Below are 57,671 nucleotides of genomic sequence, written 5' to 3' on the forward strand. Positions count from 1 at the left end.
CATCGATAATTTTTCTATTAACAGGGTCAACGATACAACAGTGATATTTAGAACCTCCAGAATTACCTTTAAATTCGTCAATAGCTATAATTTCAGGTAAAGTAGTAGCAGAAGGATAGGAGACATTATTAAAAATGCGCTTTATAGTATCAACAGACAAATTAACTCTTTTAGCTAAACTTGACATACTATAAGTATTAGTAAGCTCTGTTATAACGTACATAGATAAAAGATTAGTGATTCTATAATAACGTGGCAAGAATTCAATATGCTCATAAAATCTTTTACCACAAATATTACAACGATATCTACGCTTTTTAATAACGAGAATAGTAGGTTTTAAGAATAGAGGAATGTGTTTAACACGTTGTGTTCTATAATCATGAACTCTACTGGTTTGAGAATTACAACAAGGGCAAGTATGAGGTTTCTTTTTCATTTCTAAATAAATCTCAAAACAATTATCAGTATTACGTACTTTTGTTATAATAACATCTTTAAAACCTAGTAAGTTTTTGATAAAATTATTAATATGCACTTGTTGGATGCCTCCTTTCAGGTGGAATTATGTTTTGGTTAATTTTATTTTACCAGGCATCTAAAACAGGTGCATATTTTTTTGAAAAAATATGCTGGGGCTACGCCCCAACATTTATTATAGAACCATTAAAAAATCCCCATGTAAGTAGTTTAATGAATTACTTACATGGGGATTATATTTTATACTCTATTTGTTTAAGTTACTATTTATATTTCATGCTTTAATATAAATCCAGATGATATTTTTTTAAAACCATGTTTTTCAAAAAATGAAGTAGAAGAGTCAATACAATCAATACAAATTGGCAGAACACCCTTTGATTTAAAAGAGTTAATTACTTCTCTTAAAAGCATCGAACCAAATCCTTTATGATGATAATCTTTATCTACAGCCATTTTAATTATATATCCAAATCCAAGTGTATGGTTTAATCTATATATGCTATATCCAATACAATTTCCATTATGCATTAATAGAGTTATTTTGATATAAGGATCCTTTGACATCTCGATTATATGATGTGGCTTTAACTTAAAAATGTCATAGAAGAAACTATTATCTATATTTAAAATATCCTGTGAGTATATATTTGAATAAGGAATAAAATAGCAGTTTGGAACTATTCCTTCTATTTCAAAATCTTTTTTTATCAAGGTATTTGTTTTAAATATGGGATAGAATTTTATAGATTTAAATATTTCTAATTTTTCTTCAGGAATATTTGACACGTATATATCTTCATTAAATAAATCTAAGAAAATTTTAAGCATTTCATTAAGTTCGTCATAATCTTTAATATGATATCTAATCATTATGTTATCATAATATCTTACAGGGTAAGAAAAGTGTAATGGATTTACATCAGATACAACCATATAGCCATCATTATATATATTATATAGTTCTTCTTCTGTAATGTAGCTTGGTCTATGTTTTATTATCCTTTTTAAATCTAATATGGTTGCAAAATGAGCCATATTATCACTCTCTTTTCGTTATAATAAAACTAATAGTTTGAAGTAAAATTAAGGCTAAAATATATCCAATAATGATATTTGTAAAAGATATTTGTTCTATTTTAGGGTTATATACTAGTTTAGTTCTGCTTTCAAGATATATATTTAAAGCATTAAATACATCGTCAAATCTATTTATATCTATGTTTTGTATTGTATCCATAGGAGTATGGATTTTACTTGTATCATCATGAATAAATGTAACAGCATTTATATTTTGGTAGCAGAAGGGAGCGTGGTCACTATTGTCTTGATAGATGTTTTTGCATTTTATCTTATTCTTAAGTAGTTCCAACATACTTCTTGAAAAAACACTTCTGCTACTTGATGATAATATACTTAAAGGCACATCTTGTTTTGAGCCAACCATATCAAAATTTATGACTTCAGCATCCTTTAAATCAAGTCCGCTGTTTTTAACAAAGTATGATGAGCCAATAAGTCCCTCTTCCTCAGCATTGAAGGCAACAAATATTATATCTCTATCGTAGGAGGTGTTTTTTAATGCTCTTGATGTTTCAATAAGTAGTGCAACACCAGAGGCATTATCAAGTGCACCAGAGTATATTACGCCATCTGCATCAAATCCAACGTGGTCAAAGTGTGCAGATAAAATTATAGGGGGCAGGTTTTTATCCTTTCCTTCCTTTATTCCAACGATATTACTTACCTTAACCTTTTTATAGTTTACAGGGCTTTGTATTTCAACATAATATCCTTGCTTTTTAAACTCCTCAAGTTCCTTTAAAACGTTTGTTTGAACTGAAATCTTAATAAGCCCATCTTTATAATCTATCTGTTCCTTATAGGGACTTCTAAACCTCATCATTCTGTCAAAGGAATAAATTACAGCCTTAATTCCATCATTAAATAATTTTTTATCATATTCATAGCTGCTTAAACTCTCGGTTGAAAGCTTTGATTCAAATTTAATAGTTTTATCGTCTAGTTTAGCAAATATTCTTCCTCCTTGTGATAATCCTGAGATAATCTCCTTAAAATCCTCTCCATACTTATATTCCTTTATTAGCTTTTTTTCATTGCTAAATATCTTAAGTGTACATTTTCCCTCAATTAAAGGTACATAAACCTCAAAGCTCTGCCTAAAGTCCTTATAGAGAGGCTTTATTCCATTTTTTTTAAATTGTGATATAATATAATCTTCTGCAAGTTTATTTCCCTTATCACCTGCAAGCCTTCCTCTGTATCTATCAGATGATAGTTCCTTTGTAATTTCATATACGTTTTGCTTATTGAATTTTATTGGAGTAAATGAAGTAAACAAAAGGCAAATTAGAATTAAAACTACTGCATAGAGTCTTTTCATAAAATCACCTCATATAATTATATGAAAATAATAAAAAAATTAGCATAGAAGAGTAACTGAAACTTATGTATATGCGTATTATAAAATAGAAAATTTATAAAGGTGATTTTATGTTTCCCATAAATGACAGTCTTTGGATTGTCTACACAAAAGATGAACTACCCATAACTGCTGTAGCAAATAACGTAACTCCTTGTTCAACCGACATTGTAGGTGATCTTTAAAATCCAGCAGCCTACTACTATATTGATCCAATAACAACTATAAATAGGGATGTTTGCTTTAGGATGAGGCTCAATCAAACACCTCTAAAGAATGTTCAGGGCGATTTTAAAGAATTTGGATGGGGAGTATATATTAATTTTGGAATAAATCTAAAATATACAGTAACTGTAGATACAAGTGGTGGGAACTACAGGCTTATTGTTACAAACCCATTTGGAGTAATTATTTATAATCAGCCTGTAGTTCTTGGGAATAATGTAAGGGTAATTAAGGCAAACACTACGTTCCCTTGTGGAAAAACCCCAGATGATGACTTCTTTTTAGACTTTAAAGTCCCAATATTTGCCTTTGAAGGTTTCAATTTTGATACAACAGTATTTAGCTTATGCTATTTTACTTCTACACAAAACCAAGTTTTAATTAAAGACATTATCTGCGGTGATGAGATAAATGCTCTAAAGCCTACAGTTGTAACAATTGAAAAGCAAATAATACAAGGACCATTGACTGTTGATGTAAACCAAACTGCAACTTGGACAGTAAGGATAACTGTAACTAATACAACAGCAGTTGACTCAATAAATACCATTGTAGTAGATACAATAAATAATGAGATAGCAGGTCAAATTACAGGAAACATTAGTTTTAATTTAACTCAAGGAACAGCAACCTATAGTGCACCAAAGGTAACTTGGAATGTTGGAACACTTCTTGGAAATAGCTCTGCAATACTTCAAATTACCTTCACAGCAAGCTTTTCAACAAGTGGACAAAAGATATTAGATTCTGCAACAGTTGTTTCAGATAATAGTATAATTAGTCTTCCTGTTCAGGATGAGGGAGTATTGGTAAAACAGACAGGTGTACCCTTCTTTACTCTAAAGAAGGATGTAGAGGGACCTCTTGAGGTAAATGTAGAAGAACAAGGAACCTGGACAGTGACACTTAAGGTAGAAAACCCATCACAAGTTACAGTAAATGATATTGTAGTTGAGGATAATCTTCATCCAGAGTTAAATGTAACTTCTGTATCTCCAGACCCACTTAATCCTTCAAAGGGAAGTGCATCAATTACTGGAAATAAGATTACTTGGAATGTAGGAAATTTATCACCAAGTGAAGAGGCAACACTAACCTTTGATGTAACAGGACATTTTAATGCAGCAGGTTCCAAAGTTTTTAATATAGCTTATGGAAGGTCAAGCAATGCACAAGAGGTAGGACCTGTAGATGATACTACTATTGTTGTTAAATTGGTAACTCCAACTGTAACAATAACAAAGGTGGTAGATGAGGGGCCTATAAGCCCAGAGGTTATAAAGCCAGAGGAGGAAAACTCTTGGAAATATACATTAAGGGTTAAAAATTTAGGTGAAGGAACTGCAAAAAATCTTGTTGTTACTGATGTTATTAATTATGAACTTTACGGCTCTGCAACAATAACTTGGGATGCTCCAACCCATGGAAGTGTAGATTTTAACGAAGACACCTTTATTTTAAAATGGACTATTGGAAATTTAGATGAAGAAGATGAGGCTACACTTACAGTTTATATTACAAATGGAGTATTTATGGTGCCTGGCTATAAAGTTTTAAACTATGCTAAGGTAGATGGAGATAATGTACTTCCAGTTGGACCAGTTTATGATATAGGTGTTCTGGTTGCAACAGAATATGGAATTTTAAAAATAGATAAAGAGGTATTAAGCGGTCCAACCCAAATCAATGCATGTACAAAGGGTAACTGGAGGGTAAAAATAACAGTTGAGAATATATCAAGTGTAAAGCTGTATTGTGTTAAATTGGTTGATGTTGTAAATGAGTATTTTGTATTTATAAATGGAATTCAAAATTACACTACAAATGCTGGTAATATATTCTTTGACAGCATATCAAATAAATTTGTTTGGGACATTGGCAATATGGAGCCAGGTCAAAGGGTTGAATTTGAGATTAATTTTAAAGGGTACTTTATACAAATAGGACAGCAAAGTTTTGATACAGCAGTTGCAAGCGCTAAAAATGCTGTGACTGTTGAGGCAAGGGATGAAGGTGTACTTGTTAAGGCAGCCTTTGAGGATTTTGACATAAATATAGAAGGAAATATAATAGACTGTAAAACAGGTGAGCTAATAGATAATGTCACTGTTAAGGTTTATAAGGACTGCTCTTTGATAACAACTGTAGTTGCAGACTATAAATACAGCTTTAATTTAAAAGTTGGAACCTACACTATAGTTTTTGAAAAGGAAGGATATTATAAAAAGTTTGTTGCACCAATTATATTTACAGATGAGTATATAAGATATGATGTAAAACTTTTAAAGAAGGAAGCTATAGATGCTAATTTTGAAGAAAACATGGATATATACGCAGAAAAAATTACAGAGAGAATAGATGGAAATATAGTTTTAAACCAAATTGTATGCCTACACGAAAAGTATAATCTTGAATGTGGAAGCGATGTTATAGATAAATTTGAATATAGGATCATAAAGGGAAGGCTTATTTTGAAGTTTTTGATAGAGAAGAATGTAATTTACAAGCTTGAGGGAAAGGACTTAATGATAAATTTAATTGAACACACAATCTGCTATCCTCTTCAGACAGATGTATGTGACAAAGAGTTTAAATACAAATACAAGGTTAATAGGTTTAAAATGTGTAGAGATTTAAGTAAGCTTTACAACTTCTGTGATATAGAATTTAAGGGATTCTTTGTAGAGCCTATGGATATTTTAATTGAAGGAAAAGAGGAATAGATTATAAATAAGCTTTACAACACCTTCTTTTATATATTCATAATATGATATAGAGTTTAAAATAGAGAGGTGGTTTTTGTGCCTTTTCCAAGCGACAGTAATTGGATAGTATATACAGAAAATGGACTTCCTATAACTGCAGTTCCAAACAATGTTAACCCCTGTTCAACAGATATTGTAGGAGACCTTTTAAATCCAGCAGCCTACTACTATATTGACCCTGAGACTGAAACAGATAGAGAAGTCTGCTTTAGAATGAGAATAAATGAAACACCACTTAAAAGCCAGTCAGGTGAATTTAAAGAATTTGCTTGGGGAGTATTTATAAATTTTGGAGTAAATTTAAAATATACTTTTACAATTGACGTGAGTGGTGGAAATTATAGATTGTTAATTAAAAACCCATTTGGAGTAATAATTTATAGTGTTCCAGTTTCCACTATATTTGGAACAGATATTAGGGTGATTAAGGCAAATACAAAGTTCCCCTGTGCAAAAACACCAGATGATGACTACTTTTTAGATTTTAAAGCACCTATATCGGCCTTTGAAGGATTTAATTTCGACACAACAGTTTTTAGCCTCTGTTATTTCACATCAACACAAAACCAAGTGCTAATTAAGGATATAATCTGTGGAGATGAAATAAATAAGTCAGTTGAGCCTGAGGTAATGCTTACAAAAGAAGTTACAGAAGGCCCGTTATATCCTGAGTGTATAGAGCCAGAACAAGAAAAAACTTGGAAATATACACTTACAGTTACTAATAACTCTGCATCAACTGCAGAAGGATTGGTTGTAAAGGATATTATAAATGCAGAATTAGGGCTTGAAGATAGTGATGTAACATTGACACCAAGTGGTACAACTACTGCAGATTTTGATGATGAGACATCTACAGTAACTTGGGATATAGGAGATCTTGGTCCAGGTAATTCAGTAACATTAGATGTTGAAATAACAGGTTCATTTAAATATCCAGGATTTAAGATTATAAACTTTGCAACACTAACTGGGGATAATATAAAACCTGTAGGTCCTGTAAGCGACATAGGAGTTTGTGTTAATGAAGAGATGGGAGAAATAGAGATAACAAAGACATTAACAGATGGTCCAACAGAAATTAATGCGTGTACAAAGGACAACTGGACAGTAGAAATAAAAGTAAAAAACACTTCAACAGTTAAGGTATATGGTGTAAAGGTAGTAGATAAACTAAATGAATATTTTATATTTACAGGTGGAGTGCCAATATATACACCTTCAATAGGAACAGTATTTTATGATTCACCAACCAGTACTCTTGTTTGGGAGGTTGGAGATTTAGAACCAGACCAAGAGGAAACTTTGATAGTTCAATTTAATGGATACTTTATAATGACTGGACTTCAGTATTTAGATGAGGCACAAGCATCAGCCCTAAATGCTGAAACAACTGATATTGTGCGTGATGAAGGAGTTTTAGTTAAGGCAGCCTATGATAATAAACTGATAAACATCTCTGGTAAAATAATGGACTGTAAAACAAAGGAACTACTTCAGGATGTAACAGTTAAAGTATATAAAGATTGTAGCCTAATAAAAACAGAGATATTTGATGAAGAATACAGCTTAAATCTTTTAGCAGGAGTTTATACAATTATATTTGAAAAGGACGGATACTATAGAAAATTTATAGCTCCAATAATTTATACAGACGAATATATTAAATACGATATAAAACTGTTAAAGAGAAAATCAGTAACTGATAGTATAGAGGAAAATTTAGACTTATATGTTGACAGGATTGTAGAAAGAATAGATGGAAATATTCTATTAAATCAGATTGTTTGTCTACACGAGAAATTTGATTTAGAATGTGGCAGTGATGTAATAGATAGTTTTGAATATAAGGTTTTTGACAACAAGATAATATTAAAATTTGCAATAGAGAAAAATATAATTTATAAATATGAAGGAAAGGATATGATGATTAACCTACTTGAACATCAAATATGTTACCCATTAGAAGAGGATGTTTGTGATAGGCAGTTTAAATATAAATATATTATTAAAGAATTTAAGTTCTGTAGAGATTTAAGTAAGCTATATAACTTCTGTGATATAGAATTTAAGGGGTTCTTTGTAGAGCCAATGGATATAATAATACAGGGAGAAGCTGAAAAGGATTGTTAAGAGTTATCCACTAATTTTCAGGCTTATCCACAAAAGTTGTGGATAAGCCTGTGGAATATTATGTGAAAAAAATGTGGAACAATGTTGAATAAAAAAATATTGTGTATAATGTGTGGACAAGTGTGTGGATATTGTTGAAAACCTTTTGGAATATTTGAAAAATCATTATTTTTGCAAATAATTAATATACTATAATATGATTAAGATATAAGGTGGGGTTTTATGGGAGATAACATAGATAGGCAGATAGATGAATTTATAAAAAAACTATCTGAAAGATTTGAGGCATCGGAAGATGAATGTGAATTTGAAGATTGTTTTAATGAATTTGTCAAGGAAAGTATAGAAGGTGGCATGAAGGATAAAAAAATATCATATAACCCATGTAATGCCTGTAGAAAAAAGCAGGTTATAATAGATGCCTATAATAGAATATGCAATAGAGAATACATTCCACCTTATGTTGATGAGGATTGTAGGAACTATAAGCTGGCACTTGTTGCAGAAAAGGTTGAAGAAGAAATTTTGGTAAATGTTTTTGAATATTTAATATTTAGAGTTAGCATAAGAGAAATAATAGATAAAATAGATGACATTGAATGGAGATGTAAGGCAGAAGATATACTAATATCTACAGGATATGATAAGTTTATAGAGATGAATTTTGGAAGATTTAATAAAAGGCAGATAATAAGGATGCTGTATAATGTAAATTACGTTCCCTTTGATGCTGAAAGAAAAAGGACATTATCAGAGAAAGAATGTATTACAATGATTAAATATTATATAGTTTTGGCATTAAGGGACAAAGTAAATGAAAGCTTATTTAAAATATTAAGGCTAATTGAATTAGAACTTGAATATAAAATAGCAGTTATTGAGGATGAGATAAGATATATAATAAAATGCATACTTCAAGAGATTTTAATTACGCCTATTCAATCAAACAACTACAATATAAATTCATTTAATGTAGTTGGGGCATTAACAGAGCTTTTTAAAATATTTGATGGTGTTGTAATTAATGGTACAGTAGCTGCTAATGGTAAGCATGATCAAAGATCTGATTTTAGGCATTTTAGAAATACAATTGAAAAATATGAAAGGGCTATAAGGGTGTCCTTTGATCTATTAACAAAGAAAATAAAACAATATGGAGAACTAATAGAACAGAGAAGATATATAGTTGGAATTACAGGAATTTGCGAAAGGCCAAATATATATCCTAAAAACGGTAATGAAAAGGATGTTATTGTTCCACCAAAACCTATAATTATTTTAAATCCAGATCAAAAATAGGTTGTCTTTTTTTGATATTTAATGTAAATTAATAATGTAATATATATTTTAAAGAGGTGTAAATTTATGGGAGATGGGCCTTATAGTAGTATATTAAAATAGACCACAAGGGTGCACGATTTTCTGCACCCTTGTGGGTGCGGAAAGGAGTGCATAGGATGATAAAGATTTATAGGACATTAGAAAATGAAAAAACTGTAGAAGTAGAAACAATAGAAAAAGGATGTTGGATTAATATAACAGATCCAACAGATACAGAACTTGAATATGTATCACAAAAAACTGGTATAATGGTTGAATTTTTAAAATCAGCACTAGACGAAGAAGAAAGCTCACGTCTAGAAATTGAAGAGGACCAATATCTATTTATATTTGATATTCCATTTATTGATGTTGAGAATAAAAAATTAAACTACTATACTATACCACTAGGTATTGTTTTAAACAACGACTTTATAGTTACAATATGCCTAGAAGAAAATAAGATACTTGAAGACTTTGTAAAGGGGAAGATTAAAAGCTTCTATACATATAAAAAATCAAGGTTTATTCTTCAGATACTATATAGAATATCAACCTATTATCTAAATTATCTAAAGCAGATAGATAAAACAAGCTCAGTTATAGAGGCAAGACTTCATAGATCAATGAAGAATAAGGAACTTATACAGCTTCTAGAACTAGAGAAGAGTCTTGTTTACTTTTCTACTTCACTTAAGGCAAATGAAATAACTCTTGAAAAAATGTTAAAGCTTGAGATGATAAATAAATATCCTGAAGATCAGGATGTTCTTGAAGATGTTATTATTGAAAATAAGCAGGCAATAGAGATGGCAAATATATATAGTAACATTTTAAGTGGTACGATGGATGCCTTTGCATCAATTATCTCTAACAATCTAAATATAGTTATGAAATTTTTGGCCTCAATAACTATTGTAATATCTATCCCATCAGTCTTTGCAGGACTTTGGGGAATGAACGTACCTGTTCCTTTTGCAGAAAATCCATTTGGATTTTATATAGTTCTTTTGATAACTGCTGTGGCAACAGGTGCTGCAACATATTATCTAGCCAAAAAAGATATGTTTTAAAAGCTGCTTATTGCAGCTTTTTGTTTTATTTTTGTTTAAATTGTAGAAAAGTTTATAATAATTTAGTATAATAATGAAAAATATTCTGCAGAAGAGGGTTGTTATGGCAAAAAAGAGAGCGGTAATTGGACACTTAGTACTTGTTATGTTTGTTTTTGCAGCATTTTTAATTAGTTCAATGTATTATAAACACAGATATTTTATAAATGTAGTTAACTCTATACAAAGTATAATATATATCATTGCATCATTAATGTGCTATAAAAAATACAGAGATACTAAGGCTAGATATTTTTTAAATCTAATGATGTTTTTAATGTTCTCTCTAATGGGAGATTTGTTATATGTGTTTTATGGAAAAAGGGTTTATGATTTATTTTATGTAGTTGCATATATCAATGTTTTTCTTGCTCTAGATAAGCTATATAAAAGTCTTTATCTTTTTAAATTTAACAAATCAATTGTGCTAGATACCTTAGTTGTTTGTTATATAACTATATATACTTTATTATTATATTCTTCAAACAATATAATTAAGGAATTTACATTTGACATAGTTTATGTTATATTTGACATTCTGCTGTTATTTTATATTGTTATGAACTTATTAAAGATGACATCTTCTGTGAAAATTAGAAGGCATGTAATGTATATATTATCAGCATTAATGTTTTATTTTGTTGCAGATTTAATATATTTTATAGTTGATAATGAAATAAAAAATCTATATACATCATTTGCAGATATTTTGTATATACATACAGGGCTTTATGTTATATTTAGCATTATTTTGCTTAAGAAAACTGATTTATATGATACTATAGTATCCCTGATAAAATCTTCCTTAAAGACAAAGAGTCTAGAGATTTATTTTGCATGGATTTATAGTATATTGCTTTTAGTATTTGTTATTTCTTTTACTGTAATTAATAGCAATGAATTAAATTTAACTTTTAATGACATAGGAGTGTATATTATCATTTTCTCTATTATGCTCTTTAGAATGTTTTCAAACATAATGTATATTACTGCCAATGTAAAAAGGTATGACGATGAAAATACATTTGATGTTTTAACCAAATTTTACAAGAGAGAAAAACTAACTGATATAATTAATAAAATCAATAGATTTAAAAGTAGAGCATATCCAATTACACTGCTTATGATAGATATTGACGAAATGCAGGTATACAATTCAATATTTGGCATAGAGGCTGGTAACTTAAGAATTAAATTGGTTGCAGACTATATAAATAAATATTTTGGCGATGATGGAATATGTATAAGGTATGGAGGAGATGAATTTTTAATTATTCTACTTAATAAAAATGAAGATGTGGTAAATGAAAGGTTAAAGCAGTTTGAAATATATGTAGAAGAGCAAAATAAATATGTTCAAAACAAAATTAATTTAACATACTATAGCTTAACATTTGAAGAAGTATCAGATTTAGAAAAGGCATTATATTCTTTAGAAATGAGTCTAACTAGAAGAAGACTTTCTAAAAAGAAGATTGTAAATGAAATGATTGAAGAGAAGAATAGACAGCAAATAGAGGAACAGCAGATAGAGGTTTTAAAGAGTTTTCTAAAGATAGTTCAATTGAAGGATAGCTATACAGAGGGACACAGTACTAGAGTTGCAGAATATGCAGCGCTTATTGCTAAATACATGAAGTTAAGTGACTATGAAATTAAAAAAATATATACAGCAGGAGTTTTACATGACATAGGAAAAGTGTTAATACCAACTGAAATATTAAATAAAAATGGACCTTTAAATGAAGAGGAAAAGAATATTATGTCCAAACACCCTGTTTACGGATACGAAATAGTATCCTCACTAAACATACTTAAGGAAGTTGCACCACTTATTAAATATCATCATGAAAGGTACAGTATTGGTGAAAATGGGCATTCAGGATATCCAAATGAAAAACATGGTGAGGATATACCTATAGGAGCAAGAATACTTGCTGTTGCAGATAGTTTTGATGCAATGATAACTGATAGGCCATATCGAAAGGGTATGCCAATTGAAAAAGCAGTAAATATTTTAAGAGAAGAAGCAGGAAAACAGTTTGATCCACAAATTGTAAACATTTTTACAAGCATGGTAGAGCATGAGATGAAAATGTATAAAAAAAATATATAAAAAGAGCCTTTTTAGGCTGTTAAAAAAGTACCCCCATAAAAGAGTTAAAGAATTCTTTTATGGGGGTTTTTTATTTGAACATTAATCGTATTAATATAACAACACATAGAAAAATTTAAATTTTTTATTATTTTATATTTGAAAATTAAGTTTTTTCGTTTAAATCAATTTAAAACTGATATATAACAGTTTAAGGTATTTTAAAATTATTGTAACAAAGATTGAAAATAAGGCTTATATGTGATATATTACTGTAGTCAAAGTGTTATGTACATATACATCAATTGTTAAAAATATAACAAACTACAAACCTTTTACAAATTATTACATTGATTTACATAATGTTTTAGTTTACAATTAAATTGTTTGAAAATTCTTTATAAACTAAGTTGCAAATTGGTTAATGAAAAATTTCATTAACCAATTAAATATAATTAAGTATGCCATAAAAATAACAAGCAAGGGGTGTGAATTTAATGAGTCAACAACATTGCTGCTGTGGCGGAAATCAAGTTGATGAAAGATTAGAAAAGATCATGAAGGTAATTGAAGAGCACAAAACAGTAAAGGGAGGATTAATTCCTGTACTACACGAAATACAAGACACATATGGTTATCTTCCAGAGGATATATTAAAGATTGTTTCAAGAGAACTAGATATCCCAATGGCTGAAATATTTGGTGTAGCTTCCTTCTATTCATATTTCTCACTTGAACCAAAGGGAGAACATATAATAAGAGTTTGTCTTGGAACAGCATGCTATGTTAAGGGAGCACAAGGTTTAATAGATAGACTATGTAAAGAACTAAATGTAGAAGTAGGTAAAACTACTGCAGATGGTAAGTTTACATTAGAGGCTACAAGATGTTTAGGTGCGTGTGGACTTGCACCAGTTATGGTTATAGGTGAGAAGGTATATGGAAGAGTTACTCCAGAAGATATTCCAAACATTTTAAAAGAATATAAGTAAGGAGATATTATGAGGGAACTTTCTCTTCATATAATGGATATAATTGAAAACTCTATTAATGCAGATGCAACACTCATTGAACTTTATATTGAAGAGGATACGTCTAAAAATATCTTTATCATTAAGATAAAGGATAATGGTAGAGGTATTGATGAAGAGATGTTAAAAAACATAACAGATCCCTTTGTAACATCAAGAACAACAAGAAGGGTTGGGTTAGGTCTTTCGTTGTTTGAAAGTACATGTTTAAGATGTAACGGAAACCTAAAGGTTTATTCTAAGGTAAATGTAGGAACTGAAGTTGTGGCGACTATGGAACATGATAATATAGATAGGCCACCGCTTGGTAAAATAGAAGAGACAGTTGTTTCTGTTCTTCTTAATCCTAAAATTGATTTGGTTTATGAACACATATATAATGGCAAAAAATTTATTCTAGACTCAAGAGAAATAAAAAAAATACTTGGCAGTGATGAAATTAATAGCCCAGAGGTTTTATTGTGGATAAAGGATTTTATTAAGGAAAATTTAAATGAAATAAGTGGAGGTGCCTTCTAATGAAAACACTACAAGAATTAGAAGAAATTAGAAAAAGGACCCTAGATAGAGTAAATCAAAGAAAGGATAGAACAACAACAAGAATAGTTGTTGGTATGGCAACATGCGGTATAGCAGCAGGAGCAAGACCAGTTCTTCTTGCAATTATGGAAGAGGTTGAAAAGCTAGGTCTTACTGATGTTGTAGTTGCTCAAACTGGATGTATCGGTCTTTGTAAGATGGAACCAATTGTTGAGGTTATAAAGCCAGGTGAAGAAAAGGTTACTTATGTTAAGATGGATGCAGAAAAGGCAAGAAGAATAGTAAGAGAACATGTTAAGGACGGAAAAGTTGTTGAGGAATACACAATGCACGTAATTCAAGGAAAGATACTAAATGACTATAAAGTAGAAAAAGAGTGATTGGAGGGAAAAGCATGGCTTTCTATCGTTCACAGGTTTTAGTTTGCGGTGGTACAGGATGTACATCATCAGATTCAATGAAGATTTTAGAAAAGTTTAAGGAAGAAGTTAAAAAGCACAACATAGAAAATGAAATAGAAATAGTAAGAACTGGATGTTTTGGTCTTTGTGAGTTAGGTCCTGTAGTTATTGTTTACCCAGAAGGAGCTTTTTATTCAAGAGTAAAGGTTGAAGATGTAGAAGAGATAGTTGCAGAACACTTAGTTAAGGGTAGACCTGTTACAAGACTTCTATACACTGAAACAGTAGAAGAAGGAAGAATTAAATCTCTAAATGAAACAGGATTCTATAAAAAGCAAGAGAGAATTGCACTTAGAAACTGTGGGGTTATTGACCCAGAGAACATAGATGAATACATCGCTTTTGATGGATACAAGGCTCTTGCAAAGGTTTTAACTACAATGACTCCAGAACAAGTAATAGAGGAAGTTAAAAAGTCAGGCCTAAGAGGTAGAGGAGGCGGTGGTTTCCCAACAGGATTAAAGTGGGAGCTTACTGCTAAGTCAAAGGCAGATCAAAAATATGTTGTATGTAATGCAGACGAAGGAGACCCAGGTGCCTTCATGGATAGATCAATACTTGAAGGAGACCCACATTCAGTATTAGAGGCAATGGCAATTGCAGGATATGCAATTGGTGCTAACCAAGGATACATCTACGTTAGAGCAGAGTATCCAATAGCTGTTCAAAGATTAAAGGTTGCTATAAAGCAAGCAAGAGAATATGGACTACTTGGAAAGAATATATTTGGAACAGACTTTAGCTTTGATATAGAAATAAGACTTGGTGCAGGTGCATTCGTATGTGGTGAAGAAACTGCACTTATGAACTCAATTGAAGGTAGACGTGGTATGCCAAATCCAAAGCCACCATTCCCAGCACAATCAGGACTTTGGGGTAAACCAACATTAATTAATAACGTTGAAACTTACGCAAATATCCCTCCAATCATTGTAAGAGGTGGAGAATGGTTTGCTTCAAAGGGAACAGAAAAGAGCAAAGGAACAAAGGTATTTGCACTTGGTGGAAAGATTACAAACACAGGACTTGTTGAAGTTCCAATGGGTATAACTCTAAGAGAAGTTATATATGAAATAGGTGGAGGAATTCCAAACGGAAAGAAGTTCAAGGCTGTTCAAACAGGAGGACCATCAGGTGGATGTTTAACAGCAGAACACCTAGATACTCCAATTGAATACGATACTTTAACTGCACTTGGCTCAATGATGGGTTCAGGTGGTATGATTGTAATGGACGAAGATACTTGTATGGTTGACGTTGCAAGATTCTACCTTGACTTTACAAGAGATGAGTCATGCGGTAAGTGTACTCCATGTAGAATAGGTACAAAGAGAATGCTTGAAATACTAGACAGAATAGTTGAAGGAAAGGGTACTTTAGAAGACCTAGACAAGCTTGAAGAATTAGGAAAGCAAATAAAGGCTGCTTCACTATGTGGACTTGGACAAACAGCACCAAACCCTGTTTTATCAACACTTAAGCACTTTAGAGATGAATATGTTGCTCACGTTGTGGACAAGAAGTGTCCAGCTGGAGTATGCCAAGCACTTCTACAATACACAATTATTGAAGAAAAGTGTAAGGGATGTGGACTATGTGCAAGACAATGTCCAGTAAATGCAATTTCAGGACAAGTTAAGAGTCCATTTAAGATAGATCAAGATAAGTGTATTAAGTGTGGTGCATGTATAGACAAGTGTCCATTCAAGGCAATAGTTAAGAAATAGGAGGTACATGGAACTATGGAAATGGTAAAGTTAACTATAGATGGAATAGAAGTAGAAGTACCAAGAGGAACGACAGTTATTGAAGCGGCAAGACAAATAGGCATAAACATTCCAAGTTTATGCTATCTAAAGGGTGTTAGCCATACATCAAGCTGTAGAGTTTGTGTGGTTGAAGTTGGACCAAGACTTATAGCATCATGTACATTACCTTGTGAAAATGGAATGGAAGTTAAGACAAACACTCCTAAGGTAAGAGAAGCAAGAAGAACAGTTGTTGAGCTTCTACTTTCAAACCACAAGAGAGAATGTACTTCATGTAATAGAAGTGAAAACTGTGAACTACAAACACTTGCAAAGGAATTAAATATAAGAGATTTAAGATTTGAAGGAGAAAGAATAAGCTACGAAATAGACAACTCATCACCTTCACTTGTAAGAGACCAAGAAAAGTGTGTTCTTTGTGGTAGATGTATAAATACTTGTAAAAATGTACAAACTGTAGGTGCAATTGATTTTTCAAGAAGAGGATTTAACACAAGAGTATCAACTGCACTTGATAAGAATATAGCAGATACAGTATGTGTAAACTGTGGACAATGTATCATGGCTTGTCCAGTTGGTGCACTAACTGAAAAGGAAAACATTAAGGAAGTATGGAAGGCACTTGCTGATCCAGAAAAGTTTGTTGTAGTACAAACAGCACCAGCTGTAAGAGTTGCACTTGGTGAAGAGTTTGGAATGCCAATAGGAACAAGAGTTACTGGAAAGATGGCAGCAGCATTAAGAAGACTTGGATTTGACAAGGTATTTGACACAGACTTTGCAGCAGACCTTACAATAATGGAAGAAGGAACAGAACTTCTTACTAGACTTGAAAAGGGAGAAAGACTTCCACTTATGACAAGCTGCTGTCCAGGATGGGTTAAGTTTGTAGAACACTTCTATCCAGAACTTATAGATAATCTATCAACTTGTAAGTCACCACATGAAATGGAAGGGGCATTAATAAAGCACTACCTTGCTGAAAAGCTTGGTGTTGATAAGAAGAATGTAGTTGTAGTTTCAATAATGCCATGTGTTGCTAAGAAGTTTGAAGGACAAAGAGAAGAGCTTTCAAATGAAAATCTACAAGATGTAGATTATGTACTAACTACAAGAGAACTTGCTCAAATGATTAAGGAAGCAGGAATTGATTTTACAAAGCTTCCAGATGAAGAGTTTGATAACCCACTTGGAGAATCAACAGGTGCAGCAGTTATATTTGGTGCTACAGGTGGAGTTATGGAAGCTGCACTAAGAACAGTTTATGACCTACTTTCAGGACAAGATCTAGAATCAATAGATTATGTTCAAGTAAGAGGAACTACAGGAATTAAAGAAGCTGAACTTACTCTACCAAATGGAAAGACAATAAGAGCAGCTGTTGCACACGGACTTGGTAATGCAAGACAACTTATGGAGCTTGTAAAGAGTGGGGAAAAGCACTATGACTTCATAGAAGTTATGGCTTGTCCTGGAGGATGTGTAACAGGTGGAGGACAACCAATAGTAGATGCAAGAACTCAAGCATGCATAGATGTTAAGGCAGAAAGAGCAAAGGCTATCTATGATGAAGATAAGGATATGCCAATAAGAAAGTCACATAAGAACCCATATGTTATAAGATTATATGAAGAATTCCTTGGAAAGCCAAACAGCCACAAGGCACACGAACTACTTCATACTCACTATGTAAAGAGAGATAGATTCTAATTGTTATATTGTGTAAATTACATTAGTGTGATAAAATAATACTAAAGATATCCGCCAAAGTGGTTCTACTGCTTTGGGGGATTAAGATATTGAGCCTGATTGCAAGGATTATTCTGAGCAAGAGGGGAAGGATATAGACAGACTCATAGCTATGGCCATATTATGCCTTCCAGCTTTTGCTGGAGGGCATTTTTACTTTAGAAGGAGGAAGTAGAATGGAAAAGAGGCTTGGAGTTGTTGCAATTGTAGTTGAGGATTTAGAGAGGGCAGAGGATGTAAATGCAATTCTACACGAGTTTAGTAGTTTAGTTGTTGGTAGAATGGGAATTCCCTATAGAGATAGAGGCGTATCTGTCATTTCACTAATTGTAGATGGAACAACAGATGAAATTAGTGCAATGACAGGTAAGCTTGGAAAAGTAAAAGGAGTAAGTGTAAAATCAGCATTAACAAAGAAATAGGTGATAGGATGAAGGATTTAATATACAAGATAGTTGAAGGATACGTGCCAAGTTTAGATGAAATGGAAAAGATACTTTCATTAGATGAAGAGGATGCAGAAGTTTTATTTAAAGCTGCAGATGAGGTAAAGAAGAAATACTTTGGAAATGAAATACACATAAGAGGAATAATTGAATTTTCAAGCTACTGCAGAGCAGACTGCTACTATTGTGGATTAAGATGTAGCAATAGAAATCTTCCAAGATACAGAATGGATAAGGATGAGATAGTAGAATGTGCAAAGGAAGCTGTTGATGCAGGGTACAGAAGCCTAGTTCTTCAGTCAGGTGAGGATTTATATTATACAAAGGAAATTTTAGGTGAAATAGTAGAGAGAATAAAGGATTATTCAGACGTTGCTATTACTTTAAGTATTGGTGAGAGAAGCTATAAAGAGTATGAGTACCTAAAGGAAAAGGGAGCAGATAGGTTTCTAATGAAGCATGAAACAGCAGATGAGTCTCTATACAACAGTCTTCATCCACATTCAAACTTTAAAAATAGAATAGACTGTCTTAAAAATCTAAAGATGTTAGGCTATCAATTAGGAAGTGGGTTTATGATAGGGCTTCCTGGACAGACTATAAGGACAATTGCAGAGGATATAATGCTTCTTAAGGAACTTGATGTTGATATGGCAGGAATAGGACCATTTATACCACACAAGGATACACCACTTGGAACATATGATGCAGGAAGTGCATTTTTAACAGTAAAGGCTGTTGCACTAACAAGAATTCTTTTAAAAAGGCCCCATCTTCCTGCAACAACTGCACTTGGTGTATTAAATACTAAATATAAAGATAAAGTTTTCTTTGCTGGTGCAAATGTAATAATGCAAAAGGTGGAACCTTATAAGTACAGAAGGTTATACGAAATATATCCAAAAGAATTTAAATTTGAAAAAAGTATAAGGGAAGAAAGATTAGATTTAGAAAACTACCTGTTGAGTTTAGGACTTGAGATTTCAGATAGTAGAGGCGATGCCCTAATAATTTAGGAGGTATATGTATGGAAACTGTAAAGCAAACATTTATAAATGATAATGAGATTTTTAAAATATTAGATGAGGCAAAGAAGAAGGCAGAGGATAGAGAATACGTTTTAAGTATTCTAGAAAAGGCAAGAGAAGCAAAGGGACTTACACCAGTTGAGGCTGCAGTACTTTTAAATATTGAGGATAGAGAGCTTTTAGATAAGATGTTTAAAATGGCAAAGGAGATAAAGGAAAAGATATATGGTAGAAGAATAGTTTTATTTGCACCACTTTATGTAAGTAACTACTGTGTAAATGAATGTGAATATTGCGGATATAAGCACTCAAACTGTTCATTTAAGAGGAAAAAACTAACTATGTCTGAACTTATTGAGGAGGTTAAGGTATTAGAGTCACTTGGGCACAAAAGACTTGCCCTTGAGGCTGGAGAGGACCCTCAAAACTGTCCAATTGAATATATATTAGACTGTATAAGAGCGATATATTCAATTAAATTTGATAATGGAAGTATAAGAAGGATAAATGTAAATATTGCAGCAACAAGTGTTGAGAACTATAGGAAGTTGAAAGAGGCAGAAATTGGGACATATATACTTTTCCAAGAAACATACCATAGAGAAACCTATGAAAAGATGCATAAAAAAGGTCCAAAGCATAATTATGATTACCATACAACAGCAATGGATAGGGCAATGGAGGGTGGCATTGATGATGTAGGACTTGGTGTATTATATGGACTTTATGATTATAAGTATGAAACTGTTGCAATGCTTCTCCATGCACAGCATCTTGAGGAAAAGTTTGGAGTAGGGCCTCATACAGTTTCTGTTCCAAGGCTAAAAAAGGCAGAGGGCGTTGATTTAGAGAAGTTCCCATATTTAGTATCTGATGAAGATTTTAAGAAGATTGTAGCTGTATTAAGACTGTCTCTACCATATACAGGAATGATTTTATCTACAAGGGAAGAGCCAAAGTTTAGAGATGAAGTAATAGCTCTTGGTATATCTCAAATAAGTGCAGGTTCCTGTACAGGTGTTGGAGGATATGTTGAATATTATAGGGGAGAGCACCACGATGATGAAAAGCCACAGTTTGAGGTAGGAGATCACCGTTCACCACTTGAGATAATAAAGAGTCTACTTAGGGGTGGATATATACCAAGCTACTGCACAGCTTGTTATAGAGAAGGAAGAACTGGAGATAGATTTATGAGACTTGCAAAAACAGGTCAGATAAATAACGTATGTCAACCAAATGCACTAATCACATTAAAGGAGTTCCTGCTTGATTATGGCGATGAAGAAGCAAGAAAGTTAGGTGAAGAGGTAATAAAAAGAGAATTAGAGACAATTCCAAATGAGAGGGCAAAGGAAGCAACAATAAGGATGCTTGAGAGAATTGAAAAGGGAGAGAGAGATTTAAGATTCTAAGGAGGAATACTATGTTAGATACACCAAAGGCAAATAGGCTACACATTGCTATATTTGGAAGAAGAAATGCTGGAAAATCAAGTCTTATAAATGCAATAACAGGTCAAGAAATAGCCCTTGTTTCAGATTATGCAGGAACAACAACAGACCCTGTATATAAGGCTATGGAGCTTTTGCCAATTGGTCCTGTTGTTATAATAGATACAGCTGGAATTGATGATGAAGGAGAGGTAGGAGAATTAAGAGTTAAAAAGACAAGGGAAGTTTTAGATAAGACAGATCTTGCACTGCTTGTATTTAGTGCAGAAAATACTGACTTATCAATGGAGAAGGAATGGTATTCATTACTAAAAGAGAGAAAAATACCTACAATTGGAGTTGTAAATAAGATAGATGTAGAGGATTTAGACTTAGAAGTATTAAAAAATGAATTTGATTTACCCTTTGTTAAGGTTAGTGCAAAAGAAAAAATAAACATAGGAAAATTAAAAGAAGCAATACAGCAGTATGCACCAGAGGACTATGAGAGAAAAACAATTTTAGGTGATGTTGTAAAAAGAAAGGATCTTGTTGTTTTAGTTGCACCACAGGATATACAGGCACCAAAGGGAAGATTAATACTACCTCAGGTTCAAGTTATAAGAGACATATTAGATAACGATGCACTTGCTTTAACTGTGAAGGATAGTGAGTTAACAGACATTTTAAGTGCACTAAATAGAAAACCAGACTTAGTTATAACGGATTCACAGGTATTTGAAAAGGTAAATGGCATTTTAGATAAGGATATACCTTTAACCTCCTTCTCAATTTTAATGGCTAGGTATAAGGGTGATTTAAAAATACTCATAGAGGGTGCAAAGGCTATAGATACACTTAAAGATGGGGATAAGGTGCTAATAGCTGAGGCATGTACGCACCACCCGCTTCAGGGTGACATAGGACGTGAAAAGCTTCCAAACTGGTTAAGGCAAAGGACTGGTGCAAACCTTGATATTACAGTAAATGCAGGAGTTGATTTTCCAGAGGATTTAACTAAATATAAGCTAATAATCCACTGTGGTGCGTGTATGTTCAACAGAAAGCAGATGATGACAAGAATAATAAGGGCAAGGGAGCAGAATGTACCGATAACCAACTATGGAGTTGCAATTGCATATATGAATGGTATACTTGATAGGGTAACAGGGATGCTGATTTAGCATCCCTTATTTGTTAAAATTTATTATAATTTAAAGATGTTATATTGTACAAAGAATATTTTTATGTTACAATATCAAACGTTGCGAAAAATGTAATATCTTGAAGTATTATATCAAAATATATCATAATCTAGTATATTAAACAGAAAAATAAAGGATTTAAGCTCTTGATTTTAAAAGTTAGTATAATCAGGATTGTTAAAACATTAACTAAATATTGTTAGTTTTATTTATAAAAAAGTTTAAGTGAGGGGAGGATTTTTATGCAAATAAATACGAAAAAAAGTATAAGTTCAAAGATAATTTCTACATATTTCTTATTATCTTTTGTTCTTATTTTTTCAATTATGTGTATTGTTTATATTCAATTTAAAAATGTTATTCAAAATAATATATTAGATTCAAATGTAGGTTTTGTGATTGAACTTTTAGATAAACAATATACAGGTGAATGGAAGGCTGAAGGGGATAAGCTTTATAAAGGAGATAATATTATTAATGAGGATTATAAAATACTTGATGATATAAAGAAAATAACAAAGGCTGATGTTACAATATTTTTAAACGATACAAGAATAAGTACGACAGTTTCAAATAATGGTCAAAGACAAGTTGGTACAAAGGCTGCACAAAATGTGGTAGAAAAGGTTTTAAAACAAGGAAGTGACTATAAAGGAACTGCGGATGTATTAGGTATAAAGTACGTTACAGTATATAAGCCTATAAAGGATAGTTCTGATAAAATAATTGGGATGATTTTTATAGGTTATCCAGAAAGTTTTGTTTTTGGAATTATTAGAACACCTATGCTTTTAATAATCATAATATCTTTAGTTGTTCTTCTACTTGGATGTACTGGATTTTATTTACTTGTAAATAGAAATATTATAAAACCAATAGAGGTTTTAAATAAAAATCTTAATTCTGTATCAAATTTAAATTTCAAAGTTACAGTAGATAAAAAAATGTTAGAGAGACGTGACGAAGTTGGAGAAATGTTTAATAGTTTAAATGAAATGATGAGTACTCTAAAGGGAATGGTTAAGAAGCTTTCGGATAGTTCTTCTAATCTTTTTGATGAGGCAAACAATTTAACAGCAGTTTCTCAGGAGATGGCAGCATCTTCAGAACAGGTTGCGTCAAGTGTTGAGCAGGTGGCAAGTGGTGCTCAGGAGCAGTCAACAAGTATAGAGGAAATAATGTTTGCCTTTGATAAGCTATCTAATGCTATGGATGAGGTACATAATAAATTAAATAGTGTAAAGGATGAGGTACAAAACACAGAACAAAAAGCATCTATTGGTAAAAATGAAATGGATAAATTAATTCTTTCAATAGAAGAGATAAGATCTGCTTTTAATGTGGTTTCAGAAAAGCTAAATACCCTAAATGAATCTGTATATAATATAAGTAGTATTGCAGATGTTATAAAGGGAATTTCAGAACAAACAAACCTATTAGCGTTAAATGCAGCAATTGAGGCATCACGTGCAGGGGAAGCAGGACGTGGTTTTTCAGTTGTTGCAGATGAGGTTAGAAAGCTTGCGGAGGAATCTAAAAAATCAACAGATCAAATAGTGAATATAATTAATATGATACAGTCAGAAGCAAAGGAAGTTATAGAAACATCAAATAATGTTGGAAGATTTATAAACAACCAAAAAGAATCAGTAAAAGCAACAGTAACATCATTTACAGATATATTGACATCGGTTGAAAGTATAATTCCTCTAATAAAAGGAACATCAGAGTATGTAAATGAAATGGTTGAATATAAGGATGAAACAGTAAGTAAGATAGAATCGGTAAATCAAATAGCAAGTGAAAATTTAGCAGTTGTAGAGGAGGTAAGCGCATCTTCAGAGGAGCTTTCAGCATCAGCAGAAGAGGTGGCATCAGCGTCAGAAAAACTTATGAATTTAGCAGATAACCTTAAAGATATTGTAGAAACTTTTAAAATATAGTTTGTAAAGATTTAATTCGATTACTGTTTTATATTATTAATATATAAAGTTAACTTTATATGAATTTGGAAAAAATATATATACCATGGAGATGATTTTGTTATAATTTTTGAAGTAGAAGAAGATTTTGTATTTAATTTTCTTCATAAAAATAATGGAGAAATAAAGCACAGTTTATATGTGAAAGGAATTAAGATATTAATTGGTTAATATAATTATTGAGTTATGCTATCATTTTATTATGATGTTGTAGCAGAATGGGTTGAAACTAAAGAGCAGTTTGAGTTATTGAGAGAGTTAGGATGTGATAAAATACAGGGTTATTATATATCTAAAGTACTTCCAATTGATAAGTTAGAAAAATTTATTAAATATAATTAAAGGAGTTTTGTATATGCATAAATTTGATCCTAAAAACGCTGAAAAACTGGATAATCCAACTAGAAGAAAGTATATGCCTCCATATAAAACTTTAGAGAAGTTTGGATTAAAGTCAAAGGGTGGAGGAGTATTCTTAGATGTTGGTTGTGGTATAGGATATTTTACCATACCAGCTGCTAAAATATTGACAAATGGAAAGGCTATAGGAATAGATATTTTAGATGAAATGCTTGAGCTTGCAATGGAAAGGTCAATAGGAATAGAAAATATAGAGTATATAAAATGTGGTGAGTATGATTTCCCTATAGATAACAGCTTTGCAGATTATGTTATGTTGTCAAATGTTTTGCATGAGATAGAGGATAAAAGTAGATATATAAATGAGATAAAAAGAGTATTAAAAGAGGATGGTAGAGTTTTTATAATAGAGTGGAAAAAGATAGATACAAACTATGGTCCACCAACTAAACATAGAATATCTCAAGAGGAAGTTATAAAATGGTTTGAAAATGCAGGATTAAAGTTTGTATCAGAAATTGAAGTATCTGAACATCACTATGGATTAATATTTGAAAAATAATTTAAGAAAGTTGCTAAACAACATGATAATATATTTTGAAGAGGCCCCATGAAAGATCTTTGAAATTAGCATTAGATCTTTCTGGGGCTAGTTTATATATTTTAAATATAAGTAATTTACAAACTTACATTATCAAAAAAATAACATTGAAAAATATTCGGAAAAATTATAATATTAAAATAGATCAAATATGGGGGAATGTATATATGAAGTTAAGTGAGATTAAGGAATTAATTAAAGCTGAAGTATTATGCAATGAAGAGATGCTTTCAATGGAAACAACATGTGCCTTTGGGTCAGATTTGATGAGTGATGTTTTAGCATTTTCATGTAGGGATACGATTTTAATTACAGGACTAACTAATATTCAAACTATAAGAACAGCAGAGATGCTAGATATTAAATGTATTATTTTTGTAAGAAATAAAAGGCCAGATGAATCAATAGTAGAGCTCGCCAAGGAAAAGGGGATGTGTCTGCTTGCCACTAGACATACAATGTTTACAACCTGTGGAATACTTTATAGTAATGGGTTAAAAGGAGTTGACATGGAGTAATGGAGGAGTTACTTTCTGTAAAATATGATATAGAAAGTGGGGATTTTATAAGAGGTGGAGAAGCATCAAGTAATTTGAAAAAGCTTCTAAACCAGCTTGGAATAAGAAGTGACATTATAAAGAGGATTTGTGTTGCCTGTTATGAGGCAGAGATGAATATAGTTATTCATAGCGTAGGTGGATATATTGAGGCTAAAATATATAGCGATCACATTGAGATAATAGCATATGATTATGGTCCAGGTATCCCTAATATTGAACTTGCAATGCAGGAGGGATATTCAACAGCTTCTGATATTGCAAGAGAAATGGGATTTGGTGGGGGAATGGGGCTACCAAACATCAAAAGGAGCAGCGACGAATTTTATATAAAGTCGGAGGTAGGCAAGTATACGGAAATTAAAATAATAATTTACTTTAATTAAGGTGATATTATGAAAAAACTATTTCATGCAGTTGGATTAATTCCCGAAAAGTGCATAGGATGTACAAAATGTTTAATGAACTGTCCTGTAGAAGCAATAAGAGTTAAAAACGGAAAGGCAGTAATATACAATGAAAAGTGTATAGACTGTGGTGAATGCATTAAGGTATGTCCATATGGTGCACATGTTGCAATTAGAAATTCGCTAGAAGATATAACAAGATATAAGAAAAAGATTGTTATACCTTCAGTTACATTATATTCTCAATTTGGAAAACAAGTTGAACCAGCAGCTATTAATGAAGCTCTTCTTAAACTGGGATTTGATGAGGTGTTTGATATAACCTTTGCATGTGATATTGCGTCTGAAATATTAAAAAAGGATATAGAGAAGGCAGAAAAACCAGCTATTTCAACTCTATGTCCTACAGTTATAAGGTTAGTTGAAACTGAATATCCAAGTTTAGTTAACCACTTAGTTAAGATGCTTACTCCAATTGAAATTTCAGCCCTTTTAACTAGAGAAAAATATCAGAGTCAAGGATACAAAAATGAAGAAATAGGTATCTTTTTCTTAACGCCTTGCCCAAGTTGGGTAACAAAAATTAGTGAGATTTCAAGGAATGAGAATATTAGAATAAATGGTGCTATTTCAATAAGTGATATATATCCAAAACTATTAAAGCATATAAAATCAAAAAATAATGAGTCGAATTCACACATATCAAAAACAGGTCTTTTATGGGCATATTCAGGAGGACAGTGTGAAGCGATTGGAGTTGAAAATTCTATTTCAGTTGACGGTATAAAAAATGTAATAAAGGTTTTAAGTGACGTTGAAAATGGTAGACTTGATGACATTGATTATATAGAAGTTTTAGCATGTCCAAATGGATGTGCTGGTGGTTTACTTCTTGTTGAAAATCCTTATAATGCTGAAAGGATAACAAAATCAATAATTGATAAACTTGATTTTACGTATCAAATACATGATTTTTCACATATAGAAAGTAAATTAGTTAGCGATGAAGGTAAAAAAGAGGTAAAGTATAAGGTGCCTGTTGATTTTGAGAGTGCAGTTAAAATGATAAAGAGCATGAACAATATAATAAATATTCTTCCTGGTACAGATTGTGGATTATGTGGTTCACCTTCATGTAAGGCCTTTGCTGAAGATGTAGTCAAAGGACTTGCAAGTATTGAAGATTGTAAATTTATAAGTAGTGGAGGGTTTAAAAATGAAGGTTAGAGATATAGTAAATGCACTAAACTTTGAGGTTTTAGCTGGAGAAGAGGGATTAGATAGAGAAGTAAAGGGTGTGTATACATGTGACCTATTGAGCTGGGTAATGTCCCATGGGAAGCAGAATAATGCATGGATTACAGTTCAAGTACATCCTAATATAATAGCAGTTGCAACCCTTTTAGAGTTTTCTTGTGTAATAATACCTGAAGAAATAGAGGTGGAAGAATCAACACTTAAAAAGGCTAATGATGAAAAGATTCCGGTTTTAAAGTCAAAATTAAATGCCTACGAAATATGTATTGAACTTAATAAATTAGGGGTATAAGTATGAAAATATATTATGATTTTCACATACACACTGCACTATCTCCTTGTTCAGATGATGATATGACTCCTAATAATATAGTTAATATGGCAAAAATTAAGGAGTTAGATGTTATTGCAATCACTGATCATAATAGTTGTAAAAATGTTGAAGCATGTATGAAGGTTGGAACTCAAGTTGGAATTTTAGTTATACCGGGAGTGGAAGTTCAAACAAAAGAAGAAGTACATTTAGTTTGTTTATTTAGAGATTTAAATACAGCATATATTTTTCAAGAATATGCCGACAAAAAACTTCCTAATATCAGTAATAAACCGAATATATTTGGAAACCAAATAATATATAATGAATTTGATGAAGCAATAGGAGTAGAGGAAAGACTACTTTTAAATTCATTAGATGCCACAATAGATGAAGTTTTTGAAAAGGTAAAAGAGCTAGATGGAATAGTAATTCCAGCCCATATTGATAAAGATACCTATAGTATTATATCAAACTTAGGTTTTATGCCAGATTATTTAGATATAAATACAGTAGAGTATTCAAGTTTTGATAAATTACAAAGGTTAATTAAAAATAAAATAGTTAAAAATAACCTAATGTTTTTAAAAAATTCTGATGCTCATAATCTAGGACATATTTCAGAGAGGGAAAACTTTTTAGAGGTTGAAGAGTTGAGTATAGATGCAATAATAGATAGACTAAAATAAAAGATGCTAAGGAACTAACCTTAGCATCTTTTTTAGATTTAAATTAAAGCTGAAGATTTTTTGTGGTATGAAAGTCTTTTTACAACCAAAGCATTTATATCGCTTATCATTTTTAAAATTGTCAACTCATAATACATTTTATTTATATCACTATACTTTAGATTTTTAGTATCTAATTTTTTGTTATGGATAGAATTATTAGAGTTATTCTTAAAATAATTTATAGCTTTGCTAATTTGTATGTTTTTATTATCTTTATCTTCTAAGTACTCTTTAACCCATTCATCAACTATTAAATTCACTTCCTTTTCTATTTCCTTTATTTCTGATCTAAAGAAGAAATATTTATCGTTATAGAAGTTTTCAATTATCATAGGTAGTTTTTTTACAGAGTTTAAGTTATTTAAGTACCTATGGGAAAAGATATTTAAACCATTGCCAATATATTTTCTTAAATTAATTTTTGAATAAACTATGTTTGCTAATGTGTTTTGTTCTTCTGATATATTAATTTTAGGAACAAATGTTAAATTGTTAACATGTAAATTTAAATTCACGCATACCCCTCCCATTTACATTAGTTAAACAATACATTAATATATATATTCACTAAAATAAAAAAATGTGAGAGATTTTAAAAATATATGTCAGAAAACTCAATTGATATTCTCTCAACATTATTAAAGTTATTTAATGGACTTAGATCTTTATATATGTCCTTCTCCAAATTATTGGGCAACAATATTATAAATTCACTACCTTTTCCCTCTTCACTTATTAATTTAATTTCCCCACCATGCATTTCAACAAATGATTTTACAATATTTAATCCCAGTCCACTTCCTTCGCGTTCACGTGAAAGTGACTTATTAACTTGGCTAAATCTTTCAAATATTATATCTTGCTTATCCTTTGGAATACCAATGCCTGTGTCCTTTACAGATATACAAGTATATTCATCTAAATCTGTTATATTTACAAATATCTTGCCACCTTCTGGAGTAAACTTTATTGCATTAGACAGAAGATTTAATATTATTCTTTCTATTTTATCTTTATCGCATCGTATTATTTTTTCCTCTATTTCTGTATCAAAGGTTATTTCAATATTTTTTGAATTGATATAGTCAGCAACCGATTGTACTATATCCTCAACTAAAGATACAATATTGCATTCAGATAAATTAAGTTGCATATATCCAGCGCTAACTTTAGTTATATCTATTAGGTTATTAACTAGTCTTAATAGCCTATAGCAGTTTTGTTTTATAGATTTATTATATTTTTGTAGTGTATGATTTTCATCTATAATTTTATTGTTCTTTAAATACAATTCAAGAAGTTGTATAGAACCCAAAATTATATTTAAAGGAGTTCTAAATTCGTGGGAAATATTAGCAAAGAATTCAGAACGTATATTTTCATATTCTTCAAGTTCTTTAATTTTTCTTCTGCTCTCCTCAAGTTTTTTAGAGTCTGTTATATCCTTTGCATATATGAATATTCTTTCAAGCAAGTTGTTCTCTATTATAGGCATTATATTTAATTCTAAATAGTATTCTTCATTAACCTTATTGACTAGTTTAGTTTCGAATTTAATAGGTTTACCATCCAGCAGTGAATCTATAGAACTTTTTTGAGTTACCTTATCTTCTATATCAAATAAATTATATATTGTATAATTTTCCAATTCATCCTTATTTAGTTTAGTCAATTTATAAAATGTAGGATTTGCAACAAATATATATCCAGAGTAGAGGTCAGCCTCAAGAAGTACATCAGGGCTATAGTCAAAGAAGGATTTATATTTCATTTGTTGATTTAAATTTTTTATTTCAATCAACTTCTTTTCAGTTATATTTCTAACAACAGCCATAACTTCTTTTTCATTAAGATAGACTAATCTTGCTTCAAAATATTGCTTTTGTTTTTTGAAGGGGAGAGAGTATTCTATAGATTTTATCTTTTTTGTTTTAAGTACATATTCTATTGCAGATTCATAAAGTAATGCAACATCTTGGGGAAATATATCAGTAATTTTATTTCCAATTATATTTTCGGGTTCAACAAATAGGTCAGTTTTATTATAGGTTTTAAAGTCAATTATAGTTGTGTCAGAACTTATTCTAAAATATAAATCAGGAAAAGCCTTGATTATTGAAAATAGTTCTGATGTAATGTTTTTTAAGCTTTCTTCTGCAACCTTTCGTTTTGTAATGTCAACACCAACTGTCCACCTACTTAATCCTTCTATTGGATAAAGGGATGAAACATTTGACCATGATATTATTTTTTTAGTTCCATCTTTACAGGTTATAGTTGTTTCTAGATTTCTAAAGTTATTTTCAAGCTTGGGAATGAGATTTAAAACATAATTTCTATATTCATCATCTGGATATAACAATTTAAATGCATTGGGGTTATTTAATATTTCTTCCTTGGTATATCCAGTTACTCTTTCTGCTTCTTTATTCCATAATATAAAATTTCCATTCTTGTCTAAAGCATCTATAATAACAGGCATATTTTCAAGTATGTATATGGAATTTTGATAGATTATATTCTGCATGCCCTTTCCCCTTCCTATTCATTTGTCACATAAATTATTATTCGACGCAATTAAAAGAATTCCTGCAAAAAAATAAAATTAAAGAAGGATTTTAAATAAATTAAAAGTGAGCCTAAAGAGCTCACTTTAATGCCTTTTTAACTGTATATGTTGCAATAAATGAAACTAGAAGCATTGCAATTGAAGCACTAATGAATACATAGTTATAGTTATTGTATAGATTTATTATTTTTCCATTTAAACTTGTTCCAATTGCACCACCTACAAACATATTAAAGGATGCAAGGGACATTGCAGTACCCCTTAGGCTTGGCATAGTTTCTTGTGCTGTTGAAACTAATGTTGACTGCAGAGAAACAAAGGCAAGACCAAATCCAAATAGAGCAACTACTATTAAAGCTGTTGATTTAGTAGCAGCTAATAGATAAAGTGATATAGAACCAGTTAATCCTAAAACTAAAAGGAATTTATTTTGTAGTTTTGATCTAAGTTTTGGGGCTATTCTTCCACCTATAACAGTTGCGATACCGAAGGAAGTTAATACAATACCGACTATAAAAATATTGTATCCTGTTTTAGACTGAACAAGCTTTCCCGTGTATGTGAAGCTACCAAATACACTAAAACCAACAAGCATAATAGTTGAAACTACAGATACAAGTTTACCATTTGAAAGTGCTTGTTTATATACACAGGTTAAATTAAGTTTATTGATTCTTCCGGGGAGTTTTGGTAGTTTCTTAAGCATTACTATAGCAAGAATAAGTTCACCAAGACCATAAATAAAATAAACAGTTCTCCAAGAGCCGAAGTACGCAAGCATTCCTCCTATAAGTGTAGCTGATGCACCACCTAGGAACATCATTCCCATTACTTTACCAATGGATTTTTGTCTTTCTTGTGGTTCAAAAACTTCACCAACTAGTGCCATAGTAACAGGGAAAATACCAGCACCAAATGCACCGTTTACTGCTCTAAAAAATACAAGTGAAGTTAGGTTGAATGCAAAGGCACCAAGCATACTAAAAATAGCTGTACCAAAAGCAGCTATGTTTATGATTCTAGTTTTTCCAAATCTGTCTCCAAGTGGTCCAAATAATATTGTAAATAGTCCAAAGGAAAGCATATATGCAGTAACAGATACTGCAGCTGTTGTTAAACTAAGATTTAAGTCCTTTGCAATGTTTATAATAAGTGGAGCAGCAGCATAATTATCTCCGTTAGCTAAAAAGGCCATTAAGCCAAGGACCATAACTATGGCTTGTTTATCTTTATTTGTCATCGTAACACCTCCATTATATAAGTAAATAATTAAATAATTATATTACGATATAATGATATTACATTAAGGAGTACTTGTCAACATTACATTTGACATATTTAGAAAATAGTTATATTCTATTAATAGCAAATGCTATAAAGGGGTGGTATTATGTCAAATTGCAGTACTTGTCCTTCAAATTCATCATGTTCAAAGGATAAGAATACATGTATGGTACAAATAAATCCAAATAATAAAATAAAAAAGGTAATAGCAGTAATGAGTGGTAAGGGTGGAGTTGGTAAATCAACTGTATCAGTTCTACTTGCAAAAAAACTAAATGAGTTAGGATATAGTGTTGGTATTATGGATGCAGATGTTACAGGTCCTAGTATACCAAGACTTCTCAATATAAAGGAAAAGGCAAGGGGAACAGAGGAGTATATATTTCCTGTTGAAAAAGATGGAATTAAAGTTATGTCAGTAAATCTATTAATGGAGGATGAAAATCAGCCAGTTTTATGGAGAGGTCCTGTAATTTCAGGTGTTATAACTCAATTTTGGACAGATGTTTTATGGGAGGAGTTGGATTATTTAATAATAGATATGCCTCCAGGGACATCTGATGTTGCATTGACTGTAATGCAGTCAATTCCAATTAATGGTGTTGTAATGGTTTCAATTCCACAGGATTTAGTTACAATGATAGTAATGAAGGCCATAAATATGGCAAGAAAGCTAAATATTGATGTTTTAGGAGTTATACAAAATATGAGCTATATTAATTGCCCAGATTGTGGAAAGAAGATAAGACTATTTAATTCAGAAAAGGCGGAGGAAGAATATAGAGAAATGGGAATAGATATTTTAGGTGAACTTCCAATGACTCAAAACTTAAATAGTTACAATAATTTAACAAAAGACGCAATAGAATTTGATAAAATATTTACATCAATTGTTTTAGATATTATGAAAAAACTAAACTAATGGAGGGATTTATGCCAAGACCAACTAAATATAGATTGGTAGAAAATCTACCTAAAGAGGAATATTTTATTCCTTCAAATGTGCCAAAATGCTCCTTAGATGAGGTTGTTTTGAAGGTTGAGGAACTTGAGGCTATGAGATTAAAGGATGTTTTAGATCTGCATCAGGAAGACTGTGCAGAGAGAATGAATGTCTCAAGGCAGACATTTCAAAACATAATAGATAGTGCAAGAAAAAAGGTAGCAATAGCCTTAACAGAGGGTAAGGCCATTAGGATTGGAGGAGGACACTTTGTAACAAAACACTGCAAGTTTAAGTGTTTTGATTGTGGAAATGAATACGAAATAAATGTTGATTATGATAAAACAAAGTGTCCAAAATGTGGTTCCAATAAGGTTATGTGCAGTAAAAAGGCTGAAAAGTGTAAAAAGTGGTGTAGATGTGAAGAAAATGATTGATTTAATATTTTAAAGTAGTAGAATAGAATTAAGAATAAAAAAACCTGAAAAGGGCAAACTTAGGGAAACCTAAGGACGCAAAGTCATGGGCCTAAGGAGCAGAGCTCTATGGTTGCCAGACTGCCAGGTTCTCCTTATATGGAGAACCTCAAATCTCTATATAAGGAGGGAATATTATGTTTAAAAGAGTCATATCATTCTTTTTGATCCTTTTTGTATTTGTATGCACGTCAACTATTTCAGCTACTGCTAAGTCTAAATTAAATCCCAAAGTTAAGAGAGGAGTAATTAAAAAAGTTATAATTAATAATAAAGTTTTAAGTGAAACTACATATAAGGTACCTTACGGTACTTGGCTTTGGGATACAAGTAAAATCCTTCAGATTCCAGATGACGTTATAAAATTCCTAAATAAAAATGGATTTAATGAAGTTTATGTTCAGATAGACCAGAGTTTAAACTATTCACATTACAGCTATTTTATAAAAAATGCTAATAAGTTTGGAATAAAGGTTTATGCATTAGATGGTAATCCTAATTGGACATTGAAAAGCAAAAGAGTTCAGCTTGATAAATTTTTAAATTGGGTTGTAAAATATAACAACTCTAAGGCAAATGATGAGAAATTTTATGGAATACACCTTGACTCTGAGCCCTATCTTTTAGATTTATGGAACATAAATAGAAATCAGGCAGTTTTAGAGTACATGGATTATATATCATACATTAAGAATTTTGCAGTAAAAAATAAATTAAATATATCAGTTGATATGCCTTTTTGGTTCGATGAAATACCCCTTTTAAATAAGGGTATGAGTTTAGCTGAATATGTGATTTCTAAGGTGGATTCTGTAAATATAATGGCCTATAGAGATAGAGCAGAATTAATAATAGAGATAGTAAAGAATGAGATAGATTATGCTAAGAAATATAATAAGAAAATTATGATTTCGGTTGAAACAGGCAACACAAGTGAAGGAGATTATGTAACCTTCTATCAAGAGGGGTTAAATTATATGTGGAGTGAAATAAATAAGGTAAATGATTATTATAGAAATAAATACAATAATTTTGGTTTTGCAGTACATTATCTGGAAAATATTATGATGATGAAAAGAGAGTAATTTAAAAATTGGGTTAAAGTATATTTAAAGGATAATTTGTATTGACTAAAATGATATATTTTGTTAACATAAAAAATGGAACACGAAGTTCCAAATAAACAATAGCTAATGAAATATAACTAAACCCACGAAGGGTTAACCTTCGTGGGTTATTTTTTGTTCTTATTTAAATTATAAAATTATGTGGTTAGGAGGTTGAACTATGAATAAAGAACTATGGAAAAAATGCGTTGAATTTCATGGACATGAGTGCCCAGGGCTTGCAATAGGTTTTAGAGCCTGTGAAATTGCAGTAGAGAAACTTAATTTGACCTTTTCTAAGGATGAGGAGGTTGTATGCATAACAGAAAATGATGCTTGTGGTGTAGATGCTGTACAGGTTATAACAGGATGTACGATGGGAAAGGGCAATTTAATATTTAAAGACAGAGGTAAAATGGCCTTTTCATTTATTAAAAGAAATACAGGAGAAGGAATAAGGGTAGTATTAAAACCTTCAAATAAAGAAATGTCAAGAGAGGAAAGAAAACAATATATTTTAGAGGCAAAAGAAGCTGATGTATTTGAAGTAAAGCCTTTAAGAGTGAAATTGCCTGAAAAGGCAAGAATTTTTAACAGCATAGTATGTGAGGAATGTGGAGAGGCTGCAGCAGAGCACAGGATAAGAATTCAAAATGGTAAGATGGTTTGTTTAGACTGTTTTAAAGAATATACAAGAGGATGGTAACAATGCAGGCAGATATTATGTACAAAAGGTATGTAGGTAGGAAAAAATATGTATTTATAGTTCTTCTTTTAATTTTATTTATACTATCCTTTTTGGCATTAAATTTAGGTGCAAGTAGAACTACACTCATAAACTTAATTGGATTTTTTAGAGGAATAAATGATCAAGATGCAAATTTGATTCTTTGGAGGATAAGACTTCCAAGGATACTTGCTGCAATTGTTGCAGGTGCAGCACTTTCAATATCAGGTTGTATAATGCAGAACAACTTAAAAAATCCCCTTGCTTCTCCTTTTACTCTTGGTATTTCAAATGCGGCAGCCTTTGGTGCAAATGTTGCAATAATTCTTTTAGATGCAGGTTCAACTCAAAGTAGTACAAAGGATGCGGTAATAATAAATAATCCTTATATAGTAAGTATTTGTGCATTTGTATTTTCAATATTTGCCACCTTTATTGTTATAAAGCTTGCAAAACTTAAATTTTTTAGTAAAGAGGCAATAGTTTTATCAGGTGTAGCATTAGGTTCACTTTTTACGGCAGCTACAACTCTTATACAGTATTTTGCACAGGACTATCAAGTTGCTGCAGCTGTGTTTTGGACCTTTGGAGATTTAGGAAGGGTGTCATATAAAGAGGTATTAATTATGGCAACTGCCACATTAATATCATATATATATTTTTACGTTCACAGATGGGACTATAATACATTAGAGGCCTCCGATGATGTTGCAAAATCTTTAGGTGTTGATGTAGAAAAGTTACGTTTAAGAAGTCTGTTATTAGTTTCATTTGCAACAGCAACAGCAGTATCTTTTATAGGTGTTATAGGATTTATTGGCCTTATTGCACCACACATAATGAGAAGAATTGTAGGAAGTGACTTAAGGTTTTTAATACCTACTTCTACAGTTTTAGGTTCAGTTCTACTTTTATTATCAGATACCCTTGCAAGAACTATAATTAGTCCTATTGTGCTTCCAGTTGGAGTTATAACATCATTTTTGGGTGCTCCTCTTTTTCTATATCTTTTGATAAAGGGGGAGGGCAGAGGATGATATTAAGGGTAGATAACTTAACTTTTTCCTATCATAGTAAATTGGTTTTAGATAAAGTAAGCTTTAGTATAGAAAGAGGAGAATGTGTTGCAGTTCTTGGTGTAAATGGAGCTGGTAAATCAACGCTATTAAAGTGTATAAATAAAATATTAGTACCAGATAGTGGGGTTGTTTATATAGAAAACAAAGATTTAAGTAAAATGCCTCAAATTGAAGTTGCAAAGAATATAGGATATGTACCACAGCGTACAAATGTGTCAAGGATGACGGTTTTTGATGCTGTTTTGTTAGGTAGAAAACCATATATAAAATTAGATGTAACTGATAAGGATATTGAGATTGTAAAGGACATATTAAGACACCTCTCACTTGAAAAATATAGTTTAAAGTATATTGATGAATTAAGCGGAGGAGAATTTCAAAAGGTTTTAATTGCAAGGGCACTTGCTCAGGAGCCTAAGGTTTTGCTACTTGATGAACCAACCAGCAGTTTAGATTTAAAAAATCAAATTGAGGTTTTGGATTTTATAAAGAAGATTGCAAGGGAAAGGGGAATTTCGGTTGTTATAATAATACACGATTTAAACTTAGCCTTAAGGTTTGCAGATAAATTTATAATGATTAAGGATAACAAAATATATTCTGCTGGAGGACAAGAAGTTATTACAGAAGAGGCAATTAGAGATGTTTATTCTGTAGATGTAAAGATAGAAAAAATAAGGAATAAAAAAATAGTAATACCAGTTTAATGGAGGGATTAAAATGAAAAAAAGATTAGCACTTTTTTTATCTATTTTAATGTTGTTAATGTCTATATTTATGGTTGGTTGTAACAGTAAAGAATCAAAAACTAATCAAAGGGAAATAGTAGTTACAGATTTACTTGGAAGAGAAGTAAAGATTAAGGAGAATGTTAAAAGGGTTGTAGCAATAGGACCAGGAGCATTAAGGCTTTATACATATGTAGCAGGTAAAGATAAAATTGTTGGAATTGAAGAGTTTGAAAAGAAGAACGCAAAAGGAAGACCATATATTATAGCTAATAAGGAACTTTTAGAGTTACCTACTGTTGGGCTTGGAGGACCCAATAATCCACCAGATGCAGAAAAGATTCTATCAGTTAAACCGGATGTAATTTTTACAACCTATGCAAAGGATAAGATGGAGGCAGATAATCTTCAGAGTAAAATAGGTATTCCAGTTGTTGCAATAAGCTATGGGAAAATATCTCTATTTGATAATGCAGTTAATGAATCTTTAAAATTAATAGGTAAAGTGGTTAATAAAGAAGAAAGAGCAAAGGAAGTGGTAGATTTTATAGAAGGAGTAAAGAAGGATTTAGAAAAAAGAACAAGAGACTTGAAGGATGAAAATAAACCTTCTGTATATATAGGGGCCCTTGGAATGAAGGGAATGCACGGTATAGAAAGTACACAGGGAAAATACTCTCTCTTTACTGTATTAAATATTAAAAATGTTGCAGATGAAACAGGAAAAACAGGTAGTGTAATGATAGATAAAGAAAAATTAGTTGAATGGAATCCAAATATAATATTTATCGACTTAGGTGGACTTGAAATAGTTAAGCAGGATTACAGTAAAAACTCAAAATTCTATGATTCACTTAAGGCATTTAAAGAAGGAAATGTATATTCACAGCTGCCATATAATTTTTACAGCACCAATATAGACACAGCTTTAGTTGATGCCTACTTTATAGGAAAGACAGTTTATCCTGAAAGGTTTAATGATATTAATATAAAGGAAAAGGCGGATGAAATATATAAGTTTTTTGTAGGAAAAGAACTATTTGATAAGATGAAGGAGGATTTTGGGGAGCTTGGAAAACTACAAATAAAGTAAAAAGGTGCTGTGCACCTTTTTAAAATACAAGTGAGTAATATTTATCTATTGTAGCTTGAAAATCATCAATGCTTACTATTCTTGATTTTCGGGCTATTTCTTTTCCGTCTATAAATACAAGTATTGTAGGAAATGAAAATATTGAATATTCTCCAGCAGATTCTGGTACGTCAGTTATCTCTACCTCTGCAAGCTTTATATTTGGATATTTAAGGACAACCTCCTCAATTTTAGGATAGAGTGCATGGCATACATTACAAGTATTGCTTGAAAAATATAAAATAGACATTGTATTTTCTTTTATAAAATTTTTAATTGAATCTAAAGTTGTAAGTTTCATAATAACACCTCTTTAACATAATATCACTATAATACGATATATTATACAAAACTTTTAGCCTATTATCTACAACTAGATTCTAATAATTTATTTAAAAATTAATATATTTACAATTTATTTTTACAAAGTTTTGAAATAGTATGTATTTATGTTATTATTAGATTGTAATTTAACTTGTTTTTAGGAGGGAGAATATGTTTAAGGCAGTTTTATTTGATTTAGATGGAACACTTATAGATACAAATCAGCTTATAATTTCATCCTATAAACATACCATAAAAAAGCATTTGAATAGAGACTTAGATGAAAAAGAAATTGTAAGATATTTCGGTGAACCATTAAGACTAACTCTTGAAAGATATGATAAGGAAAAGGTTGAAGAAATGTATAAAACCTATGTTAAATATAATGAAGAAAAACACGACAGCATGATTAAATTAATGGACAATGCAAAGGAAACATTGGAGGAGCTTAAAAATAGAGGGCTTAAGATAGGTGTTGTAACCTCAAAAAGAAAGAGGATGGCAGAGAGGGGACTTAAGTATTTTAATTTACTTGAATTAATGGATGTAATAATTGCAATGGAGGATACAGAAGTACATAAACCAAATCCACAACCTCTACTTGAGGCCTGCAAAAGACTTAATATATCACCAAGTGAAGTTCTATATGTTGGTGATAGCCATTACGACATTCAATGTGGAAAAAATGCAGGCTCTAAAACCTGTCTTGTGAAATACACAATGCTTAATTTAGATGAGGTATTAAGCTATAGCCCAGATTTTGTTATAGATGGGTTGAGGGAGCTTTTGGATATAATATAAATATATTAAAATTTAGTTGAAGTACTAATAAAAATGTGATAAATTTAAAATATGAAAAGCTTTTCAAGGAGAGTTGTTATGTTAAACATAAAGGATATTGCAAAATTAGCAGGTGTTTCACCAGCAACCGTATCAAGGGTTATAAATAACAGTGCGAATGTGAATGAAGAAAAAAGACAGAGAGTTTTAGAGGTTTTAGAGCAAACAGGATATAAACCAAATTCGTTAGCAAGGGGATTACTCTATAACAAGACCTTTACATTAGGTGTTGTTGTACCTGATATATCAAATATAAATTTTTCAGAGTTTGTAAAGGGAATAGAAATAGAAGCAAGGCAAAACAATTATAATATAATATTAATGACTTCAGGAAATGAACCTGAAAGGGAAGTTGAATGCTTTGAAATATTAAAGGAAAAAAGGGTAGATGGAATAATATTTGCAGGAACTATTTTAACAGACAGACATAAACTGCATATAGATAATTCAACTATACCATTTGTGGTTTTTGGCCAAGATTTCGAATATAAGTCACTAATTTCAATTAACATAGATAATATTAAAGCTTCCTATGATGCAGTTAAATATTTATACTCAAAAGGTATTAAAAAAATTGCTATGATTACAGGACCACTTTGGGACAAAGCAGCTGGGTATGATAGATATACAGGATTTTTAAAGGCCTCCATCGAAAATGGTATAAATCAAAGAGATTTAATATATAAAGAGGGAGATTTTACAATTTCATCTGGTTACGAAGCTATGAAAAAGATATTAAAAGAAGAAAGAGTTGAAGCAGTTTTTGCAGCAAATGATTTTATGGCACTTGGTGCAATAAAATATTTATTAGATAATGATGTTAAAGTACCACAGGATATAAAGGTTGTTGGATTTGATGATAATCCAATAGCAAAGATTTATACTCCTTCTTTATCAACTGTTAAAATTGACTTTTATAGAGCAGGTGTATTATCTGTAAATGCTATTATAAGCTGTATTAATGGAATAGAAGTAGAAAATAAAATGTTGTTAGAATATGAGATTATAGAGAGGCAGAGTAGTATATAATTTTTTTTTAACTTAACTATCCTTGAAAAGCTTTTCAAGAAGGGAGTGACAATTTTGAACATAGAAGAAAAAGTAAGTTTTGAAGAAAAACAATATGACCTTTTGACAATAGGAGAGATTTTAGTTGATATGATTTCCAAAGACTTTTCAGAGGACTTTTCAAATGATGAATATGTTAAAAAATTTGGAGGCTCTCCTGCGAATATTGTAATCAACACTAAAAGGTTAGGACTTAACTCAATTGTTGCTTCAAGTGTAGGATATGATGGTTTTGGAGACTTTCTTGTTTCATATCTTCAAAATCAAGGAGTTGATATATCCCTTATAACAAGAACAACTTATCCAACAAGCATGGTTGTAGTAACAAGATCAAAGGGGACACCCATACCTATATTTTACAGAGGGGCAGATTATGAAATTGAATATACACAAAAATTAGAGGAAGCAATAAAAAATTCAAAGATTATGCATTTTTCAACGTGGCCATTGTCAAGGGAAAAATCAAGAAAAGTAGTAGAAAAGGGGATTGAAGCAGCAAAGAAAAGTGGTACACTAATAGGTTTTGACCCAAATTACCATAAGGATTTGTGGGATATGGATGTTGATGGAGTAAGTTATATTAAATCAATAATAAAGTATGTGGACTTTATAAAGCCATCAGAGGATGATGCAGAAAGAATATTTGGCAAGGATACCCCAGAGAACCAAATTAAAAAATTCATTGAACTTGGTGCAAAACTTGTTGTTATGACTCTTGGAAAAGATGGAGTGATAGTTGCAGATAAAAATAAAATGCAAAGATTTAGTACATTAGCAACAGAAGTTCAAGATACAACAGGAGCAGGAGATGCCTTTTGGTCAGGCTTTTATACAGGAATAGTAAAGGGAAGAAGTATTCAAGAGGCAGTAAAGGTGGGGCTTGCTGCAAGTGCCTTTAAATTAAGATATGTAGGTGCTATTTCACCAATGCCAAAGTATGAAGATTTAATAAAAGAATTTAATGTATAGGAGGTAAGTATGAGAATAGCATTTATTAATCCACAAGGAAATTTTGATAATAATGATAGCTACTGGACACAACATCCAGACTTTGGAGGACAGCTTGTTTATGTAAAGGAAGTTGCACTTGCTCTTGGAGAAATGGGAATAAAAGTAGATATTATTACAAGAAAAATAGTAGATGATAAGTGGCCAGAGTTTTCAAAGGATGTTGAGATTTATCATGGAAATGAAAATGTTAGAGTAGTGAGAATACCCTTTGGAGGAGATAAATTTTTACCAAAGGAGGAGCTTTGGCCATACCTTGCAAATGAGTTTGTGGATGGAATAGTGGAGTTTTATAAAAAAGAAAATACAAAACCAGATGCAATAACAACCCATTATGCAGATGGTGGACTTGTTGGTGCAATACTTTCTAATATTTTTGATGTACCATTTACTTTTACTGCACATTCCCTTGGTGCACAAAAGATGGACAAGTTAGGTGTAAATAAAGACAACTTTGAAGAGTTTGAAAAGAGATTTAACTTTTCAAAAAGAATATTTGCAGAGCGAATTGCAATGAATAGGTCCTGTGTTAATATTGTTTCAACAGAGCAGGAAAGATTTAATCAGTATAGCCATAAATACTATACAGGTGCTGTTGATGTAAATGATGATAGAAAGTTCAAGGTGGTTCCTCCAGGAGTAAATACAAAGGTATTTACCTATGAATATTCGGAAGAAGATGATAAAACTAAGGAATACATAGATAAATATTTAAGAAGAGACATTGACGAGGATAGATTAAATCTTCAATATGTAGTACTATCCTCAAGGTTTGATAAAAAGAAAAATCATAAGGGGGCAGTTCTTGCCTTTGCAAAGAACAAGAAATTGCAGGAAATGGCAAACCTAGTCATTGTTTTAAGAAATGTTGAGAATGCCTTTGAAGATTATTCAAATCTAAATGCTGAAGAGAAGGAAATAATGGACGAAATAATGGCTATCATAAAAGAATATAACCTTTACGGAAAGGTATCAATGTTTCCTATAAATGGGCAAAAACAACTTGCTTCTGCATATAGAGTTTTCAGTAGATTAAGATCAGTCTTCTGCCTAACAGCACTATATGAGCCATTTGGTCTTGCTCCAATTGAGGCTATGTATGCTGGCCTTCCTGCCGTTGTTACTAAAAATGGAGGAACTCTTGAGACTGTAGATAGAGGACGCTATGGAGTTGTGGTTGATCCAGAAGATCCTGAGGATATAGCAGAGGGACTTATAAAGGCACTTAATAACTTTGAGATGTATAAAAAGCTTGGTATAGAAAGAGTAGAATCAAAATATACTTGGAGGGCTACTGCAAAGGGATATCTTGATGCAATAAATGAGGCTTTAAAAGGTAGAGAGAAGATAGAGAATTATTACTATACAAGAGAAGGAGAAGAAATTTTAATTAAAAAAATGAAGGATGTAATGGGAGAGTAGAATGATAAAAAAGCTCCACTTTTGTGGAGCTTTTTTTATCTTGTAATTACAGTTCCTGTTAATCCCTTTAATGCTTCTCTTGCCTTTTCAAGTGAAGTTATTATAGCCTTTCTTCCAGGCTTTGAATTTGCAAACATTACAGCAGCTTTAACCTTTGGAAGCATTGAACCTGGAGCAAAGTGTCCTTCTTCGATATACTTTTCAGCTTCTTCTACAGTTAATGTATCTAAATCCTTTTGATTTGGCTTATTGAAGTTTATAGCAACCTTTTCAACAGCAGTTAGTATAACAAGCTCATCTGCATCAAGAAGTTCTGCAACCTTTTCAGAAGCAAGGTCCTTGTCTATAACTGCCGCAACACCTTCAAGTGAGCCGTCTTCCTTCATAATAACAGGAACACCGCCTCCACCAACAGTTATAACAACATGTCCAGCTTCAACAAGAGTCTTTATAATTGGCTCTTCAACAACTGCAACTGGCATTGGAGATGGAACAACACGTCTCCAACCACGGCCTGCATCTTCCTTCATTACATATCCTTTTTCTGCCATTAAAACCTTTGCTTGTTCTTCTGTAAAGAATGAACCAACTGGCTTAGTTGGATTTTTAAATCCTGGATCGTTTTTATCAACTACAACTTGAGTTACAATTGCAGCTACAGATTTTTTAATGTCTCTTCTTAACATTTCTTCTCTTATTGCTTGTTGTAGGTGATATCCTATATATCCTTGGCTCATTGCACCGCATTCTGGGAATGGCATAACAGGTTTTGAACTGTCTTGTGCATTTGCAGCTTCATATGTTGCAACTATTTGTCCAACTTGTGGGCCATTTCCATGGGCAATGATAACTTCATGACCATCTTCTATTAAATCAACTATTGCCTTAGCAGTGTGGTGGCATGTTTCAAGTTGTGCTTCTGCTGAGATATCCTTTGGATTTGCTTGAAGAGCATTTCCTCCTAAAGCTACTACTATTCTTGCCATTTTTAAATCCCCCTATCGTTTAGTATTTAATATAACTCACGTTTAGATTAACTATAACCTAAACGTGAGCTTTTCATTTTGGGTAAACAAAAGGTGCCAAGCACCTTTTGTTTACTAATTATAGAGTAGCAACCATAACAGCCTTTATTGTATGCATTCTGTTTTCAGCCTCATCAAATACAACTGAGTGCTTGCTTCTGAACACTTCGTCAGTAACTTCTCTTATGTCTAGTCCCATCTTTTCCATAGCATCCTTTGCCATCTTAGTTTCGAAGTCGTGGAATGATGGTAGGCAGTGCATGAAGATTACATCTGGATTTTCAGTTGCCTTTAACATATCCATTGTTACTCTGTATGGAGTTAGAAGTCTTACTCTTTCAGCAAGTTGAGCTTCTTCTCCCATTGATGCCCAAACATCTGTATAGATAACGTCTGCACCCTTTAGAGCTTCAATGTTGTCAGTTATTTCAATTACAGCACCAGTTTCCTTTGCAACTTCACGAACCTTTTCAACTATATCTTCTTGTGGCCATAATTCCTTTGGACCATATCCTACATAGTGCATTCCCATCTTTGCACATCCATACATCCAANTAGTTTCGAAGTCGTGGAATGATGGTAGCAGTGCATGAAGATTACATCTGGATTTTCAGTTGCCTTTAACATATCCATTGTTACTCTGTATGGAGTTAGAAGTCTTACTCTTTCAGCAAGTTGAGCTTCTTCTCCCATTGATGCCCAAACATCTGTATAGATAACGTCTGCACCCTTTAGAGCTTCAATGTTGTCAGTTATTTCAATTACAGCACCAGTTTCCTTTGCAACTTCACGAACCTTTTCAACTATATCTTCTTGTGGCCATAATTCCTTTGGACCATATCCTACATAGTGCATTCCCATCTTTGCACATCCATACATCCAAGCATATGCCATGTTGTTTCTTGTATCTCCAACGAATACAACTTTAACCTTGTTAAGTGGCTTTGCAACGTGTTCTTCAATTGTCATAAGGTCAGCAAGTATTTGAGTTGGGTGGTCAACGTCAGTTAAACCATTCCATACAGGAACTCCTGAGAATCTAGCTAAGTCTTCAACTACCTTTTGATCAAATCCTCTGTACTCAATACCATCATAATATCTTCCAAGAACTTTAGCAGTATCTTCTAATGATTCCTTCTTACCCATTTGTGAGCTGTTTTGATCAAGGAATGTAACGTGAGCACCTTCGTCAAGAGCTGCAACTTCAAAAGCACATCTTGTTCTTGTTGAAGTCTTTTCAAATAGAAGAACTATATTCTTTCCAGCAAGAAGGTTGTTTCTTATTCCAGCTCTCTTTTTAGCTTTTAAGTCATGTGATAGGTCAAGTAGGTATCTTATTTCCTCTGGAGTAAAGTCCATAAGTGTTAAAAAGCTTCTTCCTTTTAAATTAACTGGCATAGTAAATTTCCCCTTTCTTTATGTAAATTATTTTTTTACAGTTTAATATTTTCTCTATATAGTGGCATACTCATACATCTTGGGCCACCACGACCACGTGATAGTTCTGAACTTGGTATTGTTAATACCTTTATTCCTTTCTTATCAAGGATTTCATTTGTAACATAGTTTCTTTCATAAGTTACAACCACACCTGGAGCAATTGCTAAAGTGTTTGAACCATCGTTCCATTGTTCGCGTCCAGCAACTATGAAGTCGCCTCCGCCACATTTTATAAGTTCAACACTATCAAGGTTTAAAGCATCCTTTAATATCTCTTCAAGTGGGCTTGTATTGTGTTTAAATTTTAATGTATTGTTGGCACCCTTAGTTACTTCATATACACTAAGTGGTCCTTGAATTGCAGGGTGAATTGTAAACTTGTCATAATCAACCATAGTAAATACAGTATCAAGGTGCATAAATGCTCTACATTTTGGTATTTCAAATACAAGAACCTTTTCAAATCCTGTATTTGCTTCAAATAAATTTTTAGCAACTATCTCAATAGCCTCTGGAGAAGTTCTTTCACTGCATCCTATTGCAACAACCTTGTCAGAAAGAACTAGTTCATCTCCACCTTCTATTGAGAATGGCATAGTTCTGTCATACCAAAGAGGTACATTAGCTTCTCTAAAATCTTTGTGATATTTATGGATATATTTTAAAAATAGTGTTTCACGGCGTCTTGCATCTGTTTGCATTCTATTTAGTGTTATACCATTACCAATTGATGCACCTGGATCGCGAGTAAAATATAGATTTGGCATAGGATCTAAATAGAATGGATAATCATCCATCATTAAATCTGCTAAAGAAGAAACTTCCTTAACTTCTACTTCTTCTTTCCTGATACCTGCCATTATCTTGTCAACCATCTCTCTAGTTGGCATAGATAATAGGTATTGCATTAGTGTTTCCTTAAGTGATGGTGAATAAATCTTACTTTCATGAAGCATTTCTTCTAAAAACTCTATCTTAGCTTTTTCATCTTCTAATGCTGAAGCTGCAAGTTCTTCTAAATATACAACTTCAACACCATTTTCACGAAGAACCTCTGCAAACCTATCATGTTCCTTTTGAGCTATTTTTAAATATGGAATATCATCGAAAAGTAGTCTTCCGAGATACTCTGGAACTAAGTTTTCAACTTCATTTCCAGGTCTATGAAGTAGAACCTTTTTTAGCCTACCAATCTCGGAGGTGACATTAATTAAGTTGCTCATGCATATCCCCCCTACTTCTTTTGCAACTTTTATTGCGTCTGCCTTACAGTATTCATTATACATTTCATGTATAAAACAGGTAAAATTCGATATGGCACCAAATTACATGAAATTAATCTAATTATTCAAAATATTTTGCACTTTGCTCAATATTTCATGAAAATACTAATGATTATGAAAAGTGAAAAAATTTATGCAATTATGCGTTTATTTAAACATTTTGAATGTATAAAACATAATAATTATGCAATTTGAACCCTTGAAAAATGTTAACTATGTGTTAAATGTGTATAAATAACCGAATATTGTATGTATAAATTATCAAAAATTTAACAAATAGTGTATATTAAGAAGTATACAAAAGAAAAATAAAGAAATTTCAGTATATTTTTAAAATATTATGTCGAAAAAAATATATAAACAAAAAATACAATATTTGCATAAAAATATTTTTATGTATAAACTAAAGCTAACATCAGGTAAATAGGGGGTACGACGATGGATTACTTTAAGAAGGTAGAAGAGTATAGAGAAGAAATGGTAAATTCAATTATTAAGATTGTAAATATACCTAGTGTATATAGGGATGATGAAGAATTACCGTTTGGAAAAGAAATAGATAGAGCTTTAAAGGAAACATTAAAGCTGTGTGAAGGTTTAGGATTTAGAACATATTATAATAAATATTATGGTTTTGCAGAGGTTGGAGAAGGTGATGAATTAATTGGTATACTAGGACACCTTGATGTTGTTCCTGCTGGGGATTTAAACTCTTGGAAATACCCACCCTTTGATGCAAAGGTTGTAGATGGGAAAATATATGGAAGGGGAACCCAAGATGATAAAGGACCTACTATATCAGCAATATATGCAGTAAAGTCACTATTAGATTCAGGAGTAAAGTTTAATAAAAGAGTTAGATTTATATTTGGATTAGATGAAGAAAATCTTTGGAGAGATATAAAGGAATATTTAAAAAATGAAGAAGTACCAAGCTATGGTTTTACACCAGATTCAACATTTCCATTGATTAATGCTGAAAAAGGGCTTTTACAGTTTATATTAAGATCAAGAAAGGGAAGCTCAGTTAATTTAAAAGTGGGAGAGGCGTTTAATGCTGTTCCAGATAAGGCAACATACAATGGAGAAAAAATTGAAGAATTAGAGAAGGAACTTAAAAAATTAGGTTATGACTACACAAAACACAATGGAATAACAGTGCTAGGAAGAGCAGCTCATGCATCAAAACCAGAAAAGGGAATTAATGCAATTTCAAGACTATGTATTGCACTAAATAACATTGGAATCAACTCAAGGGCAGTTAAATTTATTGCTGAGGTTATAGGTGAAACATACAATGGAGAAAATATCTTTAGTGGGTGTGAAGATGAAGTATCAGGTAAATTAACAGTTAATGTAGGGAAGATTGATTTAAATAGCGAAGAGGAGAAAATTTGTATTGATGCAAGAATACCTGTTACGTTTGATAAGGATGAATTTGTAAAAAGGGTTATAGATGTGGCTAAAAAATATGAACTAGAATATGAAGAATACGACTATTTAAAGGCTATATACGTACCTGAAGAACATAAGTTAATAAAGACTTTAAGAAGGGTATTTGAAGAAGAAACAGGATTAGACTCAAAGCCATTATCATCAGGTGGAGCAACGTATGCAAGGGCTATGGACAACTTTGTTGCCTTTGGTGCAGTATTTCCAGGAAAACCAAAGACAGAGCATCAAGCAAATGAATATGTTGTAATTGATGATCTGATTAAAGCTGCCAAAATATATGCAAAGGCAGTATATGAACTTATACATAATTAAGAGACTAAGGGGGAATTATTATGCAAAAGAAGAGATTTAAAATGCCTACAGCCTATACAATACTATTTTCAATAATAGTATTAGTGGCAATACTTACTTGGATTGTTCCTGCAGGTCAATATGATTATGTTGATCCTAATGCAGCAAAGAAACAGCCTATACCAAATACTTATCACATAGTTGAAAGAACACCTCAAGGTCTTAAAGACATTGCGATGGCACCAATAAATGGATTTTATGATGCTGTTGATGTAGCACTGTTTGTTCTTGTTATTGGTGGATTTTTAGGTATAGTAATGAAGACAGGTGCAATTGAGGCTGGTATTGCAAATGTAACAAGAAAGCTAAAGGGAAGAGAAAAATGGATGATACCTATACTTATGATACTATTCTCACTTGGTGGTACAACATTTGGTATGGCAGAAGAAACAATAGCATTCTACCCACTTTTGATACCAGTATTTTTAGCAGCAGGATATGATACGATAACTGCAGTTTCAGTTATAATGCTTGGAGCTGGAGTTGGAGTATTAGGTTCAACTGTAAATCCATTTGCAACAGGAATAGCTTCAGGTTTTGCTAATATTTCAATAGGTGACGGAATTATATTTAGACTCTTAATATTAGTTTTAGGTGAAGCAGCAGCAATTCTATTTGTAATGAGATATGCAGAAAAAGTAAGAAAAGATCCAACTAAATCATTAGTATATGAAACATTAAAGGAGGACAAAGAACACTTCCTTGCACATAAAGAAGGAACGGAATTCCCAGAACTTACAGGAAAAAGAAAAATTGTACTATATATGTTTGCAGCTACATTTATAATAATGGTATTTGGAGTAATTCCATTCTCAGACATCGGTATAACTGCTATTCCAACACTTGGATGGTGGTTTGGAGAATTAACAGCTCTGTTCTTAGTTTCAGCAATTTTAATAGGACTTGTATATGGAATGAATGAAAAAGAGCTTACATCAACTTTTGTTGATGGTGCAAGAGATCTTCTTGGAGTTGCCTTAATAATAGGTGTATCAAGAGGAATTACAGTAGTAATGAATGCTGGAAAAATAACAGATACTGTATTACACTTAGGTGAACAAACACTTGCAGGTACAGGTTCAGTAGGATTTACAATACTTTCATACCTATTCTATATACCACTTTCATTCCTAATTCCTTCAACATCAGGACTTGCGACACTATCAATGCCGATTATGGCACCACTTGCAGACTTTGCACATGTTGCAAGACACATAGTAATTACTGCATACCAATCAGCATCAGGAATTGTTAATTTAATTACACCAACAAGTGCTGTTGTTATGGGTGGCCTTGCAATAGGAAGAGTTTCATATGATAAATGGCTAAAACATGTTTGGAAACTACTTGTAATACTAATGGTTATAATAATCGCAGTTCTTACAGTAGGAGCCCTCTAAAGTGCCACCCAAGTGAAATGTGACATTTTCAAAAAATTGGAAACAAATTTTATACAGTTAAAAAACTTCCATTAGCTAGCTGTTCCTAATGGAAGTTTTTTTAATTTCGTCAATTTCCCTCAAATTTAAATTTATATCCAACAAATTATTGTTATTCTATGGATGGTAGTTTAATAAACTTTTCTAACATGTAAATAAAACAATTTAATATTAAAAAAACATGTATTTTAATATACATTAATATATAGTGTTAATACAGCCATGGGGGGATAAATATGTACTTTAAGAGGTTTATAGGGGAGAGAATTTATTTGTCGCCATTAAATCCGGATGATTATTTAAAGTATGCAGAGTGGATAAATGACTTGGAAGTTAGTATTGCATTATTTGAAATGAAAACACCAATTACTGCTGAAGGTGAAAGGCAGATTATAGAAGATTTAGCTAAAGAAAATGTATTTGCGATAGTTTTAAATGAAGTAGATAAATTAATAGGAAATGTTGGCCTACATAATATTAATTGGATATCAAGAACTGCTGAACTTGGCATAGTAATAGGAGATAAATTTTATTGGGGACAGGGTTATGGAAAAGAAGCAATAGAACTCATACTAGATTATGCATTTAATATGTTGAATTTACACTCAGTATATCTTAAGGTTTATAGTTACAACGTAAATGCAATTAAATGCTATGAAAAAGTTGGATTTAAATATGCTGGAAGGCTAAGGGAAGCAATAGAAGTTGCTGGTGAAAGATATGATATTATTTATATGGATATCTTAAAAAATGAATTTAAGTCAGTTTATATTAAAGAAGTTGTAGAAAAGAAAAAAGTGTCACCCAAGTGAAATGTGACATTATCCAATAAATGTAAGTAAAGTTCCACTTAAAAAAGTGGAACTTTTTTATAAGCCTTTTTGTGCCTGATTAAGAACAACAATCCCGATACAAATCTTAAAACTCCAATAATTATAAGTGCTGTTTTTATTGTTGTTAATTTATATAATTTCATACCAACCCAAGGCGCAATTACAAGGGTAATATTAGTTAGTAGGTTATAGCATGCAATATATGAGGTTCTGTTTTCTCTTGGTGTAACTTCAAATAGAGAATTTAAAAGAAGTAGCATAACACCTGATACACTAAGCCCTGTTATAACAACAAAATATGCAATATGATATATTTTAGTTGAAAGGGCATATAAAAATGGTGCAAAGGACATTCCAATTGCTGAAATTGTAAGGGCTACTGCATTTCCCTTTTTTCTTGAGAATTTTCCCCAAAATCTATATCCAAAGGCCATAGCAAGTCCATTTATGGTTGATATAATAGATGTCCAAAATTCATTCGTATGTAAGTAGTCTACTTCGTATGTCAAAAGCAAAGGCCACGCCATTTGCCATGTAAAATGAAAGGCAACCACTATAACTATGAATATTAAATACTCTCTTTGATTTTTTAAGTTTTTTAAAAATGCTATTGAAATTTTATTTTGTTCTGTAGATATTTCTGCAAAGGATGTTTTGGGATTATACTTGTGTTTTAGTAGTGTATAAACTTCTAATAATCCAAATATAAATGCAATAACAAATATTATTTGATATATCTTGATTAGCTCAGATTTTGTATTTGAAAGAGTGGTTAAAAGATATCCAGCAATTAGAGTTGTTGTCGTTCCTGCCACTGTTGAGATGCTATTTCTAATTGAAAGATATTGTTCTCTTTCACCAGGAGGGAATATATCAGCAAAAAATGATTGCCATAAAAATACAGCTATAGAGTTAGGAAAGTTCATCGCACCATATAAAATAACAAAAACAAAAGCTCTATATTTTTCATTTAGAAGCGGTACAAGGGCCATTAATATATAAAAGGCTCTTGTTATAAGAAAAGTAATGGAAGTTGTTCTTTTTTTATTTTTTGTAGAACCTAATACTATGCCACCTATGAAGATGGCCATTATACTGAAAAAAGCTGGAAGAGAATTAAAAAGAGAAACAAGATAATCTCCTGCATTCAACCTTTTTAAAAATAGACCTGCAAAGGATGTTGCAAGATTTAATGCAATAACTTGGAATATACCATTTAGTATATTAAGATAATAATTGTTTTTTAACCTACACAAATTAGCACCCCCATTCCCCTAAAGATGATTATAAACTAATTTTAATATATGTTACAAGGAAAAAATAAATATGGAAAATTCTCTATTGATGTAGTAATATAAAATGGTGTGCTATTTAATATTAAAATTCTTGTATTTTTAATGGTAGCACAAAAATAGGGGGTGCGTGTTTTGAGTTCTATTTACATATCTTTCTACGATTCACCAATAGGATTAATTAAAATATCTGCCAATGAGAGGGCAATTGTTTCTTTAGATTTTGTGTATAAAAAATCAAAGGAAAAGGAAAATGAAATAATTAAAGCGTGCAAAAAGCAGCTTGATGAGTATTTTAAAGGGACAAGAAAAGAGTTTGATATAGATATTGAAATAGAAGGCACTGAGTTTCAAAAGATGGTTTGGAGAGAACTAAAAAAGATACCATACGGCCAAAAGAGAAGCTATAAGGATATTGCAATTGCAATAGGAAACGAAAAAGCTGTTAGAGCTATAGGTGGAGCAAATAATAAAAATAAAATAGCAATTATAATACCATGTCATAGAGTTGTTGGAAGTGATGGTTCTCTTACAGGATATGCAGGAGGTCTTTGGAGAAAGCAGTGGTTATTAGAACATGAGGAGAAGTATAGTAAGTAATATGTTATATTAAAGGCCCCATGATAGATTTTGTGTAAATTAAGTTTTATCCACAAAATCTATTAATGGGGCCAAAACTTTTAAAATATATTCTATTCTCCTACAACTTCTGTCTTAATATCTTCTGTTTTAATTCCAAATTTTGTTTCAACAGCAAGAATGGATATAAAAATTAATGCACATCCTATGAACATGTTAATTGTGAATTTTTCATGAAGTAGCAAAACAGAAAATAAAGTTCCAAATACAGATTCTGTACTCAAAATAATTGCAGCCTTTGTTGAAGATGTATACTTTTGACCAACAGTTTGAAATACAAAGGCAATACATGTACTAAGTAGAGCAAGATATAAGATAGACATAATAGCTGTTGTATTCTGTGAAGAAGGTATACTTTCAAATATAAAAGCACAAATTAAGGACAATATACCTGAAAGTCCAAATTGAATTATAGACAAAATAACAGGATCAAGATTTTCAGCAAAGTATCCAGTTGCAACAATATGTCCTGCATATAAGAGTGCACATATAAGAGTGAGGATATCTCCTAAGTTTAAATTTACTCCAATTCCACCTTCGTATGTTAGTGTGGCAATTCCAATAAAACAAAGAAAAGCTCCTAAATAAGAAAATATATCTGGCCTCTTTTTATATACAAACCAATACAAGAATGGTACCATTACTACATTTGTTCCTGTTAAAAAGGCCTGCTTAGAAGGAGTTGTAAACTGAAGGCCAATGGTTTGGCTTGTGAAGGCAGTAAATAAAAATATCCCTATTATTATTCCACCTTTTAAATCTTCTTTTGTAATTGACATTACTTTTTTATAGAAGATAGCAGAAAGCAAAAAGAAGGCAATTAAAAACCTTGCAGCCATTAAATAAAAAGGCGTGATGTGTTCTAATCCATTTTTAGTTGCTACAAACCCACCGCCCCAAATTATTGCTGTTGTAAGTAGTGCTAACATTGCTAATATTTCTTGTTTCTTTGCTTTATCCATATTTTCATCCCCCCTTAGTGCTATTCTAACAGAGTTTAATATTTAAGGTAAAGTTAAAAAATTAAAAATTATGATAATTAATATAAATTTATGTTAAAATAAATTTAATATAACTAAATTTGGGGGGATATTATGAAAAGTTTTGCTAGCGATAATACATCAAGGGTTCATCCCAAAATAATGGAGAGTATAGTAAATGCAAACAATTATGATGCAAAGTCCTATGGATATGATGAATATACTCAAAGGGCAGTTGAAAAATTCAAAAAGTTATTTGGAGATGATATAGATGTCTACTTTGTCTATAATGGAACAGCTGCAAATATCTTAGGACTTTCAGCAATAACAAATACATATAATTCAATAATTTGCTCTGAATGGGCACACATAAACACTGATGAATGTGGGGCACCAGAAAAAAACATAGGATGTAAGATAATTTCTCTTTCAAGTAGCGATGGAAAAATAAAGGTTGAAGATATAAATAAACATTTGTTTGCTATTGGAGTTGAACATCATTCCCAGCCCAAGGTTATATCAATTACTCAATCAACTGAGTTAGGAACTGTTTATACAAAGGAAGAAATAATTGAGATATCAGAATTTGCGCATAAAAATAATATGTATGTACATATGGATGGTGCAAGAATTGCAAATGCAGCTTGTCATTTAAAACAAGATGTAAGAGAATTTACAAAGGATGCAGGTGTAGATGTTCTATCCTTTGGTGGAACAAAAAATGGAATGATGTTTGGAGAAGCAGTTGTATTTTTTAATAAAAATTTATCAGAAGGATTTAAGTATAGAAGAAAACAGTTTATGCAATTACACTCAAAAATGAGATATATTTCAGCACAGTTTGAAGCCCTTTTAACTGATGATCTGTATTTAAAAAATGCAAGACATGCTAACGAAATGGCAAAATACCTTGAAGAAAGATTAAAAGAGCTCCCAATTGTTAGGATAACTCAAAAGGTTGAAGCAAATGCTATTTTTGCATCTCTACCAAGAGAGATAATAGATAAGCTTCTAGAAAAGTACTATTTTTATATTTGGAATGAAGAAAAAAACGAAGTTAGATGGATGACCTCCTTTGATACAAAAAGGGAAGATATAGATGAATTTGTTGATGATTTAAATAAAATAGTGAAAAATGTATTTAAATAATTTAAATTTAATGTTATTATAAATTTGTAACAAAGCTGAAAATTTTGAATATACATAGGGGGTAAACACATGAATCAACAAAGACTAAACAAAGTATTAGCTGAAATGGAGAAAAGAAATTTAAAACAAATGATTATCTCAGATCCAGCATCCATATTTTACTTAACAGGCAAATGGATACATCCAGGAGAAAGGCTTTTGGCACTTTATATCAATCTAAACGGAAATCATAAACTTTTCATCAATGAGTTATTCCCAGTTTATGAGGATTTAGGTGTTGAAAAGATTTGGTTCAATGACACTCAAGATGGAGTTGAAATAATTTCAAATTATGTTATGAAGGATGAGCCAATAGGTATAGACAAAAATTGGCCTGCAAGATTTTTAATCAGATTAATGGAATTAAAGGGTGGAAGTACATTTGTAAATGGTTCACCTATTATAGACAGAGTAAGAATGCAAAAGGATGAGAAGGAAATAGAATTGATGAAACAGGCATCAAGAATTAACGACATGGCAATGGAGGAAATGGTGAAGCTTGTACCAGAAAGATTAACTGAAAAACAAATGGTTTCAAAGCTAGCTGAAATATACGAAAAGCTTGGTGCAGATGGATTCTCCTTCGGCCCAATCATAGCATATGGAAAAAATGCAGCAGACCCACATCATGAATCAGACAATAGCCAGCTAAATGAAGGAGACAGTGTAATTATAGACATCGGCTGTGTAAAGGATTCATACTGTTCAGATATGACAAGAACAGTATTTTATAAAAATGCAAGTGAAGTAGCAAAGAAGGTTTATAACATTGTACTTGAGGCAAATAAAAGAGCAATAGATATAATTAAGCCTGGAGTTAGATTCTGTGATATAGATAGGGCAGCAAGAGAACATATTGAAAATCATGGTTATGGAAAATACTTTACACATAGAACAGGGCATTCAATTGGTATAGAAGTACATGATTTTGGAGATGTTTCAGCAGTAAATACTGATGTTGTTCAACCAGGAATGATATTCTCAGTAGAGCCAGGAATATATTTACCAAATGAAGTAGGAGTTAGAATAGAGGATTTAGTTCTTGTTACGGAAGACGGATGCGAAGTATTAAATAAATATGATAAGGAATTAATAATAATAGAATAAAAGTGCCACCCAAGTGAAATGTGACATTATCCAATGATTTCAAGTAAATATTTCAAAATTATATGCAAAAACTTTAAATAAGCCCCATGAGTTACATGGGGCTTTTGTTATAATAGCACTGAATGATTTAAATAATTTGTGTAATAATTAATTATTTCCTTTTGCGATGTTATTTAACGCATACTTCAACCTATCAATTTCTTCAAATGTATTATATAACCCAAAGCTCAACCTTACCATGCCAGGTCGTTTTGTTATATCGCTATCCCTAATGATATTTTTTATATCATTTTTAGTTAATTTTAAAAGTTTATGAACATATGGTTGAGCACAGAAACAGCCGTTTCTTACGCCTATTCCATATTCTTCAGAAAGTATCTTTGCAACTTCATTATGATTTACTCCTTCTATATTAAATGGAATTATTGCAACTTTATTTTCAACTCCGTCGCAATAGAATTTGATCTTTTCAATTTCCTTTAAAGAAGAGGCTGCATACTTTAAAAGTTCATTTTCATACTTTTCTATGTTGTCAAGTCCGATATAAGAAAGAGTGTTTATAGCAGAAACTAAAGCAGCAACTCCCATTACGTTAGGCGTGCCCCCTTCTTCTTTATGCGGCAAATCTTCCCATATAACAAAATCATCAGTAACTACTTTTACAGTACCTCCACCTTTAACATCTGGTACTCCAGAGTTTAAAATTGTCTTATTACCAACTAACACACCAACACCAAAAGGAGCATACATTTTATGAGCAGAGAACGCTATAAAATCTAATTTTTTATTTTCATCTTCATGCTTCATACATATTTTCTTGTGAGCAGCAATTTGGGCACAGTCAACAAATATTTTAGCACCGTATTTATGACATAAAGCAGCAATATCATGGACAGGGTTAATATATCCAGTTACATTAGATGCATAGGTTACAGCAACAAGCTTTACTATTCCAAAATAGTTTTTAAGTTTCTTCTCAAGATGATCCAAATCTATTCTTCCACATTCATCGGTTTTAACTATATCCACATGAAACCTAAATCTCCATGGAAGAAGATTTGAATGGTGCTCCATTTCTGTTGTTAAAACAACACAATTTGGATATTGGCTGCAGATCTTATATGAAAGTTTATTTATTGCTTCTGTTGTATTTTTTACAAAAATAACCGTATCGTCTTTATTCCCTCCAACAAAATTTAAAATTTCATCCCTTGCCGACTCATAAATTTCAGTGGAAAGTCTTGATTTGTAACCTTCTCCACGATGAATTGAAGCATAATATTCAGAAAAGTAATTTATAAACCACATGACAGTTTTGAAGGGAGGTGTTGTTGCGGCATTATCAAAATTTATATATTTAACCATTGTCCCATCTTTTAATGGTATTATACTGTCAACACCAACAATAAAATCTCTGAAGCATTCCATGTAAACCACCCTTTCTATTTTCCTCTTATATATTATTCAAAAGTGCCACCCATGTGAAATGT

51 protein-coding genes, 3 pseudogenes and 1 riboswitch are annotated in these 57,671 nt (G+C 31.6%); of the genes and pseudogenes, 39 read left to right on the forward strand and 15 right to left on the reverse strand.

Annotated elements, in window-relative coordinates; genetic code table 11:
• The 4 genes and pseudogenes from TCEL_RS14025 to TCEL_RS01570 form a co-directional block, all read right to left on the reverse strand.
• The coding region (locus TCEL_RS14025) for a helix-turn-helix domain-containing protein (RefSeq protein WP_341348972.1) at positions 1-223 on the reverse strand (223 nt) is incomplete at its 3' end.
• Positions 224-301: 78 nt separating this feature from the next.
• A pseudogene (locus TCEL_RS14365) lies at positions 302-439 on the reverse strand (transposase family protein); the annotation flags it as partial.
• A 308-nt stretch (positions 440-747) separates the two neighbouring features.
• A complete protein-coding gene (locus TCEL_RS01565) occupies positions 748-1,518 on the reverse strand; it encodes a GNAT family N-acetyltransferase (protein WP_018660411.1) in 771 nt (256 codons plus the stop codon).
• Between the two features lie 4 nt (positions 1,519-1,522).
• A complete protein-coding gene (locus tag TCEL_RS01570; protein WP_018660413.1) occupies positions 1,523-2,884 on the reverse strand; it encodes a M28 family metallopeptidase in 1,362 nt (453 codons plus the stop codon).
• Between the two features lie 287 nt (positions 2,885-3,171).
• Between TCEL_RS01570 and TCEL_RS01575 the strand changes: the two genes are divergently transcribed.
• From TCEL_RS01575 to TCEL_RS01675, 22 genes are all read left to right on the forward strand, one after another.
• Entirely contained in the window at positions 3,172-5,871 is a 2,700-nt protein-coding gene (locus TCEL_RS01575) for a DUF11 domain-containing protein (RefSeq protein WP_018660415.1), read from the forward strand.
• 78 nt (positions 5,872-5,949) lie between these two features.
• Entirely contained in the window at positions 5,950-8,046 is a 2,097-nt protein-coding gene (locus TCEL_RS01580) for a DUF11 domain-containing protein (RefSeq protein ID WP_018660418.1), read from the forward strand.
• A gap of 222 nt (positions 8,047-8,268) precedes the next feature.
• Entirely contained in the window at positions 8,269-9,345 is a 1,077-nt protein-coding gene (locus tag TCEL_RS01585) for a hypothetical protein (RefSeq protein WP_018660421.1), read from the forward strand.
• 158 nt (positions 9,346-9,503) lie between these two features.
• On the forward strand, positions 9,504-10,439 hold the full coding sequence (locus TCEL_RS01590) for a magnesium transporter CorA family protein (protein ID WP_018660423.1): 936 nt from the start codon (positions 9,504-9,506) through the stop codon (positions 10,437-10,439).
• A gap of 103 nt (positions 10,440-10,542) precedes the next feature.
• On the forward strand, positions 10,543-12,594 hold the full coding sequence (locus TCEL_RS01595) for a bifunctional diguanylate cyclase/phosphohydrolase (protein WP_018660426.1): 2,052 nt from the start codon (positions 10,543-10,545) through the stop codon (positions 12,592-12,594).
• A gap of 476 nt (positions 12,595-13,070) precedes the next feature.
• Positions 13,071-13,565: an NADH-quinone oxidoreductase subunit NuoE gene (gene nuoE / locus TCEL_RS01600; protein WP_018660428.1), complete on the forward strand. Its 495-nt coding sequence runs from the start codon at positions 13,071-13,073 to the stop codon at positions 13,563-13,565.
• A gap of 9 nt (positions 13,566-13,574) precedes the next feature.
• On the forward strand, positions 13,575-14,123 hold the full coding sequence (locus TCEL_RS01605) for an ATP-binding protein (protein ID WP_018660430.1): 549 nt from the start codon (positions 13,575-13,577) through the stop codon (positions 14,121-14,123).
• The gene (locus tag TCEL_RS01610; RefSeq protein ID WP_018660432.1) at positions 14,123-14,524 is read left to right on the forward strand and encodes a (2Fe-2S) ferredoxin domain-containing protein; all 402 of its coding nucleotides are present in this window, start codon (positions 14,123-14,125) and stop codon (positions 14,522-14,524) included. The genes TCEL_RS01605 and TCEL_RS01610 overlap by 1 nt, the downstream gene beginning before the upstream one ends.
• Before the next feature lie 14 nt (positions 14,525-14,538).
• Entirely contained in the window at positions 14,539-16,332 is a 1,794-nt protein-coding gene (gene nuoF, locus TCEL_RS01615) for an NADH-quinone oxidoreductase subunit NuoF (protein WP_018660434.1), read from the forward strand.
• A gap of 15 nt (positions 16,333-16,347) precedes the next feature.
• Entirely contained in the window at positions 16,348-18,084 is a 1,737-nt protein-coding gene (locus TCEL_RS01620; RefSeq protein WP_018660435.1) for an NADH-dependent [FeFe] hydrogenase, group A6, read from the forward strand.
• A 215-nt stretch (positions 18,085-18,299) separates the two neighbouring features.
• Entirely contained in the window at positions 18,300-18,545 is a 246-nt protein-coding gene (locus tag TCEL_RS01625) for a TM1266 family iron-only hydrogenase system putative regulator (RefSeq protein ID WP_018660437.1), read from the forward strand.
• An 8-nt stretch (positions 18,546-18,553) separates the two neighbouring features.
• Entirely contained in the window at positions 18,554-19,585 is a 1,032-nt protein-coding gene (hydE, locus tag TCEL_RS01630) for a [FeFe] hydrogenase H-cluster radical SAM maturase HydE (protein WP_018660439.1), read from the forward strand.
• 11 nt (positions 19,586-19,596) lie between these two features.
• Positions 19,597-21,012, forward strand: coding sequence for a [FeFe] hydrogenase H-cluster radical SAM maturase HydG (gene hydG, locus TCEL_RS01635; protein WP_018660441.1), 1,416 nt, complete (start codon positions 19,597-19,599; stop codon positions 21,010-21,012).
• An 11-nt stretch (positions 21,013-21,023) separates the two neighbouring features.
• Positions 21,024-22,214, forward strand: a complete 1,191-nt coding sequence (gene hydF, locus TCEL_RS01640; protein WP_018660443.1) for a [FeFe] hydrogenase H-cluster maturation GTPase HydF — start codon at positions 21,024-21,026, stop codon at positions 22,212-22,214.
• Between the two features lie 263 nt (positions 22,215-22,477).
• Positions 22,478-24,178, forward strand: coding sequence for a methyl-accepting chemotaxis protein (locus TCEL_RS01645; RefSeq protein ID WP_018660445.1), 1,701 nt, complete (start codon positions 22,478-22,480; stop codon positions 24,176-24,178).
• 225 nt (positions 24,179-24,403) lie between these two features.
• Positions 24,404-24,559: an EAL domain-containing protein gene (locus tag TCEL_RS13100; protein ID WP_018660447.1), complete on the forward strand. Its 156-nt coding sequence runs from the start codon at positions 24,404-24,406 to the stop codon at positions 24,557-24,559.
• Between the two features lie 13 nt (positions 24,560-24,572).
• Positions 24,573-25,139: a class I SAM-dependent methyltransferase gene (locus TCEL_RS01650; protein ID WP_018660449.1), complete on the forward strand. Its 567-nt coding sequence runs from the start codon at positions 24,573-24,575 to the stop codon at positions 25,137-25,139.
• Between the two features lie 206 nt (positions 25,140-25,345).
• On the forward strand, positions 25,346-25,696 hold the full coding sequence (locus TCEL_RS01655; protein ID WP_018660451.1) for a DRTGG domain-containing protein: 351 nt from the start codon (positions 25,346-25,348) through the stop codon (positions 25,694-25,696).
• Positions 25,696-26,121 carry an ATP-binding protein gene (locus TCEL_RS01660; protein ID WP_018660453.1) on the forward strand — a complete coding sequence of 142 codons (426 nt, stop codon included), beginning with the start codon at positions 25,696-25,698 and terminating at the stop codon, positions 26,119-26,121. The genes TCEL_RS01655 and TCEL_RS01660 overlap by 1 nt, the downstream gene beginning before the upstream one ends.
• A 9-nt stretch (positions 26,122-26,130) precedes the next feature.
• On the forward strand, positions 26,131-27,369 hold the full coding sequence (locus tag TCEL_RS01665; protein WP_018660455.1) for a [Fe-Fe] hydrogenase large subunit C-terminal domain-containing protein: 1,239 nt from the start codon (positions 26,131-26,133) through the stop codon (positions 27,367-27,369).
• On the forward strand, positions 27,359-27,691 hold the full coding sequence (locus TCEL_RS01670) for a DRTGG domain-containing protein (RefSeq protein WP_018660458.1): 333 nt from the start codon (positions 27,359-27,361) through the stop codon (positions 27,689-27,691). Before TCEL_RS01665 ends, TCEL_RS01670 begins: the two co-directional genes overlap by 11 nt.
• 2 nt (positions 27,692-27,693) lie before the next feature.
• Positions 27,694-28,401 (forward strand): PHP domain-containing protein, encoded by a 708-nt coding sequence (locus TCEL_RS01675; RefSeq protein ID WP_018660460.1) that lies wholly within the window; start codon positions 27,694-27,696, stop codon positions 28,399-28,401.
• A gap of 38 nt (positions 28,402-28,439) precedes the next feature.
• On the opposite strand, the gene TCEL_RS01680 is transcribed toward TCEL_RS01675, so the two are convergent.
• The 3 genes from TCEL_RS01680 to TCEL_RS01690 all read right to left on the reverse strand — a co-directional run bounded on the left by TCEL_RS01680 (position 28,440) and on the right by TCEL_RS01690 (position 32,252).
• A complete protein-coding gene (locus tag TCEL_RS01680; RefSeq protein ID WP_018660462.1) occupies positions 28,440-28,958 on the reverse strand; it encodes a hypothetical protein in 519 nt (172 codons plus the stop codon).
• Positions 28,959-29,035: 77 nt separating this feature from the next.
• Positions 29,036-30,970 carry an ATP-binding protein gene (locus TCEL_RS13105; protein ID WP_018660464.1) on the reverse strand — a complete coding sequence of 645 codons (1,935 nt, stop codon included), beginning with the start codon at positions 30,968-30,970 and terminating at the stop codon, positions 29,036-29,038.
• A gap of 121 nt (positions 30,971-31,091) precedes the next feature.
• Positions 31,092-32,252: an MFS transporter gene (locus TCEL_RS01690; protein WP_018660465.1), complete on the reverse strand. Its 1,161-nt coding sequence runs from the start codon at positions 32,250-32,252 to the stop codon at positions 31,092-31,094.
• 150 nt (positions 32,253-32,402) lie between these two features.
• Between TCEL_RS01690 and TCEL_RS01695 the strand changes: the two genes are divergently transcribed.
• From TCEL_RS01695 to TCEL_RS01725, 7 genes are all read left to right on the forward strand, one after another.
• Positions 32,403-33,218, forward strand: coding sequence for an Mrp/NBP35 family ATP-binding protein (locus TCEL_RS01695; RefSeq protein WP_018660467.1), 816 nt, complete (start codon positions 32,403-32,405; stop codon positions 33,216-33,218).
• A gap of 11 nt (positions 33,219-33,229) precedes the next feature.
• Positions 33,230-33,676, forward strand: a complete 447-nt coding sequence (locus TCEL_RS01700; RefSeq protein WP_018660469.1) for a DUF134 domain-containing protein — start codon at positions 33,230-33,232, stop codon at positions 33,674-33,676.
• Positions 33,677-33,718: 42 nt separating this feature from the next.
• Positions 33,719-33,804: riboswitch (cyclic di-GMP riboswitch) on the forward strand.
• Positions 33,805-33,852: 48 nt separating this feature from the next.
• Complete coding sequence (locus TCEL_RS01705; protein ID WP_018660471.1) at positions 33,853-34,800, forward strand: hypothetical protein; 948 nt, start codon at positions 33,853-33,855, stop codon at positions 34,798-34,800.
• 202 nt (positions 34,801-35,002) lie between these two features.
• Entirely contained in the window at positions 35,003-35,527 is a 525-nt protein-coding gene (locus TCEL_RS01710) for an FmdE family protein (RefSeq protein ID WP_018660473.1), read from the forward strand.
• Positions 35,528-35,529: 2 nt separating this feature from the next.
• Complete coding sequence (locus TCEL_RS01715) at positions 35,530-36,585, forward strand: FecCD family ABC transporter permease (RefSeq protein ID WP_018660475.1); 1,056 nt, start codon at positions 35,530-35,532, stop codon at positions 36,583-36,585.
• Positions 36,582-37,334: an ABC transporter ATP-binding protein gene (locus tag TCEL_RS01720; RefSeq protein ID WP_018660477.1), complete on the forward strand. Its 753-nt coding sequence runs from the start codon at positions 36,582-36,584 to the stop codon at positions 37,332-37,334. Before TCEL_RS01715 ends, TCEL_RS01720 begins: the two co-directional genes overlap by 4 nt.
• Before the next feature lie 13 nt (positions 37,335-37,347).
• Positions 37,348-38,448: an iron ABC transporter substrate-binding protein gene (locus TCEL_RS01725; RefSeq protein ID WP_018660479.1), complete on the forward strand. Its 1,101-nt coding sequence runs from the start codon at positions 37,348-37,350 to the stop codon at positions 38,446-38,448.
• Between the two features lie 19 nt (positions 38,449-38,467).
• On the opposite strand, the gene TCEL_RS01730 is transcribed toward TCEL_RS01725, so the two are convergent.
• Complete coding sequence (locus TCEL_RS01730) at positions 38,468-38,788, reverse strand: thioredoxin family protein (RefSeq protein ID WP_018660481.1); 321 nt, start codon at positions 38,786-38,788, stop codon at positions 38,468-38,470.
• Between the two features lie 194 nt (positions 38,789-38,982).
• Here TCEL_RS01730 and ppaX point away from each other — a divergent pair, with 194 nt between their 5' ends.
• The 4 genes from ppaX (at position 38,983) to TCEL_RS01750 (ending at position 43,149) form a co-directional block, all read left to right on the forward strand.
• Positions 38,983-39,612 (forward strand): pyrophosphatase PpaX, encoded by a 630-nt coding sequence (gene ppaX / locus TCEL_RS01735; RefSeq protein ID WP_018660483.1) that lies wholly within the window; start codon positions 38,983-38,985, stop codon positions 39,610-39,612.
• A gap of 78 nt (positions 39,613-39,690) precedes the next feature.
• Complete coding sequence (locus TCEL_RS01740) at positions 39,691-40,680, forward strand: LacI family DNA-binding transcriptional regulator (RefSeq protein WP_018660485.1); 990 nt, start codon at positions 39,691-39,693, stop codon at positions 40,678-40,680.
• Between the two features lie 45 nt (positions 40,681-40,725).
• Positions 40,726-41,688 carry a carbohydrate kinase family protein gene (locus TCEL_RS01745; protein ID WP_242823431.1) on the forward strand — a complete coding sequence of 321 codons (963 nt, stop codon included), beginning with the start codon at positions 40,726-40,728 and terminating at the stop codon, positions 41,686-41,688.
• A gap of 9 nt (positions 41,689-41,697) precedes the next feature.
• On the forward strand, positions 41,698-43,149 hold the full coding sequence (locus tag TCEL_RS01750; RefSeq protein WP_018660489.1) for a glycosyltransferase: 1,452 nt from the start codon (positions 41,698-41,700) through the stop codon (positions 43,147-43,149).
• A 35-nt stretch (positions 43,150-43,184) separates the two neighbouring features.
• Here the strand turns inward: TCEL_RS01750 and arcC are convergent, their stop codons facing one another.
• From arcC to arcA, 4 genes and pseudogenes are all read right to left on the reverse strand, one after another.
• Positions 43,185-44,135 (reverse strand): carbamate kinase, encoded by a 951-nt coding sequence (gene arcC / locus TCEL_RS01755; RefSeq protein ID WP_018660491.1) that lies wholly within the window; start codon positions 44,133-44,135, stop codon positions 43,185-43,187.
• A 118-nt stretch (positions 44,136-44,253) separates the two neighbouring features.
• A pseudogene (locus TCEL_RS13375) lies at positions 44,254-44,724 on the reverse strand (Rossmann-fold NAD(P)-binding domain-containing protein); the annotation flags it as partial.
• A gap of 6 nt (positions 44,725-44,730) precedes the next feature.
• Positions 44,731-45,572: pseudogene (gene argF / locus TCEL_RS13110) on the reverse strand (ornithine carbamoyltransferase); the annotation flags it as partial.
• 35 nt (positions 45,573-45,607) lie between these two features.
• Entirely contained in the window at positions 45,608-46,837 is a 1,230-nt protein-coding gene (gene arcA, locus TCEL_RS01765) for an arginine deiminase (RefSeq protein ID WP_018660497.1), read from the reverse strand.
• Positions 46,838-47,335: 498 nt separating this feature from the next.
• On the opposite strand from arcA, the gene pepV reads away from it, so the two are divergent.
• The 3 genes from pepV to TCEL_RS01780 all read left to right on the forward strand — a co-directional run bounded on the left by pepV (position 47,336) and on the right by TCEL_RS01780 (position 50,954).
• Entirely contained in the window at positions 47,336-48,664 is a 1,329-nt protein-coding gene (gene pepV, locus TCEL_RS01770; RefSeq protein ID WP_018660499.1) for a dipeptidase PepV, read from the forward strand.
• Between the two features lie 20 nt (positions 48,665-48,684).
• Complete coding sequence (locus TCEL_RS01775; RefSeq protein ID WP_018660501.1) at positions 48,685-50,103, forward strand: YfcC family protein; 1,419 nt, start codon at positions 48,685-48,687, stop codon at positions 50,101-50,103.
• Positions 50,104-50,378: 275 nt separating this feature from the next.
• Positions 50,379-50,954, forward strand: a complete 576-nt coding sequence (locus tag TCEL_RS01780) for a GNAT family N-acetyltransferase (RefSeq protein ID WP_018660503.1) — start codon at positions 50,379-50,381, stop codon at positions 50,952-50,954.
• A gap of 38 nt (positions 50,955-50,992) precedes the next feature.
• Here the strand turns inward: TCEL_RS01780 and TCEL_RS01785 are convergent, their stop codons facing one another.
• Positions 50,993-52,231, reverse strand: coding sequence for an MFS transporter (locus TCEL_RS01785; RefSeq protein WP_018660505.1), 1,239 nt, complete (start codon positions 52,229-52,231; stop codon positions 50,993-50,995).
• 171 nt (positions 52,232-52,402) lie between these two features.
• Here TCEL_RS01785 and TCEL_RS01790 point away from each other — a divergent pair, with 171 nt between their 5' ends.
• Entirely contained in the window at positions 52,403-52,867 is a 465-nt protein-coding gene (locus TCEL_RS01790; protein ID WP_018660507.1) for a methylated-DNA--[protein]-cysteine S-methyltransferase, read from the forward strand.
• Positions 52,868-52,959: 92 nt separating this feature from the next.
• On the opposite strand, the gene TCEL_RS01795 is transcribed toward TCEL_RS01790, so the two are convergent.
• Complete coding sequence (locus tag TCEL_RS01795) at positions 52,960-53,868, reverse strand: DMT family transporter (RefSeq protein ID WP_018660509.1); 909 nt, start codon at positions 53,866-53,868, stop codon at positions 52,960-52,962.
• Positions 53,869-54,000: 132 nt separating this feature from the next.
• On the opposite strand from TCEL_RS01795, the gene TCEL_RS01800 reads away from it, so the two are divergent.
• Both TCEL_RS01800 and TCEL_RS01805 read left to right on the forward strand, forming a co-directional pair.
• Entirely contained in the window at positions 54,001-55,035 is a 1,035-nt protein-coding gene (locus TCEL_RS01800; protein ID WP_018660511.1) for a threonine aldolase family protein, read from the forward strand.
• Positions 55,036-55,104: 69 nt separating this feature from the next.
• Positions 55,105-56,181 carry a M24 family metallopeptidase gene (locus TCEL_RS01805; RefSeq protein ID WP_018660513.1) on the forward strand — a complete coding sequence of 359 codons (1,077 nt, stop codon included), beginning with the start codon at positions 55,105-55,107 and terminating at the stop codon, positions 56,179-56,181.
• Positions 56,182-56,328: 147 nt separating this feature from the next.
• Here the strand turns inward: TCEL_RS01805 and TCEL_RS01810 are convergent, their stop codons facing one another.
• Positions 56,329-57,609 (reverse strand): aminotransferase class V-fold PLP-dependent enzyme, encoded by a 1,281-nt coding sequence (locus tag TCEL_RS01810; RefSeq protein WP_018660515.1) that lies wholly within the window; start codon positions 57,607-57,609, stop codon positions 56,329-56,331.
• Positions 57,610-57,671 lie beyond the last annotated feature (62 nt).

It is taken from the genome of Thermobrachium celere DSM 8682, assembly GCF_000430995.1.
In the GTDB taxonomy this organism is placed as follows: Bacteria; Bacillota; Clostridia; order Clostridiales; family Caloramatoraceae; genus Thermobrachium; species Thermobrachium celere.

Coding starts and splice junctions, on each gene's coding strand:
- TCEL_RS01565 (WP_018660411.1), bottom strand. CDS start 1,518: ATGGCTCATTTTGCAACCATATTAGATTTAAAAAGGATAATAAAACAT.
- TCEL_RS01570 (WP_018660413.1), bottom strand. CDS start 2,884: ATGAAAAGACTCTATGCAGTAGTTTTAATTCTAATTTGCCTTTTGTTT.
- TCEL_RS01575 (WP_018660415.1), top strand. CDS start 3,172: ATGAGGCTCAATCAAACACCTCTAAAGAATGTTCAGGGCGATTTTAAA.
- TCEL_RS01585 (WP_018660421.1), top strand. CDS start 8,269: ATGGGAGATAACATAGATAGGCAGATAGATGAATTTATAAAAAAACTA.
- TCEL_RS01590 (WP_018660423.1), top strand. CDS start 9,504: ATGATAAAGATTTATAGGACATTAGAAAATGAAAAAACTGTAGAAGTA.
- TCEL_RS01595 (WP_018660426.1), top strand. CDS start 10,543: ATGGCAAAAAAGAGAGCGGTAATTGGACACTTAGTACTTGTTATGTTT.
- nuoE (WP_018660428.1), top strand. CDS start 13,071: ATGAGTCAACAACATTGCTGCTGTGGCGGAAATCAAGTTGATGAAAGA.
- TCEL_RS01605 (WP_018660430.1), top strand. CDS start 13,575: ATGAGGGAACTTTCTCTTCATATAATGGATATAATTGAAAACTCTATT.
- TCEL_RS01610 (WP_018660432.1), top strand. CDS start 14,123: ATGAAAACACTACAAGAATTAGAAGAAATTAGAAAAAGGACCCTAGAT.
- nuoF (WP_018660434.1), top strand. CDS start 14,539: ATGGCTTTCTATCGTTCACAGGTTTTAGTTTGCGGTGGTACAGGATGT.
- TCEL_RS01620 (WP_018660435.1), top strand. CDS start 16,348: ATGGAAATGGTAAAGTTAACTATAGATGGAATAGAAGTAGAAGTACCA.
- TCEL_RS01625 (WP_018660437.1), top strand. CDS start 18,300: ATGGAAAAGAGGCTTGGAGTTGTTGCAATTGTAGTTGAGGATTTAGAG.
- hydE (WP_018660439.1), top strand. CDS start 18,554: ATGAAGGATTTAATATACAAGATAGTTGAAGGATACGTGCCAAGTTTA.
- hydG (WP_018660441.1), top strand. CDS start 19,597: ATGGAAACTGTAAAGCAAACATTTATAAATGATAATGAGATTTTTAAA.
- hydF (WP_018660443.1), top strand. CDS start 21,024: ATGTTAGATACACCAAAGGCAAATAGGCTACACATTGCTATATTTGGA.
- TCEL_RS01645 (WP_018660445.1), top strand. CDS start 22,478: ATGCAAATAAATACGAAAAAAAGTATAAGTTCAAAGATAATTTCTACA.
- TCEL_RS13100 (WP_018660447.1), top strand. CDS start 24,404: ATGCTATCATTTTATTATGATGTTGTAGCAGAATGGGTTGAAACTAAA.
- TCEL_RS01650 (WP_018660449.1), top strand. CDS start 24,573: ATGCATAAATTTGATCCTAAAAACGCTGAAAAACTGGATAATCCAACT.
- TCEL_RS01655 (WP_018660451.1), top strand. CDS start 25,346: ATGAAGTTAAGTGAGATTAAGGAATTAATTAAAGCTGAAGTATTATGC.
- TCEL_RS01660 (WP_018660453.1), top strand. CDS start 25,696: ATGGAGGAGTTACTTTCTGTAAAATATGATATAGAAAGTGGGGATTTT.
- TCEL_RS01665 (WP_018660455.1), top strand. CDS start 26,131: ATGAAAAAACTATTTCATGCAGTTGGATTAATTCCCGAAAAGTGCATA.
- TCEL_RS01670 (WP_018660458.1), top strand. CDS start 27,359: ATGAAGGTTAGAGATATAGTAAATGCACTAAACTTTGAGGTTTTAGCT.
- TCEL_RS01675 (WP_018660460.1), top strand. CDS start 27,694: ATGAAAATATATTATGATTTTCACATACACACTGCACTATCTCCTTGT.
- TCEL_RS13105 (WP_018660464.1), bottom strand. CDS start 30,970: ATGCAGAATATAATCTATCAAAATTCCATATACATACTTGAAAATATG.
- TCEL_RS01690 (WP_018660465.1), bottom strand. CDS start 32,252: ATGACAAATAAAGATAAACAAGCCATAGTTATGGTCCTTGGCTTAATG.
- TCEL_RS01695 (WP_018660467.1), top strand. CDS start 32,403: ATGTCAAATTGCAGTACTTGTCCTTCAAATTCATCATGTTCAAAGGAT.
- TCEL_RS01700 (WP_018660469.1), top strand. CDS start 33,230: ATGCCAAGACCAACTAAATATAGATTGGTAGAAAATCTACCTAAAGAG.
- TCEL_RS01705 (WP_018660471.1), top strand. CDS start 33,853: ATGTTTAAAAGAGTCATATCATTCTTTTTGATCCTTTTTGTATTTGTA.
- TCEL_RS01710 (WP_018660473.1), top strand. CDS start 35,003: ATGAATAAAGAACTATGGAAAAAATGCGTTGAATTTCATGGACATGAG.
- TCEL_RS01715 (WP_018660475.1), top strand. CDS start 35,530: ATGCAGGCAGATATTATGTACAAAAGGTATGTAGGTAGGAAAAAATAT.
- TCEL_RS01720 (WP_018660477.1), top strand. CDS start 36,582: ATGATATTAAGGGTAGATAACTTAACTTTTTCCTATCATAGTAAATTG.
- TCEL_RS01725 (WP_018660479.1), top strand. CDS start 37,348: ATGAAAAAAAGATTAGCACTTTTTTTATCTATTTTAATGTTGTTAATG.
- TCEL_RS01730 (WP_018660481.1), bottom strand. CDS start 38,788: ATGAAACTTACAACTTTAGATTCAATTAAAAATTTTATAAAAGAAAAT.
- ppaX (WP_018660483.1), top strand. CDS start 38,983: ATGTTTAAGGCAGTTTTATTTGATTTAGATGGAACACTTATAGATACA.
- TCEL_RS01740 (WP_018660485.1), top strand. CDS start 39,691: ATGTTAAACATAAAGGATATTGCAAAATTAGCAGGTGTTTCACCAGCA.
- TCEL_RS01750 (WP_018660489.1), top strand. CDS start 41,698: ATGAGAATAGCATTTATTAATCCACAAGGAAATTTTGATAATAATGAT.
- arcC (WP_018660491.1), bottom strand. CDS start 44,135: ATGGCAAGAATAGTAGTAGCTTTAGGAGGAAATGCTCTTCAAGCAAAT.
- arcA (WP_018660497.1), bottom strand. CDS start 46,837: ATGAGCAACTTAATTAATGTCACCTCCGAGATTGGTAGGCTAAAAAAG.
- pepV (WP_018660499.1), top strand. CDS start 47,336: ATGGATTACTTTAAGAAGGTAGAAGAGTATAGAGAAGAAATGGTAAAT.
- TCEL_RS01775 (WP_018660501.1), top strand. CDS start 48,685: ATGCAAAAGAAGAGATTTAAAATGCCTACAGCCTATACAATACTATTT.
- TCEL_RS01780 (WP_018660503.1), top strand. CDS start 50,379: ATGTACTTTAAGAGGTTTATAGGGGAGAGAATTTATTTGTCGCCATTA.
- TCEL_RS01795 (WP_018660509.1), bottom strand. CDS start 53,868: ATGGATAAAGCAAAGAAACAAGAAATATTAGCAATGTTAGCACTACTT.
- TCEL_RS01800 (WP_018660511.1), top strand. CDS start 54,001: ATGAAAAGTTTTGCTAGCGATAATACATCAAGGGTTCATCCCAAAATA.
- TCEL_RS01805 (WP_018660513.1), top strand. CDS start 55,105: ATGAATCAACAAAGACTAAACAAAGTATTAGCTGAAATGGAGAAAAGA.
- TCEL_RS01810 (WP_018660515.1), bottom strand. CDS start 57,609: ATGGAATGCTTCAGAGATTTTATTGTTGGTGTTGACAGTATAATACCA.